The 56,152-nt window shown below is 72.5% G+C and carries 53 protein-coding genes (2 of these 53 running past the window's edge); 38 read left to right on the top strand and 15 right to left on the bottom strand.

Annotated features, from left to right (window positions below; translation table 11 throughout):
• On the top strand, positions 1-357 hold the 3' portion of the coding sequence (locus tag ACN27J_RS12575) for a DUF4956 domain-containing protein (protein WP_421366211.1). Its footprint begins 291 nt before the window's first position; 357 of the gene's 648 nt are visible here — the last part of the coding sequence; its start codon lies beyond the left edge, outside the window; its stop codon occupies positions 355-357.
• On the top strand, positions 354-1,178 hold the full coding sequence (locus tag ACN27J_RS12570) for a polyphosphate polymerase domain-containing protein (protein WP_421366209.1): 825 nt from the start codon (positions 354-356) through the stop codon (positions 1,176-1,178). Before ACN27J_RS12575 ends, ACN27J_RS12570 begins: the two co-directional genes overlap by 4 nt.
• 32 nt (positions 1,179-1,210) lie before the next feature.
• On the opposite strand, the gene ACN27J_RS12565 is transcribed toward ACN27J_RS12570, so the two are convergent.
• Genes ACN27J_RS12565 through ACN27J_RS12555 form a run of 3 tightly spaced genes read right to left on the bottom strand, consistent with a single transcriptional unit; the run spans position 1,211 to position 3,557 of the window.
• The gene (locus tag ACN27J_RS12565; RefSeq protein ID WP_421366207.1) at positions 1,211-1,729 is read right to left on the bottom strand and encodes a DinB family protein; all 519 of its coding nucleotides are present in this window, start codon (positions 1,727-1,729) and stop codon (positions 1,211-1,213) included.
• Positions 1,729-2,382, bottom strand: coding sequence for an SAM-dependent methyltransferase (locus ACN27J_RS12560; protein ID WP_421366205.1), 654 nt, complete (start codon positions 2,380-2,382; stop codon positions 1,729-1,731). The genes ACN27J_RS12565 and ACN27J_RS12560 overlap by 1 nt, the downstream gene beginning before the upstream one ends.
• A complete protein-coding gene (locus tag ACN27J_RS12555) occupies positions 2,379-3,557 on the bottom strand; it encodes an alpha/beta fold hydrolase (RefSeq protein ID WP_421366203.1) in 1,179 nt (392 codons plus the stop codon). Before ACN27J_RS12555 ends, ACN27J_RS12560 begins: the two co-directional genes overlap by 4 nt.
• Between ACN27J_RS12555 and ACN27J_RS12550 the strand changes: the two genes are divergently transcribed.
• On the top strand, positions 3,556-4,143 hold the full coding sequence (locus ACN27J_RS12550; protein WP_421366201.1) for a helix-turn-helix domain-containing protein: 588 nt from the start codon (positions 3,556-3,558) through the stop codon (positions 4,141-4,143). The two genes, ACN27J_RS12555 and ACN27J_RS12550, sit on opposite strands and share 2 nt — an antisense overlap.
• Positions 4,144-4,214: 71 nt before the next feature.
• Here the strand turns inward: ACN27J_RS12550 and ACN27J_RS12545 are convergent, their stop codons facing one another.
• From ACN27J_RS12545 to ACN27J_RS12535, 3 genes are read right to left on the bottom strand one after another with little or no spacing between them, the layout of a single operon-like run.
• Positions 4,215-4,484 carry a Txe/YoeB family addiction module toxin gene (locus ACN27J_RS12545; RefSeq protein ID WP_421366199.1) on the bottom strand — a complete coding sequence of 90 codons (270 nt, stop codon included), beginning with the start codon at positions 4,482-4,484 and terminating at the stop codon, positions 4,215-4,217.
• On the bottom strand, positions 4,481-4,750 hold the full coding sequence (locus tag ACN27J_RS12540) for a type II toxin-antitoxin system Phd/YefM family antitoxin (protein ID WP_421366198.1): 270 nt from the start codon (positions 4,748-4,750) through the stop codon (positions 4,481-4,483). Before ACN27J_RS12540 ends, ACN27J_RS12545 begins: the two co-directional genes overlap by 4 nt.
• Before the next feature lie 44 nt (positions 4,751-4,794).
• Positions 4,795-5,793: a sigma-70 family RNA polymerase sigma factor gene (locus ACN27J_RS12535; RefSeq protein ID WP_421366196.1), complete on the bottom strand. Its 999-nt coding sequence runs from the start codon at positions 5,791-5,793 to the stop codon at positions 4,795-4,797.
• 125 nt (positions 5,794-5,918) lie between these two features.
• Here ACN27J_RS12535 and ACN27J_RS12530 point away from each other — a divergent pair, with 125 nt between their 5' ends.
• Entirely contained in the window at positions 5,919-6,563 is a 645-nt protein-coding gene (locus ACN27J_RS12530) for a maleylpyruvate isomerase family mycothiol-dependent enzyme (RefSeq protein ID WP_421366194.1), read from the top strand.
• 65 nt (positions 6,564-6,628) lie between these two features.
• On the opposite strand, the gene ACN27J_RS12525 is transcribed toward ACN27J_RS12530, so the two are convergent.
• Together ACN27J_RS12525 and ACN27J_RS12520 are read right to left on the bottom strand one after the other, a co-directional pair.
• Positions 6,629-6,961, bottom strand: coding sequence for a hypothetical protein (locus tag ACN27J_RS12525; protein ID WP_421366192.1), 333 nt, complete (start codon positions 6,959-6,961; stop codon positions 6,629-6,631).
• Entirely contained in the window at positions 6,954-7,490 is a 537-nt protein-coding gene (locus tag ACN27J_RS12520) for a hypothetical protein (protein WP_421366190.1), read from the bottom strand. The genes ACN27J_RS12525 and ACN27J_RS12520 overlap by 8 nt, the downstream gene beginning before the upstream one ends.
• A gap of 191 nt (positions 7,491-7,681) precedes the next feature.
• On the opposite strand from ACN27J_RS12520, the gene ACN27J_RS12515 reads away from it, so the two are divergent.
• Entirely contained in the window at positions 7,682-8,464 is a 783-nt protein-coding gene (locus tag ACN27J_RS12515) for a helix-turn-helix domain-containing protein (RefSeq protein WP_282231915.1), read from the top strand.
• On the top strand, positions 8,452-8,640 hold the full coding sequence (locus tag ACN27J_RS12510; protein ID WP_282231914.1) for a DUF397 domain-containing protein: 189 nt from the start codon (positions 8,452-8,454) through the stop codon (positions 8,638-8,640). The genes ACN27J_RS12515 and ACN27J_RS12510 overlap by 13 nt, the downstream gene beginning before the upstream one ends.
• 255 nt (positions 8,641-8,895) lie before the next feature.
• On the opposite strand, the gene ACN27J_RS12505 is transcribed toward ACN27J_RS12510, so the two are convergent.
• On the bottom strand, positions 8,896-10,296 hold the full coding sequence (locus tag ACN27J_RS12505; RefSeq protein ID WP_421366188.1) for a PLP-dependent aminotransferase family protein: 1,401 nt from the start codon (positions 10,294-10,296) through the stop codon (positions 8,896-8,898).
• On the opposite strand from ACN27J_RS12505, the gene ACN27J_RS12500 reads away from it, so the two are divergent.
• Positions 10,295-11,212, top strand: coding sequence for a DMT family transporter (locus tag ACN27J_RS12500; protein WP_421366186.1), 918 nt, complete (start codon positions 10,295-10,297; stop codon positions 11,210-11,212). The genes ACN27J_RS12505 and ACN27J_RS12500 overlap by 2 nt on opposite strands.
• 76 nt (positions 11,213-11,288) lie before the next feature.
• On the top strand, positions 11,289-12,068 hold the full coding sequence (locus ACN27J_RS12495; RefSeq protein WP_421366184.1) for a hypothetical protein: 780 nt from the start codon (positions 11,289-11,291) through the stop codon (positions 12,066-12,068).
• A gap of 28 nt (positions 12,069-12,096) precedes the next feature.
• Here ACN27J_RS12495 and ACN27J_RS12490 read toward each other — a convergent pair whose 3' ends face one another.
• Positions 12,097-13,128 (bottom strand): medium chain dehydrogenase/reductase family protein, encoded by a 1,032-nt coding sequence (locus ACN27J_RS12490; RefSeq protein WP_421366183.1) that lies wholly within the window; start codon positions 13,126-13,128, stop codon positions 12,097-12,099.
• 175 nt (positions 13,129-13,303) lie between these two features.
• Between ACN27J_RS12490 and ACN27J_RS12485 the strand changes: the two genes are divergently transcribed.
• Positions 13,304-13,954, top strand: a complete 651-nt coding sequence (locus ACN27J_RS12485; RefSeq protein WP_421366180.1) for a TetR/AcrR family transcriptional regulator — start codon at positions 13,304-13,306, stop codon at positions 13,952-13,954.
• On the opposite strand, the gene ACN27J_RS12480 is transcribed toward ACN27J_RS12485, so the two are convergent.
• Positions 13,850-14,962 carry a LysR family transcriptional regulator gene (locus ACN27J_RS12480; protein ID WP_421366178.1) on the bottom strand — a complete coding sequence of 371 codons (1,113 nt, stop codon included), beginning with the start codon at positions 14,960-14,962 and terminating at the stop codon, positions 13,850-13,852. The genes ACN27J_RS12485 and ACN27J_RS12480 overlap by 105 nt on opposite strands.
• Positions 14,963-15,143: 181 nt before the next feature.
• Between ACN27J_RS12480 and ACN27J_RS12475 the strand changes: the two genes are divergently transcribed.
• The 5 genes from ACN27J_RS12475 to ACN27J_RS12455 all read left to right on the top strand — a co-directional run bounded on the left by ACN27J_RS12475 (position 15,144) and on the right by ACN27J_RS12455 (position 23,328).
• The gene (locus tag ACN27J_RS12475; RefSeq protein ID WP_421366176.1) at positions 15,144-16,262 is read left to right on the top strand and encodes a saccharopine dehydrogenase NADP-binding domain-containing protein; all 1,119 of its coding nucleotides are present in this window, start codon (positions 15,144-15,146) and stop codon (positions 16,260-16,262) included.
• A 111-nt stretch (positions 16,263-16,373) separates the two neighbouring features.
• On the top strand, positions 16,374-17,735 hold the full coding sequence (locus ACN27J_RS12470; RefSeq protein WP_421366174.1) for a Rieske 2Fe-2S domain-containing protein: 1,362 nt from the start codon (positions 16,374-16,376) through the stop codon (positions 17,733-17,735).
• The gene (locus ACN27J_RS12465) at positions 17,728-19,260 is read left to right on the top strand and encodes a glutamine synthetase family protein (RefSeq protein WP_421366172.1); all 1,533 of its coding nucleotides are present in this window, start codon (positions 17,728-17,730) and stop codon (positions 19,258-19,260) included. Before ACN27J_RS12470 ends, ACN27J_RS12465 begins: the two co-directional genes overlap by 8 nt.
• Positions 19,261-19,272: 12 nt before the next feature.
• Positions 19,273-20,727 (top strand): aldehyde dehydrogenase family protein, encoded by a 1,455-nt coding sequence (locus ACN27J_RS12460; protein WP_421366170.1) that lies wholly within the window; start codon positions 19,273-19,275, stop codon positions 20,725-20,727.
• A 72-nt stretch (positions 20,728-20,799) separates the two neighbouring features.
• Positions 20,800-23,328, top strand: coding sequence for an FAD-dependent oxidoreductase (locus ACN27J_RS12455; RefSeq protein ID WP_421366168.1), 2,529 nt, complete (start codon positions 20,800-20,802; stop codon positions 23,326-23,328).
• Here ACN27J_RS12455 and ACN27J_RS12450 read toward each other — a convergent pair.
• Entirely contained in the window at positions 23,264-24,019 is a 756-nt protein-coding gene (locus tag ACN27J_RS12450; protein ID WP_421366167.1) for a GntR family transcriptional regulator, read from the bottom strand. The two genes, ACN27J_RS12455 and ACN27J_RS12450, sit on opposite strands and share 65 nt — an antisense overlap.
• 308 nt (positions 24,020-24,327) lie before the next feature.
• Between ACN27J_RS12450 and ACN27J_RS12445 the strand changes: the two genes are divergently transcribed.
• The 14 genes from ACN27J_RS12445 (at position 24,328) to ACN27J_RS12380 (ending at position 40,857) form a co-directional block, all read left to right on the top strand.
• Positions 24,328-26,340 carry a primary-amine oxidase gene (locus ACN27J_RS12445; RefSeq protein ID WP_421366166.1) on the top strand — a complete coding sequence of 671 codons (2,013 nt, stop codon included), beginning with the start codon at positions 24,328-24,330 and terminating at the stop codon, positions 26,338-26,340.
• Positions 26,341-26,521: 181 nt separating this feature from the next.
• Positions 26,522-28,168: an ABC transporter substrate-binding protein gene (locus ACN27J_RS12440; RefSeq protein ID WP_421366164.1), complete on the top strand. Its 1,647-nt coding sequence runs from the start codon at positions 26,522-26,524 to the stop codon at positions 28,166-28,168.
• Between the two features lie 33 nt (positions 28,169-28,201).
• Positions 28,202-29,071 (top strand): ABC transporter permease, encoded by an 870-nt coding sequence (locus ACN27J_RS12435; RefSeq protein ID WP_421366163.1) that lies wholly within the window; start codon positions 28,202-28,204, stop codon positions 29,069-29,071.
• Complete coding sequence (locus tag ACN27J_RS12430; protein WP_421366162.1) at positions 29,068-30,120, top strand: ABC transporter permease; 1,053 nt, start codon at positions 29,068-29,070, stop codon at positions 30,118-30,120. The genes ACN27J_RS12435 and ACN27J_RS12430 overlap by 4 nt, the downstream gene beginning before the upstream one ends.
• Before the next feature lie 7 nt (positions 30,121-30,127).
• Positions 30,128-30,820, top strand: a complete 693-nt coding sequence (locus ACN27J_RS12425; RefSeq protein ID WP_421366161.1) for an alpha/beta fold hydrolase — start codon at positions 30,128-30,130, stop codon at positions 30,818-30,820.
• Entirely contained in the window at positions 30,817-31,890 is a 1,074-nt protein-coding gene (locus ACN27J_RS12420) for an ABC transporter ATP-binding protein (RefSeq protein ID WP_421366160.1), read from the top strand. Before ACN27J_RS12425 ends, ACN27J_RS12420 begins: the two co-directional genes overlap by 4 nt.
• A complete protein-coding gene (locus tag ACN27J_RS12415; RefSeq protein WP_421366158.1) occupies positions 31,887-32,894 on the top strand; it encodes an ABC transporter ATP-binding protein in 1,008 nt (335 codons plus the stop codon). Before ACN27J_RS12420 ends, ACN27J_RS12415 begins: the two co-directional genes overlap by 4 nt.
• Positions 32,891-33,655 (top strand): amidohydrolase family protein, encoded by a 765-nt coding sequence (locus ACN27J_RS12410; protein WP_421366156.1) that lies wholly within the window; start codon positions 32,891-32,893, stop codon positions 33,653-33,655. Before ACN27J_RS12415 ends, ACN27J_RS12410 begins: the two co-directional genes overlap by 4 nt.
• Complete coding sequence (locus ACN27J_RS12405; protein WP_278170837.1) at positions 33,652-34,107, top strand: hypothetical protein; 456 nt, start codon at positions 33,652-33,654, stop codon at positions 34,105-34,107. Before ACN27J_RS12410 ends, ACN27J_RS12405 begins: the two co-directional genes overlap by 4 nt.
• 62 nt (positions 34,108-34,169) lie before the next feature.
• On the top strand, positions 34,170-34,982 hold the full coding sequence (locus ACN27J_RS12400; RefSeq protein WP_421366154.1) for a creatininase family protein: 813 nt from the start codon (positions 34,170-34,172) through the stop codon (positions 34,980-34,982).
• Positions 34,983-35,029: 47 nt separating this feature from the next.
• Positions 35,030-35,662, top strand: a complete 633-nt coding sequence (locus ACN27J_RS12395; RefSeq protein WP_421366153.1) for a cyclase family protein — start codon at positions 35,030-35,032, stop codon at positions 35,660-35,662.
• Positions 35,663-35,681: 19 nt separating this feature from the next.
• The gene (locus tag ACN27J_RS12390) at positions 35,682-37,247 is read left to right on the top strand and encodes a gamma-glutamyltransferase (protein WP_421366151.1); all 1,566 of its coding nucleotides are present in this window, start codon (positions 35,682-35,684) and stop codon (positions 37,245-37,247) included.
• Complete coding sequence (locus ACN27J_RS12385) at positions 37,247-39,238, top strand: FAD-dependent oxidoreductase (protein ID WP_421366149.1); 1,992 nt, start codon at positions 37,247-37,249, stop codon at positions 39,236-39,238. Before ACN27J_RS12390 ends, ACN27J_RS12385 begins: the two co-directional genes overlap by 1 nt.
• The gene (locus ACN27J_RS12380; protein WP_421366148.1) at positions 39,235-40,857 is read left to right on the top strand and encodes an amidohydrolase; all 1,623 of its coding nucleotides are present in this window, start codon (positions 39,235-39,237) and stop codon (positions 40,855-40,857) included. Before ACN27J_RS12385 ends, ACN27J_RS12380 begins: the two co-directional genes overlap by 4 nt.
• A gap of 68 nt (positions 40,858-40,925) precedes the next feature.
• Here ACN27J_RS12380 and ACN27J_RS12375 read toward each other — a convergent pair whose 3' ends face one another.
• The gene (locus ACN27J_RS12375; protein WP_421366147.1) at positions 40,926-41,765 is read right to left on the bottom strand and encodes an SDR family NAD(P)-dependent oxidoreductase; all 840 of its coding nucleotides are present in this window, start codon (positions 41,763-41,765) and stop codon (positions 40,926-40,928) included.
• Between the two features lie 99 nt (positions 41,766-41,864).
• Between ACN27J_RS12375 and ACN27J_RS12370 the strand changes: the two genes are divergently transcribed.
• The 4 genes from ACN27J_RS12370 (at position 41,865) to ACN27J_RS12355 (ending at position 45,047) form a co-directional block, all read left to right on the top strand.
• On the top strand, positions 41,865-42,470 hold the full coding sequence (locus tag ACN27J_RS12370) for a TetR/AcrR family transcriptional regulator (protein WP_421366145.1): 606 nt from the start codon (positions 41,865-41,867) through the stop codon (positions 42,468-42,470).
• 207 nt (positions 42,471-42,677) lie between these two features.
• Positions 42,678-43,499 carry an endonuclease domain-containing protein gene (locus ACN27J_RS12365; protein WP_421366144.1) on the top strand — a complete coding sequence of 274 codons (822 nt, stop codon included), beginning with the start codon at positions 42,678-42,680 and terminating at the stop codon, positions 43,497-43,499.
• Positions 43,500-43,681: 182 nt separating this feature from the next.
• Entirely contained in the window at positions 43,682-43,807 is a 126-nt protein-coding gene (locus ACN27J_RS12360; RefSeq protein WP_255500449.1) for a hypothetical protein, read from the top strand.
• 169 nt (positions 43,808-43,976) lie between these two features.
• The gene (locus tag ACN27J_RS12355; protein ID WP_421366142.1) at positions 43,977-45,047 is read left to right on the top strand and encodes a TauD/TfdA family dioxygenase; all 1,071 of its coding nucleotides are present in this window, start codon (positions 43,977-43,979) and stop codon (positions 45,045-45,047) included.
• Positions 45,048-45,191: 144 nt separating this feature from the next.
• On the opposite strand, the gene ACN27J_RS12350 is transcribed toward ACN27J_RS12355, so the two are convergent.
• Together ACN27J_RS12350 and ACN27J_RS12345 are read right to left on the bottom strand one after the other, a co-directional pair.
• A complete protein-coding gene (locus tag ACN27J_RS12350; protein WP_421366139.1) occupies positions 45,192-47,438 on the bottom strand; it encodes a cytochrome P450 in 2,247 nt (748 codons plus the stop codon).
• A gap of 125 nt (positions 47,439-47,563) precedes the next feature.
• On the bottom strand, positions 47,564-48,646 hold the full coding sequence (locus ACN27J_RS12345) for an NAD(P)-dependent alcohol dehydrogenase (RefSeq protein WP_421366137.1): 1,083 nt from the start codon (positions 48,644-48,646) through the stop codon (positions 47,564-47,566).
• Positions 48,647-48,721: 75 nt separating this feature from the next.
• Between ACN27J_RS12345 and ACN27J_RS12340 the strand changes: the two genes are divergently transcribed.
• From ACN27J_RS12340 to ACN27J_RS12315, 6 genes are all read left to right on the top strand, one after another.
• Positions 48,722-50,191, top strand: coding sequence for an aldehyde dehydrogenase family protein (locus ACN27J_RS12340; RefSeq protein ID WP_421366135.1), 1,470 nt, complete (start codon positions 48,722-48,724; stop codon positions 50,189-50,191).
• Positions 50,188-51,369 carry a PucR family transcriptional regulator gene (locus ACN27J_RS12335; RefSeq protein ID WP_421366134.1) on the top strand — a complete coding sequence of 394 codons (1,182 nt, stop codon included), beginning with the start codon at positions 50,188-50,190 and terminating at the stop codon, positions 51,367-51,369. Before ACN27J_RS12340 ends, ACN27J_RS12335 begins: the two co-directional genes overlap by 4 nt.
• 190 nt (positions 51,370-51,559) lie before the next feature.
• Positions 51,560-52,579, top strand: coding sequence for a zinc-binding dehydrogenase (locus ACN27J_RS12330; protein ID WP_421366133.1), 1,020 nt, complete (start codon positions 51,560-51,562; stop codon positions 52,577-52,579).
• Positions 52,576-54,069, top strand: a complete 1,494-nt coding sequence (locus ACN27J_RS12325) for an amidohydrolase family protein (protein ID WP_421366130.1) — start codon at positions 52,576-52,578, stop codon at positions 54,067-54,069. The genes ACN27J_RS12330 and ACN27J_RS12325 overlap by 4 nt, the downstream gene beginning before the upstream one ends.
• Positions 54,070-54,080: 11 nt before the next feature.
• The gene (locus ACN27J_RS12320) at positions 54,081-55,160 is read left to right on the top strand and encodes a BMP family ABC transporter substrate-binding protein (RefSeq protein ID WP_421366126.1); all 1,080 of its coding nucleotides are present in this window, start codon (positions 54,081-54,083) and stop codon (positions 55,158-55,160) included.
• A gap of 49 nt (positions 55,161-55,209) precedes the next feature.
• Positions 55,210-56,152: the 5' portion of an ABC transporter ATP-binding protein gene (locus ACN27J_RS12315; protein ID WP_421366124.1), read on the top strand. Its footprint extends 701 nt past the window's final position; only the first 943 of its 1,644 coding nucleotides appear in the window; it begins with the start codon at positions 55,210-55,212; the stop codon falls past the right edge of the window.

The raw sequence follows: 56,152 nt of genomic DNA, 5'->3' as shown, positions 1-56,152 counted from the left end.
TGCGGGCTACGCCCCGGCGCATGGTGGGTCGCGCCGCTGCTGGCGACGATCCTGCTCATGGTCATGTACGTCGCCGACCATCCCCGGCTGCTGCGCCGCCACCGCCAACAGCTGATCACCCTGGACGCGGCCTACACCGACGAGGCCCAGCTGATCGCCCGCATCGAAGACCTCTTCGCCGCCAAGGTCAGTCATGTCGTGGTCACCGAGGTCAACCTGGTGCTCGACCAGACCACCGTCGACGTCCGCTTCCGGCTGGCGCGCAGGCCGCGTACCGCCGCTCCGGTCGCGGACCCCGCGCCCGGCGGTGTCGCCGCCTCGGTCCCATCCGTCGCCGCCGCCGGGCCCGCGCGATGACCCGCGCAGGTACGGCCATCGTCGGTGCCGGCCTGCGCGCCGACCGGAGCGGGCGAGACCCGCTCACGGAACTGCCGCCGATCAGCCTGGCCGACGTGCTCGCCGCCGCCGAACTGCAGACCCGGACCGACCGCAAGTATCTGCTGCGGGCCGACCAGGTGTCGCCGCTGCTCACCGCAGCCGATGGCCTGCTGGTGCTGGACATCGACGGTCGGCGCGCGTTCCGCTACGAGTCGGTCTACTTCGACACCGCCGAGCTGCTCGCCTACCAGCAGGCGGCCCGGGGCAGGCGCCGCCGGTTCAAGATCCGCACCCGCTCCTACCTGGACTCCGGACAGTGCGCGTTGGAGGTCAAGACCGTCGGCGGGCGTGACCAGACGGTGAAGGACCGCCTCGACTACCCGATCGGCGACCGGAACCGGCTGAACTCCGACGGACTCGCCTTCGTCGCCGGCCGGGTGGCGCTGCCCGACGCCGGACGCGAACTTACCCCGGCGCTGACCACCACCTACCTGCGCAGCACCCTGGTCGACCCGGCCGAAGGGGCCCGCCTCACCATCGACGCCGACCTGATCTGCGCCGACCCGACCGGCGGTCGGACCGGGCTATGCGGCCACGTCGTCGTCGAGTCGAAGTCGGCCGGCCCGCCGACCATGGTCGACCGGCTGCTCTGGCGCCAGGGGATCCGCCCGGCGCGGATCAGCAAGTACTGCGTCGGGCTCGCCGTACTCGACCCGGCACTGCCGGCGAACCGCTGGAACCGCACGCTGCGCCGCTACTTCGACTGGCGACCATCGCCCGGCGGGCGTAACCACAGCTGACATCGACGGCGGGCGAAGCCGTCGATCTGACGTCAACGGCCGGTGGAGCCGTCGATCTGCTCCCGCAGGATGTCGGCGTGACCGGCGTGCCGCGCGGTCTCCTCGATCATGTGCACCAGCACCCACCGCCGGGTCGGCGGCAGGCCGCGGCCCGGCGGCCGGGGCGCGGGACCGGCCAGGTCGATCCAGCCGTCGACGACTTCGTTCGCCCGCGCGATCGTCTCCCGGTAGTCGGCCAGCAGCCCGTCGACCGTCTCCTGCGGGTCCGGTCGGAGGGTGCGGCGCAGGTCGACGATCGGCTCACCGAGGAAGTAGAACCGTTCCACGTGCGCCAGATGCTTGATCAGCCCCAGCAGGCTGGTGCCGGACGGCACCCCGGCGGTACGGACCTGCGGCTCCGGCGTGCCCGCGACCTTGCCCGCGATCGAGTCCCGCAGGTAGTCGAGGAAGCCCACCAGGGTGGCCTGCTCGCCCGGCGCGGTCCAGGCCGGCCCGGTGTCCTTGCGCCTGCGCCGTGCCCTTGGTGACGTCGGCCGCTCCGTTGCCGGCATCAGCCGTCCCCTTCGGTGCGCCGGATGAGCAGGACGTTGTCGATCACGGTGGCGGTCTGACCGCCCGGCCCGGTGGCCCGCCGCTGCGGCATCTCGGCGCGCAGCACCGTCCACTGCTGCGGATCCAGATCGAGGCTCGCGGCGACCTCGTCGGGCGTCGGCAGGTGGGTGTCCGGGTCCTGGTTCCACGACCAGGGCGCGGTGGAGCCGTGGTCGACGACCAGCAGCCGGCCGCCGGGCCGCAGGGCCTGCGCGGCGGTACGCAGCACCGCGCTCCGGTCCAGCGCGAACGGCGTGTGGAAGTACTGCGCGTTGACCAGGTCGAACGTCCCGGCCGGAAAGCTGTGCGCCAGATCGTGCCGTTCACCGGTGACCCGGTCGCCGAGGCCGAGCTCGCCGGCTGCCGCCTCGACGCGGGCCACCGCCGTGGCGGAGATGTCCACGGCGGTGACCCGCCAACCGCGCTGGGCGAGCCAGATGGCGTCGCCGCCGGGGCCGCACCCCAGATCCAGGGCCACGCCAGGGTTCAGCGATTCGGCGATCTCGACGAGTCGCTGGTTCGGCGGCTTGGCCGAGCCGGCCAGGTTGCGGTGCAGCTCCTCCCAGAACGACTCGGGGCCGGCGTCCAACTTCGGGCCCTGCCATCCATTCATCGGTCTTCTCCTTCGGTGAAGAACGCCAGCAGTTCGGTGGTGACAAACGTCGTGTTCTCCTGCGGCAGCCAGTGGCCGGCGGCCGGCACCTCCACCGCGCGGGTGATCCGGGTCATCCGGGGCTCGACGGTCGACCGGGTGAACTCCAACAGGCCTTCGGCGGTCATCAGCATCGTCGGCATGCTGATTGGCGCCGCAGCCGTGTTGTCCCGTTCGTCCTGATCCAGGGTGCGGTACAGCTCGAATCCACCGGTCAGCACCTGCGGGCGGCGGTAGGTGCGGGCGAACTCGTCGATCTGCGCGTCGCTGTACGGCGACTCCGCGCCGGGCCCGCCGAAGCTCGTCCCGCCGTAGGCGACGTAGCCGAAGAACAGGTCGAGGTACTCGCGTACGTCGTCGGCGACGATCGTCTCCGGGAACGTGTCCTGGTCGTGGAAGGCGAGATGCCAGCTCAACGTCCGGTAGGTCGCGGCGTCGAGCGCCGGGCCGGGCAGCGGGTAGTCCAGGTGGGCGTACCTGACCACCTCGTCGGGGAACTGCGCGGCGTACTGGAAACCGACCCCGGCCCCCAGGTCGTGCCCGACCAGGTTGACCCGGCGCAGCCCCAGCTCGTCGGCGAGCAGCGTGTGGACGTACCGGGCCAGGGTGGCCTTGTCGTAGCTCGGCGGCGCGCCCTCGCTGTCGCCCAGACCCGGCAGGTCGAGCGCGTACACCGTGAACCGCTCGGCGAGCGCCGGCATGATCGGACGCCACTGGTACCAGGACTGCGGCCAGCCGTGCAGCAGGACCAGCGGCTCGCCGGTCCCGCCGGTGACGTAGTGCATCCGTACGCCGCCGACGTCGGCGCTCTCGTGCCGGAACAGCCGGTTGAACTCGGCGTCGTCGCGGGTGGCCGCGTCGACGGGACCCGCGCCGCCCGCTGCCGCCGTGCCGGTCGCCGACGAACCCGAGGCCGTGTCCGGCGCCGATCCGTCCGGCGCCGATCCGTCCGCCGTGGTGCAGCCGGCGGTCAGGACGAGCGCGGCCGCGAGCGCGGCCAGGCGGCGTGACCACCGTACGGCGGTCGTCGATGGTGCTGTCGTGGTGATCATCGTTTTCGTTACCTCCGCCGCCAGCATCCGGATCACCGCGACGAGGTTGCAAGAAAAGTTGCCGATCCGCATCATGGGTGCCATGAACGTCACCGCAGCGGACGTCCTCGCCGGGGTCGGCCCACGGCTGCGCGCCCTGCGCCGGGCACGCGGCGTCACCCTGGCCGGCCTGGCCGAAGAGACCGGCCTGACCACGAGCACGCTCTCCCGCCTGGAGAACGGCAAGCTCCGCCCGACGCTGGAGCAGCTGCTGCCGCTGGCGCGGGCACACGGCGTACCGCTCGACGACCTGGTCGCGGCTCCACCCACCGGCGACCCGCGGATCCACCTGCGGCCGATCCGACGCTCCGGCCTGACGATCGTGCCGTTGACCCGGCGGGCCGGCGGCGTTCAGGCCTACAAGGTGGTCTACCCGCCGGCCGGCCGGTCACCCACCATGAAACTGCAGACCCACGACGGGTACGAATGGTTCTACGTGCTCAACGGGCGGATCCGGTTCGTCCTCGGCGACCAGGAGTTCCAGCTCGGCCCCGGCGAGGCCGCCGAGTTCGACACCCGTACGCCGCACTGGATCGGCAGCGCCGACGCCCAACCGGCGGAGACGCTCACCCTCTTCGGCGCCCAGGGCGAACGCGCCCACCTGTCGCCGGTGCCGACACTGACCTACTGATCCATCTGCGCGATCTGTCGGGATGGTCCGGGACGGATGCCGGCCGGTATACGTCGAACCGTGAACAGTCGCTATCGATCGCTGTAGTGGTGACGGCAGGACAGGATCTTGATGTGACCGGGGCTGTCGACGATCCGGTACACCAGCCGGTGTTCTTCGTCGATCCGCCGTGAGGCCCAGCCGGACAGGTCACCCTTGAGGAGCTCGGGCTTGCCGATGCCTCCGTCACTACCGCGCTGGATGTCCTTGATGAGGGCATTGATCCGTTTAAGGATCCTACGATCGTCGGCCTGCCAGCTCACATAGTCGTCCCACGCGTCGGGGTGCCACACGAGCTTCACGCGGTGGCCTCATCGTCGGGCTCGATCAACTCGCGTGGGACGCCCGCGCCGGCTTCCATCTCCGCGATCCGTCGGCGTAGCTCGCGGCCGTTGGCGCCCCGGGACAGGTACTCCGTTTCGCGCCACGCGTCGTAGTCGCTCTTACGCATGACGACCATTGGCTCGTGTCCGCTGCGGGTGACCACGAGATCTTCGGCGTCGTTCTCGATGGCGTCAAACGCCTCGGCGAGGTTGGCGCGCAGGTCGGACGCGGTTATGACCTTCATGACCCCTCCAATGGTTGTACGTCATAGCGTACAACCTTCCGGCGTTACCGCCACCCTGGTTGCCCCTGGGGCGCGAGCGCCCACGCCGGTCGCTGCCGGAACAGCGTCAACAGTCGATCGGCTTCGAGGTACGTGGTGATACCGGCGACCTGGCCGTCCGTCACGTCGAGCAGGACCAGGGCGAACGGTACGTGCCCGGCCGGGCCAGGCCGGGTCTGCCAGAACGCCGGCGATCCGTTCGCGGCGGTTGGCAGCAGCCGCGCGCCGGCACAGCCCGACCGTGGGTCGAGCAACGCGGTCCGGATGTGCTCGCGACCCCGCAGCGACCACCGGAACGGCGGCATGGTCATCGTGGCGTCCTCGCGCAGCAGCGAGACGAGGGCCGAGACGTCATGCTGCTCGAACGCAGCGCAGTAGCGGGTGAGGAGGTCGCGTTGCCGGCTGTCGGCCGGCCGTAGCGGTTCCCCCGGGTCGGGGGCGGCGGTGCGCAGCGTGGCCCGCGCCCGTTGCAGCGCGCTGGTCACCGACGCGACGCTGCTGTCCAACAGATGCGCCACCTCGTCGGCCCGCCAGCAGAGCACGTCGCGCAGGATCAGCACCGCCCGCTGCCGGGGCGGCAGGTGCTGCAGCGCGGCGACGAACGCCAGCCGCAGCGACTCCCGCTGCAGCACCACGCTCTCCGGGGACGCGTCGACCGGCACGACCAGGTCGTCCGGGACCGGCAGCACCCAGGCGTGCTCCGGCACCGGTGGGCCGAGGCCGCCGCCGGCCTGCGCCGCCGGATCGAGATCCATGGTCAACGCCCGCCGCTGCGTGCTGCGCAGCATGTCGACGCAGACGTTGGTCGCGATCGAGTAGAGCCAGGTACGCAGCGAGGCGCGTCGCCCGTCGTACCGGTCGAACGAACGCCAGGCGCGGACCATCGTCTCCTGGACCGCGTCCTCGGCCTCGAAACCGGAGCCGAGCATGCGGTAGCAGTAGCCGGTCAGCTCGACACGGAACGGCTCCAGCTGCTCCGCGTCGCTGGTCGAGGTCGGTGCCACCCGCCCGACGATACGGGCCGCCGCTCGGCCGGGCAGATCCGGCGACGACCGATGAGTTCCGCCGGCCCACGCCGTACACCCTCCCGGAGGGCGCGATCGTCGCGTCGGTCACGGAGGGACGAATCATGGAATACACCGACGAGGTACGGGCAGCGGTCATCGCGCACCGCCGGGACCTGGTGACGCTGCTCGCCGGACTTGGCCCGGGTCAGTGGGACGGGCCGACGCTGTGCGCCGGCTGGCGGGTACGTGAGGTGGTCGCCCACATCACGATGGCCTTCCGTACCTCACCGGGCCGGATGATGCTGGACCTGGTCCGCGCCGGTGGCCGGTTCGACCGGATGGCCGACCGCAGTGCCCGACGCGCCGCCGCCGCCATGTCGCACGAGCAGTTGCTGGCCACGTTGCGGGACAACGTCACCCACCCGTGGACACCGCCCGGCGGTGGCCCGGCCGGGGCGCTCGCCCACGAGGTCATCCACGGACTGGACATCACCGTGGGACTCGGGCTCGGTCACCGGGTGCCGCTCGACCGGCTGGAACTGGTGCTGGCCGGGATGCGGCCCCGCAACCTGGCCTACTTCGGTGTCGATCTGACCGGCGTCCAGTTGCAGGCCACCGACCTCGACTGGCGGCACGGCACCGGAACGCCGATGCGCGGGGCGGCGCAGGATCTGCTGCTGGTGCTGTCCGGCCGTCGCCTCCCGCCGGGCCGACTCGTCGGCGACGCCGCCGACCGGTTCACCGACCGGTCGGCAAACCGGTGCTGACCCGGTAGGCACCGGGGCCCCGGAACGCGGACCGATCCGGGTTCAGGTCCGCGCCCCGGGGAGCTTCAGGTCCGCGTCCAGCGGTGCGGGTACTGCTCGCGGTTGCGGCGGGCCAGCTCCACCAAACCGGGGTACGGGCCCGGCGGCTGGCCTCTGGCGACGACGCCGGGGCGGCGTAGCGCCTCCTTGAACACGCGGGCGCTGACCGGCATGCCGTCCCGGTCAGGGCGGTCGCTGGCTTCGGCACCGACGATGAGGATCCAGTCGCACCAGGGCATGTCGGGGCTGACCTTGGACACGTCGATGGTGAGCGGCCGCCGTCCACCCTGGTGGTCCGTCGGTGCCAGGGTCACCCGGTCGCCGGCGCGGACCAGCGACTCCGGCTCCGGTTCAGGCACCGTCGGGCGCCTGGTCCGGTTGGGTGGAGTCGCCGCCGTAGCTGTCGCCACCGTCGTCGGCCTCGTGGTCGTCGCCGACGGGCCACAGGCCGGACAGCTGCAGTACGGCGCGGATCCGTCGGGCGCTGGACGGGTCCCAGCGGTCGAGGATGGCCATGGCCCGGAGGAACGGTCGGCAGGGTGCGACGATGCCGCCGCACCGGTGGCATTCCCCGGTAGTGCGGTTGGGGATGTGGGTGCGGGCGGTCGAGTTGGCGTCGTGGACCGCCCGGGACAGCTCCGGGGAGCGGGCTGGGCCGTCGTAGGCCGGGCCGTTGCGGGCACTGGCCGGGGCCGGGGCGGTGGCGCGGGCTCCGGCGAACTGGAAGCGCTGGTCCTGATCCGGGTCGGTCTCGCCGGGGTTCCGCTTCGGCAGCGGCGGCCGGTTCGGCGTCGGGTCGACGTCGTACCGTGCCCCGTCGCGCGGTGTGCCGATAGATGTGTACCGGGCGAGGCGAGGTGTTCCGCCGATCCCATCGTTCCTGATCACTGATCCCCCTCGAATGGAGAGTTGCCGGGGTATTCGTAGAACTCCACCCTGGACTGCCAAGCCGTGTTGGCGGAAGATGAAAAACAACCCGGGGTGACGTGGTGGTCACCGATATCTGCCCAGAGTGGGGTTGAGGAGAGAACCACACGGCGGTGTGGTGTCGCGTATTGAGATGGGGGACGTGAAAGGCTATGAGTGGAAGCGAGTATCTGGTAGAGGAACTTCGTCGATTGCGGAACATCGTCGGCCTCACGCAAGAGGCGTGGGGCGAGCGCATCCACTTCTCGGCGAGCCATGTCGGCGCCGTCGAGCGTGGTGAGCGACCAGTGCTGCCGGACTATCTGAAGGCAGTAGATCGTGTCTTCGGGACCGCCCTGGTGAAGTTCTACCGCGAGTTCGTCGTGGGCGAGCTCGCTCCTACATGGCTACGACCCTGGTTGGAGTACGAGGAGCGGGCGAGTGCGCTTCGGCTGTACCAGCCTCTGATCGTGCCAGGGCTGCTACAGACCGAGGACTATGCGCGAATGGTTCTGTCCAGCGGCGGCCTGCTCGCGAACGAGGTTGAGCGGCAGGTGCAGCTTCGGTTGGGTCGTCAACTGGCCCTCGCCAGGGAGACGCCGCCCCGGGTCGTGGCGATCTTCGACGAGTTGGCACTGCGTCGAGGCGAAGCGGAGGTGATGGCGCCGCAGCTGGAGCATCTGATCTCGCTCGCGCAGCGGCCGATGATCATCATTCGCGTGGTGCCAGCAGACGCTCCACCGCACCTCGGATGGGGTGGCCCGGTGGATATCGCTAGCTTCGACGACGCGGAGGATGTTGGATACCTTGACAACCACCTCCAAGGGCAAGTGGCCATCGGGCCGGGGCCAATGACCACGCTCCAGGCGGTCTGGGACTCTGTCAGCGCTGTAGCGCTCCCCGCTCATCAGTCCGTAGCCCTCATGAAGGAAGTGACAAAGAGATGGACATCCTGATGCCACAATGGCGCAAGAGCAGCCGGTCCACGCCCAACGGTGGGTCCTGCGTCGAGGTGGCGGACAACCTTCCTGGGCGGGTCCTGGTCCGGGACACGAAGGATCGCGACGGTGGGACGTTGACGTTCGGTTCGGCGGCCTGGTCGGCGTTCGTCGAGCTGGCGAAGGCCCGCTGACCCGACCATCACGGCGACGGCCCCGTACCGGACGCGGTGCGGGGCTCGTCGCTGAGCGACGTGCCTCGGTGCCGTGCCGGCTCCCGGGGTACATGGTGCCTTCGACGGCTTGATGCCAGAGGTGCATCTTGATGCACCTCTGGCATCAGACTCAACCGGCAGCCCTGACCCGGCAAGGTGATGCTGGGTGCGTGAAGTATTGCTCAACGTCACCGATGACTACGTGCTGGACGTCTGCGCTGGGCCGTCGGCTGATCACCTGATTGCCGTGGTGAGGCGGCGGACGGCCTCGTCCATCTGGTCGGGTGGGGCGGCGGCGTACGTCAGGCGCAGGTGCGGTGCCGGTGGTTCGGCCGCGTACCAGGGACGGCCGGGGAAGACGACCACGCCCTCCGTTGCGGCTGCGTCGGCAAGTGCGACATCGTCGGTGCCGTCGGGCAGTGTCACCCACAGGTGCAGCCCGCCACCGGGCACTGTGGTCGGAACGAGCTCGGGCAGGTGCCGGCGTAGCGCGGCCAGCAGCGCGTCCCGCCGGGCCCGTAGAGCGGTCCGCAGCGCGCGCAGGTGCCGTGGCCAGGCCGGTGCGGTCACCAGCTCCACAGTGGCCTGTTGTAGTGGGCCGGCGACGAAGAGGTCGTCGAGCAGTCGAGCGGCCCGCAGCCGGGCACCGGCTGGGCCGCGCGCGCCGAGCGCGGCTATCCGCAGGCCAGGTGCGGCGGACTTGGTCAGCGACCGCAGGTAGACCACGTGCCCGTTGACGTCGTCGGCGGCCAGCGGCGGTGGGGCTTCGCCGTCGATGGTGAGGTCGCGGGCGTAGTCGTCCTCGATCAGGAACGCTCCGGCGTCGCGTACCGCCGCCATGACCGCCGCCCGGCGGTGCGCGGCCAGGGTCGCTCCGGTCGGGTTGGCGTGCAGCGGCTGGCAGTAGAACAGCCGCGCGCCGGTGCGGGTGAACGCAGCGGCGAGCTGATCCGGGCGTACGCCATCGGGGTCGGCCGGCACCGGCACCACCCGCAGCCCGTTCGTGCGCGCGGCGGCCAACGCTCCCAGGTAGGTCGGGGATTCGACGAGCAGCGTGTCACCGGGCGCGGCGAGCGCCCGCAACGCGGTGGAGAGCGCGGCCTGCCCGCCCGAACAGATGATCATGTCGTCGGTGCGTAGCCGGCCGCCAGCCGCCCCGGCGAACCAGGCACGCAGGTCCTCCCGCCCCTCGACTGGGCCGCGTTGCCAGGCAGCGGGCTGGCGGGCGGCCCGGGCCAGTGCCGCGCCGAGCGCCGCCGCCGGCTGCAGCTCCGCGTCCAGGTAGCCGCCGGTCAGCGCGATCGCACCCGGCCTCGGCAGGGCCAGCAGCGCATGCATCTCGTCCTCACCCGGTCGGCGGGCACCGAGCGCCACCGTCTGCCAGGCCAGGTCGGGTGCCGCCTCAGGCGAGTGCCGGTGGTCGGGGCGGGCGGCGACGAAGGTGCCTCTGCCGGGGCGCGCCTCGATCAGCCCACGGGCCACCAGCCGCCGGACCGCCTCTGCGACGGTCACCGGTGAGGCTCCGTGCCGGGCGGTCAGCTCGCGTACCGAAGGCAGCCGCGTCCCAGGGGCCGCCGCGGCGACCGACCGGAGCAGATCTTGGATAACGCGTTCGGCTGCGTTACCGTCATTCATGAAAGACGAGAGTAGCGTTACTGCGGTCCGGCCGGTAACAGCGGACCGGCTCACCGGGCTCGCCCTCGGCGCGCTGGGGGTGCTCGCGTTCAGCATGTCGCTACCCGCCACCAGGGTCGCCGTGCAGCACCTCGACCCGTGGTTCGTCGCCTTCGGCCGAGCCGTCGGCGCGGCGCTGCTCGCCTGGGCGTACCTCGGATTCACCCGCGCCCCGCGACCCACCCGCAGCCAGTGGCGGCGGCTGTCGGTCGTCGCCCTCGGCGTCGTCGTCGGGTTCCCGCTGTTCACCTCGCTGGCGTTGACCACCCAGCCGTCGGCGCACGGCGCGGTCGTCATCGCCGTACTGCCGGCGGTCACCGCCGTGTTCGCGGTGCTACGGGCGGGTGAGCGTCCGCCTCCGCTGTTCTGGGCCGCCGTTGGCGGCGGGCTGGTCGCGGTGCTCGGTTTCCTCGCCGCCGGCGGCGCGGTACGCGGCGCGCTGACCGCCGCCGACCTGTTCCTGCTCGTCGCGGTCGTCCTGTGTGGTCTCGGGTACGCCGAGGGCGGCGCGCTCGCCCGTGAACTCGGTGGTGCCCGGACGATCTGTTGGGCGCTGCTGCTGTCACTGCCCGCCACGGTGGCCGTGACGCTGGCGGTCTCTGTCGTCCGGCCTCCGCGCGCCGACGCGCTCACCTGGTCAGCGTTCGGCTACCTCACCGTCGTCTCCATGTTCCTGGGCTTCTTTGCCTGGTACGCCGGGCTGGCCAGGGGCGGCGTCGCCCGGGTCGGTCAGGTTCAACTGGCCCAGCCGGTGCTCACCCTGCTCTGGTCCGCCGTGCTGCTCGGCGAGACGGTCGGCGCCGCCTCGGTCATGGCCGCGCTGGGCGTGCTGGCCTGCGTGGTACTGACCCAGTACCAGCGGGGCCGCGTCGGCTGAGGCCGGCATCCAACGCCTGCGTCTCGGCCCTCGACGAGGCCGGCGGCTGCTGGTCAGGTGTTGCGACAATGCGTCCATGAGCGACGGTTTACGCGGGCTGGCGATCGTACGTGCCGTTCCGTGGTGGACGGTGCTGCGACTGGTGATCGTCCTGCTGTGGCTGGTCGCGGCGGCGACCGCCTGGTGGACGGCACCCCGGCAGCACGACTACGACCAGGCGAAGGCGGACGTTGCGGCGGGTCGGGTGGTGGCGTACCAGTGGGGCGACAGGTGGGACCAAAGTCGACGCGGATGGTTCGACGTCGCCGAGCTGCGCTCGTCCGGTCAGCTCGGCCCGCTGTTCGGCTGGCGTACCGCCGACGGCCGGGTGCGCTGGACCAACACCGCGACCTTCGGTGAGGTGACCGCTGCCGCCGCCGACGGCGGCAGCGGCAGCTACGCAGGACCGGGCGCGGCCGCCCTGGCCCGGGACCTGCGCGCCGCCGGCCTGGAACAGCGGGCCGGCGGCGTGCAGTCCGCCGTGCGGGTCGGTACCCAATTCGGTTTCGTGCTGCTGGTGATCTTCCTGGTGGTGCTGGTCGGTGGGCCGGCTCCGGTGCTGGGTACCCGGTGGTACTGGTTCTGGCTGGTCTTCCTGGCCCCGTTCGGGCTCGGTCTGCTGTGGTGGCTGGGTCTGGAGCGTCCTTGGTCGGGCAGGGCGGCGGCGTTGTCTGGCGTGGTCGGCGTCGACCGGCGTCGGTACACCGGCGTTCTCGGCTTCGCGTTCGGGTTGCTCGCGGCCCTCGCGGTCAGCCTGTTGAGCATGGTGCTGCACGGTGTGCTCGGCGACTGGTGGGTGCCTCGGCCCGGCGGCTAGCGGCGGTACGTGCGTTCGCCGGCATCGGTCAGGGGGTCAGGACGACCTTGCCGGCGACGGTGCCGGACTCGGCCAGCCGCAGCGCCTCGGCGACGCGGGTGAGCGGCAGCTCGGCGGCGACCTGAGCGGTGACGTCACCTCGCCGCAGCGCGGCGAGGACCTGGGTCAGGTCGGCCCGCAGCCGGGTCCGGAACCGCTCCTTGGCCAGTGCCCGGCCGGCCCAGATGTTGTAGAAGTAGGCGCGGCGGCGGTTCGGCAGTGCGTTCCACAGCCACACCCGGCCGAGCAGCTTCAGCACCGGCCACTGTTTGCTGCCGGTGTCGTCGCGGGTCGACGCGCTGCCGTACGCCACGAGGGTGCCGCCGGGGGCGACCAGGCTCCACGACCCGACGATGCCCGGCCCGCCGACATGGTCGAAGACGGCGTCCACGCCGTCGGGGGCGACCTCGCGGACCCGGGCGACCAGGTCCGGGGTGCGGTAGTCGATCGGGGTGACGCCACGTTGGCGCAGGGCGTCGTGGTGGCGGGCGGACGCGGTGCCGATCACCGTCGCGCCGGCGCTGGCGGCGAGCTGCACCAGGATCGAGCCGACGCCACCGTTGGCGCCGTGCACCAGGACGGTCTGTCCGGCCCGGATCCGTGCCTTGCGGTGCAGCATCTGCCAGGCGGTGATCCCGTTGAGGACGACGGTTTCCGCTTCGGTCGCGCTGATCCCGTCGGGCACCGGCACCAGGTCGGCCCGGTCGACGACGACGTGGCTGGCCCAGCCGCCGGTCTTGACCAGCGCGGCGACCCGGGCCCCGGTCAACGACTGTTCGACGCCGGGCCCGACCGTGTGGACCGTGCCGACCAGGTCGTAGCCGGGAACGAACGGGAACGGCGGCTGGTCGAAGTACCGGCCACGGCGCATCTGCTGCTCGGCGAAGGAGACCCCGGTTGCCTCCATCTGAACGACGACCTGACTGGCGTCGGGGGTGGGGATCGCGCCCTGACGGATCTCCAGCCCGTCCGGCTCGACCGCGCCCGGCAGGACGACCTCGACGAATCCAGCAGCACCCACGACGACCTCCTGGTGTGGCGACTTGTTGCGACTTGTCGTGATTGGAAGAGTGATCGCGAGCCGTTCTCGCGTCTGTTATAAGTTCTAACAGTCGCCATCGCGTGTGTCAATCACTAGAGTTAGAGCCTGTAGCTGGGACTTGACGCCCTCGCGTCTGGCCGGGAAGGTTGCGGTGATGACCCGGACAGCTGGCCCGACGACCCCGCGCGAGCGCTACCGCGCCCAGGTGCGTACCGAAATCAAGGAGCACGCCTGGCAGCAGATCGCCACCGCCGGGGCGTCCGCGCTGTCGCTCAACGCCATCGCCAGACAGATGGGCATGAGCGGCCCGGCGCTCTACCGGTACTTCGCCAACCGGGACGACCTGATCACCGAGCTGATTCGCGACGCGTACCGCAGCTTCGCCGACACGGCCCGCGCAGCGGCCGACGCTGGCGCCGACCTGGCCGCGCTGGCGCGCACCCTGCGTGACTGGGCGCTCGCCGACCCGCACCGCTACCTGCTGATCTACGGCACCCCGGTGCCGGGGTACCACGCACCCGACGACATCACGGAGATCGCCGCCGAGATCATGGCGGTCCTGCTCGACGCCAGCGCCGCGGTCCCGTCGGACGGTACGCCGACTCCGCTGGACACCCACCTCGCCGACCATCGGCAGTGGGCCGGCGAGCATCCGGCTCCACCGGCCGCGATGCGGCGCGCGTTGGCGTTCTGGACCCGGCTACACGGGGTGCTCTCGCTGGAACTCGCCGGCCACTTCGGCGGGATGGGCATCGACCCGGCGCAACTGTTCGCCGCCGAGGTGGACGGCCTGCTCGTCGGATGACCAGGTAGGACGGGTGGCGATCAGCGCGCGGAGCATGGCGAGCATGACGGTGACGGCCGGTGGCCGCAGCGGCGGCGTGGCTACGGCGGCGTAGAGCCGCCGTGGCGGTAACGCCGGGCGGGTCGGCCGCAGCACCACCCCTGGATGGGCCGTGCCCCAGGCGAGCGCGGGCACCAGCATGATGCCGGCACCGGCCGCCACCAGAGCCTGCTTGCCGTGCCAGTCATCGCAGTGGAAGGCGATCCGGGGCGGGCCGCCGAGGGCGTCGGCCAGTGCGGTCAGCGGCCCCAGACAGTCCGGGTACGCGCCGTCGATCCACGTCTCGCCGGCCAGGTCGGGCAGTTGCACCCGGTCGACGCCGGCCAGCCGGTGCCCGGCGGGGAGGGCGACCTGCAGCTCCTCGTCCGTCAGGTCGACCAGGTCGACCCCGTCGCCGGCGGCGGGCGCGACAGCAGTGGGTGCGACACCAGCAGGCGCGACACCAGCAGGATCGGCCGAAGACGTGCGGGTGGTCGGGTGCGCGATCGTGCTGTTCGTCGGCGGGTCGGCAGGCAACTGCCATCCGGTGAGCAGCGCGAGGTCGACCAGCCCGTCGCGGACCGCTGACATCGGGGCTGCCGGGTCGACGGCGGCCAGCCGGAGCGTGACGTCCGGGTGCCGGTCGCGGAACCGGCTGATCGCCGCCGGCACCAGGGTGGTGTTGGCGCTGGCAAAGGCCGACATGCGCAGTTCGCCACCGGAGAGCCCGCCGAAGGCAGCCACCCGCGACTCGAGATCCCGCAGCTGGGCGAGCACCTCGCGGGCCTGGGTGACGGCAGCGATGCCGGCCGGGGTCGGCCGTACGCCCCGGGGCAGCCGGCGGAACAGTGGTACGCCGAGCCGGCGCTCCAGCCCGGCGATCTGCCGGGAGACCGCCGGCTGGGTCATGGTGAGCGCCTGGGCCGCCGCAGAGAAGGACTGTTGTTCGGCGACCTCGACGAGCACCCGCAGGGTCCACGTGTCAAGCATGCATCCAGCTTATGGCAGCCAGGACCAACCCGTACTTGTGGTTATGGCGCGATAGCTGAAACCTGGCAGAAGGCACAACGGGCCTGCCAGCCGGGCAGGGGAGTCCGCAGCACGCACATTCGTCGGAGAGCATCGTGACCAAGATCGTCAACATCCGTACGGGTCGCCCGGCGGTGGACCGGTGACCGCCGGCAGCGGTGCCGTCGTCGTGGTCGGCGGGTACGGGGCGGTCGGCCACGCGACCGCCGACATGCTGGCGGAGTGGTTCCCCGGCCGGGTGGTGGTGGCCGGTCGGGACCCGGCCCGGGCGGCGCGGGCAGCCGACGCCATCGGGGGCGGCACCACCTGGCGGCAGGTCGACGTGACGTCGGCGGCCGACCGCGCCCGGCTGTCAGCGGACGCGGCGCTGGTGGTGATGGCGGTGGAACGGGCGAACGTGGCGGTGGCCCAGGAGGCGGTACGCCGAGGTGTTCACTACGTCGACATCACCGCCTCGCCGCAGCTGCTGCGGCCGCTCACCGACCTCGATCAGCTCGCCGTCCGTACCGGATCGACCGTCGTGCTCAGCGTCGGCGTGGCTCCCGGCCTGACCAACCTGCTCGCCGACGAGTGCCTGCGGGAGCTGCCCGGCGCGGACACCGTGGAGCTGGCGCTGATGCTCGGCACCGGCGACCCGCACGGTCGTGACTCGGTGCGGTGGATCGTCGAGCAGGCCGCAGGCGCGTCGGCGGGCACGGTGGGTGCCGGTGCCGGTGCCGGTGCCGGTGGCGACGTCGGTGGCGGTGGCGACGTCGGCCGGCCGCGTCGGACGCGGGTCGAGTTGCCCGGGGCCGGTCGCCGTACCGTCTTCCCTTTTCCGTTCTCGGACCAGCATGTCCTGGCGGCCCGTCACGGGATCCGGGCCACCACCCGGATGTGCCTCGACTCCAGGGCTCTGACCTGGACGCTGTTCGCGGGTCGGTCGTCCGGGCTGTTCCGCCTGGCCCGCCGGCTGCGACTGGACGACGTGCTGGTGTCGGCGCTGGTCCGGGCGCGGGTCGGCGCCGACCGGTTCGTGGTGCGGGCGAGCGCCAGCAGATCGAGCGGACCGGCGGTGACGCGGGCGGTGGCCGGGCGCGGCACGAGCCAGGTCACCGGGGCGGTCGCGGCGGTGGTCGCCCGGCAGGTGCTGACCGGCGGCACCGGGGCACCGGCCGGCACCCCGGCCAGGGTGCCGGCCGGGGTGGTGCACATCGACCAGGTGACCGGCCTGGCGGAGCTGGCGGCGGAGCTGAACCGGCACGGCGTGACGCTGGAGTAACCGTCCGCGATTCCGCAGATAGCGGGATGCTGCATCTATCGCGCTGCCCACATCTATGCCAGGATTGGATCCAATGCTTGATGGATCGGATGCCTAGCTGGGAGGGGTGCCATGCTGCGGCGCGAGGAGAACGAGCGGATCACCCGCTCCGGGCCGGGCACGCCGCTCGGTCGGCTGATGCGCGCGTACTGGCAGCCGGCGGCGCTGGTGTCGGAGATGGACCCGCAGCGGCCGGTCAAGCCCGTCCGGTTGCTCGGCGAGGACCTGGTGCTGTTCAAGCAGGCCGACGGTGGCTGGGCGCTGGTCGGGCGGTTCTGTGCGCACCGGGGCGTCGACCTGGCGTACGGCCGGCACGAGGACGGCGGGCTGCGCTGCCTCTACCACGGCTGGCTGTACGGGCCGGACGGGCGCTGTCTGGAGCAGCCGGCCGAGCCGCCGCACAGCACCTTCGCCAGCAAGGTGCGCATCCCCAGCTACCCGTGCGTCGAGCGCAACGGGATCATCTTCGCCTACCTCGGCGAGGGCGACCCGCCGCCGATGCCGCACTACGACTGCTTCCAGGCCCCCGACGAGTACACCTTCGCCTTCAAAGGACTGTGGGAGTGCAACTGGCTGCAGGGCGTCGAGGGCGGTATCGACCCCAGTCACGTCTCGTTCCTGCACCGATTCATCGACGAGGATCCGCGCGACGTCTACGGCCAGCAGTTCAGCGAGGAGGTCGCCGGCACCGGGCAGAAGCTGTCCAAGCTGGTCGGCGACGCCTACCGGCCGGACATCGAGGTCGAGCAGGCCGAGCACGGCCTGCGGGTGTACGCGCTGCGCCAGCTCACCGACGAGATCCGCCACGTACGCATCACGAACCTGGTCTTCCCGAACGCGTTCGTCGTGCCGTTCGGCAACGACAAGGTCTTCTGCCAGTGGCACGTGCCGATCGACGACTACCACCACTACTGGTACATGATCTTCTACGACTTCGCCGAGCCGACCGACAAGCAGACCCTGCTCGCCCAGCGGCTCGACGAGGTCTCCCTGCCGGACTACCGGCCGCTGCGCAACCGCGCCAACAACTGGGGCTTCGACCCGGCCGAGCAGCGGGACCTGACCTACACCGGGATGGGCCTGGACATCAACGTCCACGACCAGTGGGCGGTGGAGAGCATGGGCCCGATCCAGGACCGTACCGTCGAGCGGCTCGGTGTCTCCGACCGGGCGGTGACCGCGAACCGCCGGCTGCTGCTGCGCGCCATCGACGCCTTCGAGGCCGGCAACCCGGTCCCGGCCCGCCCGGCCGACGAGGCCGCCGCCGCCGAGCTGACCGGCCCGCTCGCCGTCGACACCGTCGCCCCGACCGACGGCTGGGAACAGACCTGGCGCGAGCGCGAGGCGCAGCGGCGGGCCGGCTCACCGTGGGCCGGCGCCCCGGCGCGGTCGGCGGTCGGCGGTCCGGCACGGTCGGCGGCCAGCGATGCGTAGCCTCGACGAACGGCCCGTCGCCGACGGTGGGGACGGCCGCCGCGCCGTGCCGATGCTCGCCGCCGACCGGGGCGGCTTCATCGATCGTCACCAACTGTGGACCGACGCCCAGTACGCCGCCGCCGGCCAGCTACGCCGGGTCGTCGACGAGCTTGGCATCGAGCTGATCCGGTTCTCCTTCGCCGACCAGCACGGCGTGCTGCGCGGCAAGACGTTGACCCGCGAGGCGGCCGCCACGGCGCTGCGGTCCGGGGTGACCGCGCCGTCGTCGCTGCTGCTCAAGGACCCGTCCGGCGCGTCGGTCTTTCCGGTCTTCGCCGCCGACACCGGCGTCGGGGTGAGCGGGTTCGCCGGTGCCGGGGACATCGTGCTGGTGCCCGACCCGACCACGTTCCGGGTGCTGCCGTGGGCGCCGCGGACCGGCTGGGTGCTGTGCGACCTGCGGTTCCCGGACGGTGCCGCGGTGCCGTTCTGCACCCGTGGCCTGCTGCGCGCGCAGCTCGACCGGCTGGCCGCCGCCGGGTACGCGATGACCGTCGGTGCCGAGCTGGAGTTCCACGTCTTCGCTGCCGACGGTCCCACCGACGGCGGGCTCGACGACGACCAGGTGGGCCGGCCCGGCGCCCCTGGCCAGGCCAGCGGCACCCGGCCGCTGAGCCGGGGCGCGCAGCTGCTGCACGAGGACGGGCTGGACCGCGCCGACGAGGTCGTCCAACTGCTGCACCACGGGCTGACCCGGCTCGACCTGCCGCTGCGGTCCCTGGAGCTGGAGTTCGGGCCGAGCCAGTTCGAGATCACCATGACCGCCGGGGACGCGGCGGTCGCCGCCGACCAGGTGCTGCTGGCCCGCTCGGCGATCCGCCAGCTCTGCCGCCGGCACGGCTACCACGCCACGTTCATGTCCCGTCCGGCCGGCGCCCAGACCGCGTCCACCGGCTGGCACCTGCACCAGTCGCTGCGTGAGCTGGCCACCGGCGCGGCGGCGTTCGACCCGACCGTGCCGGGGGAGGCGCTCTCCCCGGTCGCCGGGCACTATCTCGCCGGTCTGCTGGAGCATGCCGGCGCGGCCGCCGCCTTCGCCACCCCGACCGTCAACGGCTACAAGCGCTACCTGCCGTTCTCGCTCGCCCCGGACCGGGTGGCCTGGGGGGTCGACAACAAAGGGGCCATGGTCCGCGCCGTCGGCGCCGGCTCCGACACCGGCGTACGGCTGGAGAACCGGTGCGGCGAGCCGGCCGCCAACCCGTACCTGTATATCGCGTCGCAGCTGGTCAGCGGCCTGGACGGGATCGACCGGCGGCTTGCCCCGCCACCGGCGGTGCAGGATCCGTACGCCGCCGACGCGCCCCGGCTGCCGGCCTCGCTGGCCGAGGCGCTGACCGCGCTGGAGGCCGATCCGGCGTTCACCGCCGCGCTCGGCGCCCCGGTGATCTCCTGGTACGCGACGCTCAAGCGCCGCGAGTTCGCCCGCTACCTCGCGCACGTCTCCGACTGGGAGCAGCGCGAGTACTTCGACCTGATCTGAGGGAGTCGCCCGATGACGTCGTCTGTCGCCCCACTGGCCGACCTGGAGCCGTTCCACGTCGACGGCGAGTGGATCGCCCCGGGCGGGCGCGCGCTGATCGAGGTGCGTGACCCGTCCACCGGTGCGGTGATCAGCCGGGTCGCCCAGGCCACCGCCGACGACGTGGACGCCGCGGTGGCCGCCGCCACCCGGGCGTACGCCGACCGCCGGTGGAGCGGGCTGGCCCCGCTGGAACGCACCCGGGTGCTGTACCGGCTCGCCGACCTGATCGAGGCGCACCTCGAGGAGTTGGCGGTGCTGGAGACCCGGGACAACGGCAAGCCGATCGAACGCTCCCGGGCCGACACCGGCGCGGCGGCCCGGGCGTTCCGGCACTTCGCCGGGGCGACCAGCCGGCTGACCGGCACCGTCGTGCCGATCGACGGCGGCGGCCACCACGTCTACACGGTGCTGGAGCCGGTCGGCGTGGCGGCGCTGATCCTGCCGTGGAACTTTCCGATCATGACCGGCTGCTTCAAGATCGCCCCGGCGCTGGCCGCCGGCTGCCCGGTGGTGGTCAAGCCGGCCGAGCAGACCCCACTGACCATGTTGCGGGTGGCCGCCCTGGCCGCCGAGGCCGGCGTACCGCCGGGGGTGTTCAACGTGCTGACCGGCGACGGCGAGGTCGGCGCGGCGCTGGTGGCCCACCCGGGCGTGGCGAAGGTGTCCTTCACCGGCTCCACCGAGGTGGGTCGGCTGGTGATGGCCGGCGCGGCGCCGACGATGAAGCGGCTAACCCTGGAGTTGGGCGGCAAGAGCCCGAACATCGTCTTCGCCGACGCCGACCTGGACGCCGCGGTGCTGACCGCGATGCGCGCGTCGTTCGGCCACTCCGGGCAGATGTGTACCGCCGGCAGCCGGCTGCTGGTGCAGCGGTCGATCCTGGACGAGATGACCGAGCGGCTGGCGGCGGCGACCCGGCGGGTGCCGGTCGGCAACGGCCTGGACGGCGGGGTGACGGTCGGTCCGCTGGTCTCCGAGGAGCAGCGCCAGCAGGTGCTGTCGTACATCGAGACCGGCATCCGGGAGGGGGCCACGGTCGCGGTCGGCGGCGGGGTGCCGGACCGGCCGGGCTACTTCGTCGAGCCGACCCTGTTCACCGGGGTACGTAACGACATGGTGATCGCCCGGGAGGAGATCTTCGGGCCGGTGACCGGGGTGATCGCCTTCGACGACGAGGACGAGGCGGTCGCGATCGGCAACGACACGTCGTACGGGCTGGCCGCCGGGGTGTGGACCCGGGACCTGTCCCGGGCCCACCGGATGGCGGCCGCGCTGCGGGTCGGCACGGTCTGGGTGAACACGTACAACATCTTCGACCCGGCGCTGTCCTTCGGCGGGGTCGGGGACTCCGGTCTGGGCCGGGACCTGGGCGACGACGCCCTGCATTCGTACTGCGAGCGCAAGGGCGTCGTCGTCGCGCTTTGACCGGCGGTGCCCGGTCCGGTCGGTGGCACCTCGCCAGACCGGGTACCGCCCCGATCACCGATGGGATCCATCTTGAAAGACACTGCATCCCAGACCGGACCGGCGGGCGCGGGCGCGGAGCCCGCCGACCCGTCGCCTGAGCCGCTGGACCCGGCGGCGCTGCGGGCCGCCACTCCCGGCGCGACCCTGGCCCACCACCTCAACGCCGCCGGCGCCGCACTGCCCAGCCTCGCCGTCCTCGACACGGTCATCGACCACCTGCGGCTCGAATCGCGGCTCGGCGGCTACGAGGCGGCCGAGGCCGCCGCCGAGCGGACCGCCGACGTCTACCGCCTGGCCGGCCGGCTGCTCGGCGCGACCGGGGAGGACGTCGCCCTGGTGGAGAGCGCCACCGTCGCGTGGCACCGGGCGATCGACGCGCTGCGTCTCGGCCCCGGCGATCGGATCCTCGCCTCCGCGTCCAGTTACGTCAGCTCGGCACTGCACCTGCTCGAGCTGCGCCGCACCCGGGGCATCAGCGTCGAGGTGCTGCCCACCGACGGCTCGGGCGGCGTCGACCTGGACCAGTTGGAGCAGGCGTTGCGGCAGCCGGCCGCGCTGGTCACCGTCGCCCACGTACCGACCTCGTCGGCACTCATCGAGCCGGTCGCGCAGATCGGCGCCCGGGTCGCCGCGGTCGGCGTTCCGCTGCTGGTCGACGCCACCCAGTCGGTCGGCCAACTGCCCGTCGACGTCGGCGCGATGCGCGCCGACATCCTGGTCGCCACCGGCCGCAAGTTCCTGCGTGGACCGCGCGGCACCGGGCTGCTCTACCTCGACCCGGCGCTGCGCGAGCGCGCCCGGCCGTTGACCCCGGACGTGCGTGGTGCCCGGTGGACCGGCGACGAGGAGTACGACCTGCTGCCCGGCGCCCGGCGGTACGAGACCTGGGAGGCGTCGCACGCGCTGCGGCTCGGCCTGGGCGCCGCGCTGACCGAGACGCTCGTCCTCGGCATCGACGCTATCTCGGCGTACGTCAGCGGGCTGGCCGCCCGGTTGCGGGCCGGGCTGGCCGAGCTGCCCGGAGTGACCGTGGTCGACCCGCCGGCGGCCGGCGGCGGCATCGTCACCTTCGTTCGCGACGGCGAGGAACCGACCACCACGGTACGCACGTTGCGCGCCGCCGGCCTGCACCTGGTCGCTGTGCCGGCCAGCCACGGCCAGTGGGACCTGGGCCGACGCGGCCTGCCGGCGGTGGTCCGTGCCTCCGTACACGTCTACAACGACGACACCGAGGTGAACGCGCTGCTCGCCCGACTGGCCCGCCCGGCGGCCACCGGCGTGCCGACCCCACCACCCGTACCGACCCCACCACCCGGGCCGACTGCCGCGCCGGCTCCGGCTCCCGCGCTGCTGACCGGTGCCGACCGCCGGGCCGACGTGGTCGTCGTCGGCGCCGGCGTCCACGGTCGCAGCGCGGCCTGGGCGCTCGCCGCGCGCGGCGTCCGGGTGATCCAGCTCGACCGGCTGCCGGCCGGGCACACCGAAGGATCGTCACACGGACGGACCCGGATGATCCGCCGCGCCTACCCGTCGCCGGTCTGGGACGACCTGGTGGACCGCGCGTACACCGGTTGGCGCGAGCTGGAGCAGGCCGCTGGTCGCCGATTGGTCAGCACCGTCGGGGGCCTCTACGCGCGACCGGCCCGGACCAGCAGCACCCTGCGCGGGCCGGACTGTGTCCTGGTCGACGCCAACCAGGCCGCCGGCATCGCGCCGGGGCTGGTGCTCGGCGCCGACATGGTGGCCGTACATGATCCGGCGGCCGGCGTGATCGACGCCGCCGCCGCGATGGACGCGCTGGCCGGGCTCGGCCGGGCCGCCGGGGTGCACCGCCGCGACGGCTGCCGGGTGACCGGTTGGCATCCGGACGGTGCCGGGGTCCGGGTGCACACCGACTCCGGTGACGTTCTCGCCGACCGGCTGGTCATCTGCGCCGGACCGTGGACCGCCGACCTGGTGCCGGAGTTCGCCGGCCGGCTGACCACCGTACGGATCGTCAACATCCATATCGGCTCGTCGACCCCGGCGTTGCTGGCCCCACCGGCGCTCGGCCCGTTCTCCGTGGAGGTCCCCGGCGTCGGTCTGCTCTACGGCATCCCGGCGTACGGTCCGGACGCCGTCAAGGTGGGGTTCGACCACGGGCCGGTCGACGACCTGAGCCGGGCACCCGGGCCGGTGACCGCCGCCGAGCGGGCCGAGCTGCTCTCCGTCGCCCGTCGGTTCCTGCCGGCCGCCGACGGCCCGGTCACCGCCGAGCTGGCCTGCCGTTACACCATGGCACCGGGCAACCGGTTCGCGGTCGGTGCGCTGCCGGCGCATCCGCAGGCGTTGATCGCGGCGGCCTGTTCCGGGCACGGGTTCAAGTTCGGGCCGGCGATCGGCGCCGCGCTGGCCGACCTGGCGACCGGGGTGCCCCGGCCGGATCTGGAGTTTCTCGCTCCGGCGGCGATGGGGATCGACGGGGTGCCACCCGGGGACTGGGCCGCCGACCGGGTCAACCCCGGAACACCGTCGCCGATCGCCGCTCGTACCAGCGAGCCAACTGCTCACCGGCGCTGATCACATGGGCCTGCATCTCGCGCCGAGCGCGTTCGCCGTCCTCTTCGGTGAGCGCGGCGATGATCCGTTCGTGCTCGTGGAAGTTGTCGTCGCGGTGCCGCGGATTGTCCTGCAGCACCAGTGCCGAGACGTTGCGCGGGAACGCCTCGTTGATCTCCTTGATCACCCTGGCCAGCCAGTCGTTGCCGGCCACCTGGTGGATGAGGGTGTGGAACCGGTCGTTGGCGGCGTTGGTGGAGCCGGCCAGGGCCACCCGGGCGCGGGCGACCCCCGGGTCGTCGTCGACCCGTCGCTGCGGGATGCTGCCCCGGGCGGCCTGCTCGGTACGTCGCAGCAGCGAGTTGGCCTCCCGCAACTCGTGCAGGACGTCGTCGGTGATCCGGCTGACCGCCCGTTCGCAGGCCAGCGCCTCCAGCTCCGCACGGACCTCGTAGGCTTCCCGGACCTCCCACGGCGCCGGCACCCGGACCACCGCCCCACGGTGCGGCACCACCTCGATCAGCCCGCCGGTCTGCAGTTGCCGCAGCGCCTCCCGGACCGGGGTGCGGCTGACACCGAGCAGCTTGGCCAGCTCGGCCTGGCGCAGTTGGGCGCCGATCGGGATCTCACCGGACATGATCTTGGCGCGGATCTTGGCCGCGGTGGCGTCGACGAGGGCACTGCTGGTGGTTTCCGTCGAGCTGACTGGCATGCCCGGTGCCCCTGTCTGATCGGTGTGCGGCCCAGCCGGCCGGGTTCCGGCCCGGCTGCCATCGTCTCCACAGTGGTGCGATGTGGGTGTCACGATAGCAAGCCGGCCGGCGACCCTGCGGGTCCCGTACATTTCGCTTTGGATCCCGGTTTTGGATCCAAAGATCCTGCGGTAGTATCCGAGACTACCTTGGCCAGGGAGTTCTTAGGAAGCACCGGCCCGCCGCAGCCACCACGACGCGACGCAGACCGACCCCAGACGAGCCGGACCGCATCGGAACGACTCCCGCGACGGCGACAGGAGCAATCGTGAGCGCGTGCCACCCCAGCCCGGACGGGCGCAACCACCGCAACCATCCGCTCGACCCACCCAGCCCGGCGGAGATCGCCCGGGCCGTCGCCGTCGCCCGCGCCGACGGTCGGCTCGGCGAGCGGACCCGGTTCTGGGGAGCCACCCTGGACGAGGCGCACGCCCGGGCCGTCCTGGCCGGCGCGGCCACGGCCGGGGAGGTCCGACTCGGACTGGTGGCCATGGACCACGCCGCCGGCACCGCCTGGGAGATCGACGTCGCGCTGGGCGCCGGGAGCCGCAGTGACGGTGCGGGGTCGGAGCACGCCGAAGGCGACGGTGCCGCCGACCGCTGCCTGGACTGGCGTCCGCTCGACCCGCGTCGGCCCGGCATCACCTCCGAGGAGGCCCGCGCGGCCGCCCAGGCCTGCCGGCAGAGCCCGGTGTTCCGCGAGGTGCTCGCCAAGCGGGGCATCCACGACGTCTCCCTGGTGATGGTCGACGCCGAGTCGATGGGCGGCTTCGAGCCGAAGCGGTACGCCGACCGGCGGCTCACCTGGGGCACCGTCTGGCACCGCGTCGACGAGGGCGACAACGGTTACGTGCGCCCGGTGCAGGGCGTGGTGCCGATCATCGACATGGCGACCATGGAGGTCCTTGAGGTCGAGGACCACGGCGTGGTGCCGATCTCCGACGAGGCCGGCCCGCTGGAGGCCGAGGCCTGGCCGACCCGGCCCGGGCTACGGCCGTTGGACGTCGTGCAGCCCGACGGTCCGAGTTTCGACGTCGACGGCTGGCAGGTCAGCTGGCAGGGCTGGCAGTTGCGGGTCGGCTTCACCCACCGCGAGGGCCTGGTCCTGTACGACCTGGAGTTCCAGGGCCGGCCGGTGGTCAAGCGGGCCGCCTGCAACGAGATGTACGTGCCGTACCTCGACCCCAACTCCACCCAGTACCGCAAGAACTTCTTCGACTGGGGCGAGTACGGGGCCGGGCCGTTGACCAACTCGCTTGCCCTCGGCTGCGACTGCCTCGGCGTCATCTACTACTTCGACACCGCCTACCTCGGCGGCGACGGCGATCCGGTGACCATCCCGAACGCGATCTGCATGCACGAGGAGGACCACAGCATCCTCTGGAAGCACAACGACCTGCGGCGCGGGGTCAGCCAGGTGCGCCGCTCGCGTCGGTTGGTCATCTCCAACTTCCAGACCGTGGCCAACTACGACTACGGCTTCTACTGGTCGCTCTACCAGGACGGCCGGATCGAGCTGGAGGTCAAGTTGACCGGGATGCTCTCCGCCTCCGGTATCGCCGACGGCGACGAGGTGCGCTACGGCCGGGTCGTCGCGCCGAACGTGCAGACCCCGACCCACCAGCACTACTTCGGGCTACGCCTGGACATGGCGGTGGACGGACCGCGCAACCGGCTGGTCGAGGAGCACGCCGAGGGCGAGACCGACGCGGCGCTCGACCCGTACGGCAACGCGGTACGCAACGTGCGTACCCCGCTGCTGCGTGAGTCGCAGGCGGCGCGCCGCACCGATCCGTCGTCGGCCCGCCGCTGGCGGGTGGAGAGCACCACCCGGACCAACCGGTACGGTGAACCGACCGCCTACCGGCTGCTGCTGCCGAACACCACCCGGTCGTTCGCCCGGCCGGACTCGGTGATGGCCCGCCGCGCACCGTTCATCCACCAGCACCTGTGGGCCACCCCGTACGACCCGCAGGAGCAGTTCCTCGGTGGCCGCTATCCCAACCACGCCGAGCCGGGCGACGACGGTGTGCAGGTCTGGCAGCGCCAGGACCGGTCGATCGACGGTGCGGAGCTGGTGCTGTGGCCGGTGCTCGGCACCCACCATTTCCCGCGTCCCGAGCAGTGGCCGGTGATGCCGGTGGACGCGATCCACATGATCCTTGAACCGGACGGCTTCTTCGACCGCAATCCGGCGATGGACGTTCCGGATCCGGCCACTGCCCGCGGCGCGGGCAGTGCCTGCTGCTCCACCGGAACAGACGTGGTGCCGGCCGACTGACCCGGCCGGTACGTCGGCCAGCGCGCCGGCCATGGGGGACCCTGTCCATTCTCGACATCCCGACACCAGACGTTCACAATCGCGATACGGACCCGAATTGGGTACCGCAGATGATGGTTTTGGATCCAATCCAAATGAAATTTCATCCATCTTCGTCCCATACCCTGCCGAGGAGCGCACTATGTCGGACGATCCCCGCAACCTCCCGCAGAACCTGATAACCCGCCGCGCGATGCTGCGTGGCACCGGACTGCTCGGCCTCGGCTTCGGCGCCAGCAGCCTGCTCGCCGCCTGCGGCGTAGCCTCCGACGGCAGCGAAGACGGCGACGACGGCACCAGCAGCGGCGGCACCCTCACGCTCGGCATCGACGCCACCAGCGCCGTCCACGACCCGGCCTTCTACACCTCACTGGGCGACTGGATGGCGGTCGACTGCATCTGCCGTGGGCTGACCTTCATCTCCTTCGAGACCAACGAGCCGCAGGCCGACCTCGCCGAGAGCTGGGAAATCTCCGACGACGGGCTGACCTACACCTTTACCCTGCGCCAGGGTGTCACCTTCCACGACGGCACCACCTTCACCTCGGCGGACGTGCTGGCCAGCCTCGGTCGGCAGTTCAACGAGGACGACCCGACCCTGCCCGAGGGGTCGTCCCGGCCGCTGCGCAGCCTCGGTGCCAACGTCGCCTCGCTGGACGCCCCCGACGAGTACACCGTGGTGATGGTGCTCAACAGCCCCGACGCCACCGTGCTCAACCGGCTCTCCGACATCGGCGGTCGGATCATCTCCTCCGCCGCACTTGCCGAGTACGGCGCCGACATCGGCAAGAACCTGGTCGGCACCGGCCCGTTCCAGTTCTCCTCGGCCACTGCCGGGCAGCAGGTGGTGCTGACCGCGTTCGAGGACTACCGCACCGGCCGGCCCAAGGTCGACCGGCTGGTGATGCAACAGGTCCAGGACCCGTCGACCATCGTCAGCTCGCTGCTCAGTGGCGACCTGTCCGCCACCCAGTTCGCCCCGTACTCGGCGATCGAGCAGCTCAAGGCCGACGACGCGGTGACCTTCCACGAGACGCCGTACAGCTTCGATGCGATGATGATGATCGATGCCAGGCGGATCCCGGAGCTGGAGGTGCGCCAGGCGATCAACCTGGCGATCGACCGCGAGGCGATCATCGCCCAGGCGTTCTTCGGAATCGGCGCGCCACCCGACGGCTACACGATCCCGCCGTCGCAGGACGGCTACGACCCGAGCCTGGCCGACCTGAGCCGGTTCGATCCGGACGAGGCCCGGCGGCTGATCGAGTCGGCCGGCGCCACCGGCCGGCAGGTGGCGTTGATGGCGGCCAGCGACTCCTGGCACCCGCGAGCGGCGCAGATCGTCGCGCAGAACCTCACCGACATCGGGCTGACCGTCGTGAGCGACTCGGTCGACCCGGCGACCTACTTCAGCCGGCTGCTCGACCCGGACGACGAGTTCCACGAGCTGATGATCTGGGAGCGCAACTCCTACATCCCGGACCCGGACAACATGATCGGGGCGATGGGCCTGCCATCCGGGGTGTACGGCGACTTCACCTCCGGATTCAACACGTTGCCCGGCTCAGAGGCGTTCGCTGACGACCTGGCCGCCGCGAAGAACCTGCCCAACGGTGACGAGCGCACCGCCGCGTACACCGACATCCAGCGCCGGTTCGCCGAGCAGTACATGGTGCTGTCGATGCTCTGCTACTCGGCGAACCCGGTGGTGACCGGGGCGAACGTCGAAGGCGCCAACGTCGCCGCGCTCGGCAACCACCGCTGCTTCATGGAGAACGCCAGTGTCTGATCCGACCCCCACGTCGGCCCGTCCGGGGGACCGGTGACGGTCGCCGGGGCGCGGCCGGTCGGGCGATGGAGAGCCGCCTACGCGCGGCGCTCCATCGCCCGGTCCTGGCTGGCCACCGTCTCCTGGCTGGTGGTCGTCGGTTTCGTGCTGATGGCGACCGTCGGGCCGCTGATGATCGGCGCCGACCCGGAGCGGCAGTCCAACGTCACCCTCGCCGGGTTCGGCACCGCCGGGCACCCGCTCGGCACCGACGATCTCGGCCGCGACTTCCTGGCCCGGCTCGTGTACGGCGCCCGACCGCTGCTGCTGGTCGCGTTCCTCGCCACCGCCGTCGCCGCGGCCATCGGCACCACCGTCGGCATGCTCGCCGGGTACCTCGGCGGCTGGGGCGAGCAGATCCTGATGCGGGTCACCGACGTCGGGCTGGCCTTCCCATCGATGCTTTTGATCATCCTGGTGGTGGCGGCCAGCGGACCCGGCGTACGCAGTCTGGTGGTCGGGGTCGGTGTCGCGCTGTCACCCGGTCTGGCCCGGCTGGCCCGGGCCTTGACCGCCCGGGAGGCCGCCCGCGACTACGTGCTCGCCGCCCGGCTCGGCGGCACCCGGTCGCCCCGGATCATGGTCCAGGAGATCCTGCCGAACATCGCCGGCCCGCTGCTCGCCCAGGTCGTGATGACCCTGTCGGTGGCCGCCGGATTCGCCGCCGGCCTGTCCTACCTGGGCCTAGGCATCCAGCCGCCGACCCCGGACTGGGGCTACATGGTGCAGGCCGGGCAGGAGTTCATCTACTCGGCACCCCGGATGGCGGTGCTGCCCGCCGCGTTGACGCTGATCTTCGTGGTCGCCAGCAACTTCGTCGGCGACGACCTGCGCGACGCGCTGGACCCGAGGAGCCGTCGATGATCCGGCTGCTGCGCGGCAGGTCGCTGCCGATGCTCACGGTGCGCCGGCTGGCCAGCGTGCCGGTGGTGCTGTTCGTCCTGGCCTCCCTGGTGTTCCTGGCCATCCGTCGCCTGCCCGGCTCGCCGTCGTCGACCCTCGCGGCCAGCGGCACCCAGGGCCTCAGCGCCGAGCAGATCTCGGCCAACGAAGCGCGGATCAACGAGGCCCTCGGCCTGGACAAGCCGATCTGGGAGCAGTACCTGCGCTACCTCGGCGACCTGCTCGGCCTCGATCTCGGGCGCTCCTTCTACGGCGGCAACAGCGTGCTGGACCTGCTCGGCGGGGCACTGCCGGCGACGATCGAGCTGACCGTCGCGGCGATGCTGATCGCCATCCTCATCGGGGTCGTCACCGGGGTGATCGCCGCGCTGCGCAAGGACACCTGGGTGGACACCACCACCCGGTCCATCGCCACGGTCAGTTTCTCGCTGCCCTGGTTCGCCCTCGGCGTACTGAGCATCGTGATCTTCGGTGTGTGGCTGCGCTGGATGCCGGTGATCGGTCGGCTGCCCAGCCAGCTCGACTACCAGCCCACCACCAACTTCGTGCTGCTCGACGCGATCCTGCAGGACCGGCCCGAACTGGTCGGGCCGTGGCTGCAGTACCTGATCCTGCCGGCCACCACCCTCGCGTTGGCGATGGCCGGCTTCATCACCCGGATCGTGCGGGCCTCGGTGCTGGAGGTGCTCAGCGACGACTTCGTGCGGACCGCCCGGATGAAAGGGCTGCGGGAGCGGACCATCCTGCGCCGGCACGTGCTGCGCAACGCCGGCCTGCCCATCGTGACCGTGCTCGGTCTGCAGTTCGGTTCGCTGCTCGGCGGCTCGGTGATCACCGAGACCGTCTTCTCGTACCCGGGCGTCGGCAACCTGCTGGTCAGCTCGGTGCTGCAACGCGACTACCCGGTGGTGCAGGGCGCCGCGCTGGCGATCGCGCTGCTCTTCGTGCTGGTCAACGCCGCAGTCGATCTGTTCTACCTGGTCCTGGACCCGCGCCTACGGAGAGGATGAGCCCATCATGGATATCGTGCTGGTGCACGGTGCCGGCGGTACCCCGAGCACCTGGGCCCACGTGGCACCGTTGCTGCGCGCCACCGGACACCGGGTACACCTGGTCACCAATCCGATGAACTCGCTCGTCGAGGACGTCGCCAACACCACCGCCGTGCTCGCCGAGTGCACCGCGCCGGTGCTGCTGGTCGGTCACTCCTACGGCGGCGCGGTGATCACCAACGTCGGCCGGGACGAGCGGGTCGCCGGGCTCGTCTACGTCTGCGCGTTCGCCCCCGACGAAGGCGAGTCGATCCAGGACATCATCGGCCGCTACCCGCCCGCCGAGGTCAGCCGGCACATGCGACGCGGTCCGAACGGCGAATGGGCCTCGGAGCACAGCCCCGAGTACTGGGCGGAGATCGGCTGGGACGTGCCGGAAGCCGAACGGGACAACTTCGACGCCGACTCGCGCCCCAGCGCCGACGCCATCTTCGCGCAGCCCACCGGGGTGCCCGCCTGGCGCGACAAGCCGTCCTGGTACCTGGTCGCCAGCGAGGACCGGACACTGCGACCGGACACCCAACGGGACATGGCGGCCCGCGCCGGCGCTGCCGTCTCCGAGGTCGGCGGCAGCCACTTCACTCCCCGCGTGCGGCCCCGCGCCGTCGCCGACCTGGTCGAGCAGGCCGTCGCCAGCATCACCGGAGCGCCCCGGTGACCTCCACCCCGACCGGCCCGGCCTCGGCGAACCCGGCCCCGGCCGACCCGCCGGCACCGGTACTGTCCGTGCGCGGGCTGCGGGTCGAGTTCGACGTACCGGCCGGCCGGTTGCCGGCCGTCGCCGGCGTCGACCTCGACCTGCACGCCGGGGAGATCCTCGCCCTGGTCGGCGAGTCCGGCTCCGGCAAGTCCGCCCTGGCGATGAGCCTGGTCGGGCTCAACCGGGCGCCCGGCACGCACATCACCGGCCGGGTGGAGTTCGCCGGGCGGGACCTGACCACCGCCAGCGAGGCCGACCTGCGCCGGGTCCGGGGCCGGGACATCTCGGTGGTGTTCCAGGACGCCCTCGCCGCGCTCAACCCGTTGCAGCGGGCCGGGGCCCAGGTCGCCGAGATGATCCGTACCCATCAACGGATCAGCCGGGCGCGGGCCTGGCAGCGGGCCGAGGAGCTGCTCGCCGACGTCGGCATCGCCAACCCGGCCCGCAACGCGCGCGCCTACCCGCACCAGCTCTCCGGCGGCATGCGGCAACGCGTCATGATCGCGATCGGGCTGGCGAACGACCCGACCGTGCTGATCGCCGACGAGCCGACCACCGCGCTGGACGTCACCATCCAGGCCCAGGTGCTGGCCACCCTCAAACGGCTGCAGGCCGAGCACGGCACCTCGATCGTCCTGATCACCCACGACCTCGGAGTGGTCGCCGAGGTCGCCGACCGGGTCGCCGTCATGTACGGCGGCCGCATCGTCGAGCAGGGCACCCGCGACCAGGTGCTGTACTCACCGCAGCACCCGTACACGATGGGGTTGCTCGACTCGGTGCCCCGGGTCGACGGGCCGGTCGCCGAGCGGCTGCCGGCCATCCCCGGCAGCCCGCTCACCGGCGTCGACCGACCACCCGGCTGCGGCTTCGCCCCACGCTGCGCCTTCGCCCACGCCGACTGCGACACGTCGCCGCCTGAGCTTGTCAACCGGTACGGCGAACCGGGCCACATCGACGCGTGCCTGCTCGACGCGTCGGCCCGGCACACCGCCCGCACCCCGGCAGCGGTCGGAGGTCGACCGTGACCAGCGTGCCACTGATCCAGCTGACCGACCTGCGGGTGGAGTACCCGGGGCGCGGCGGTGATCCGGTCCGCGCCGTGCGCGACGTCGACCTGGAGATCCGCGAGGGCGAGACCCTCGGCCTGGTCGGTGAGTCCGGTTGCGGCAAGTCCACCCTCGGCCGGGCCATCCTGCGGATCACCGAACCCACCGCCGGCAGCATCCGACTACTCGGCCGGGAGATCACCGGCCTGCGCGGGACTGTGTTCCGGCAGATCCGCGCCGACCTGCAGATGGTCTTCCAGGACCCGTTCAGCTCGCTCAACCCGCGGCGGCGGATCGCCGACAGCGTCGCCGAGCCGCTGCTGCGCGGCCGGGGGGCCAGCCGGGCCGACGCCAGCCGGGCCGTCGACGAACTGCTCGACCTCGTCGGGCTCGGCCGCGACGCTGGCCGACGCCGGCCGCACGAGTTCTCCGGCGGCCAGCGGCAGCGCATCGGCATCGCCCGGGCGCTCGCCCCGTCACCCCGGTTCATCGTCGCCGACGAGCCGGTCTCCGCGCTCGACGTCTCCATCCAGGCCCAGGTGGTGAACCTGCTCGCCGACCTGACCCGGGAGCGCGGGCTGACCATGCTGTTCATCTCGCACGACCTGGGCGTGGTGCGGCACATCGCCGACCGGATCGCCGTCATGTACCTCGGCCAGATCATCGAGGTCGCCGACCGGGACACCTTCTTCGGCGGGCCGGCACACCCGTACAGCGAGGCACTGCTCTCCGCCGTGCCCACCCTGGACCAGGAGTCCGACCGGGAACGGATCGTGCTCGCCGGCGAACTGCCCGACCCCGCCCACCCACCGGCCGGATGTCTGTTCCATACCCGCTGCCGGTACGCCGTCGATCGTTGCCGCGCCGAAGCGCCGGCGCTGCGACCGATCCAACCGGGCCGCACGGTCCGTTGCCATCTGCCCCTGGTGCCGGCTGACATCCCGGCACCGTCGACCGTCACCACCGGAGGCACAACACAGTGATCATCGACGCGTACAACACCACCCAGGACGTGCGGGGCCGGTCCGACTACCTCACCGGCGCCCGGCCGGGGCAGGCACCGCCGCCGTACACGCCGTTCGACCCGCGGCGGATCCTGGACCGGATGGACGCCGCCGGGGTCGACATGGCGATGGTCTGCTCCCTGGCCCAGCGGATCGAGAACGACTTCATCATCGGCCTGGCCAAGGCCCACCCGGACCGGCTGTTCGGCTTCGGGCAGGTCCGGCCGGCCGACGACGACGCGCTCGACGAGATCGCCCGGATCGCCGACGCCGGCCTCAAAGGGCTCAAACTGCACCCCAGCCTGCACGGCTACCACGTCGCCGACCACGGACTGCTCGACCCGGTCTTCGCCGCCTGCGCCGAACACGGCCTGATGGTGCTGATCAACGCCCTCGACGACGCGTTCTGCGCGCCGCTGGCGATCGAGGAGATCGCCAAAGGCCACCCACAGGTACCGACGATCATCGCCCACATGGGAGCGGTCTGGAACGTTCCCGAGGCGATCATCGTCGCCGAACGGAACCCGCACATCTACCTGGAGACCTCAGCCACCCTGATCAGCGACGTCAAGCGGGCGTACGCCCGGCTCGGCCCGGAGCAGATCCTGCTGGGCAGCGAGTGGCCCGGCTCCGACTTCGACCTGGAACGGATGAAGATCGCCAAGGCGATCCCGGACGCCGCGGACCGGGCACTCGTCGAGGGCGGCAACATGGCGAAGCTGCTCGGGATCACCGCATGATCACCGAGGACGTCGCGCCCGTACCGGCGCCGGCCGGGATGACCCCGGGCGAGGTCGAGCTGCTCGACGTCGCCCAGCGGCTGCTGTCGAAGGTCTGGGTCGCCGGCCGGCACGAGGTCGCCACCGCGCTGCGCACCCCGGACGGAGCCGTCCACACCGGCGTGCACCTGGAAGGGTCCTGCCGGCGCAGCTCGATCTGTGCCGAAGGTGTCGCCCTCGGCGCGGCCCGCGCCGCGTTGCCCGCCGGTACGCCGCTCACCGTCGACAGCGTTGTCTCAGTGCAGATCAAGCCGGCCGGTCGGTTCCGGGTCATCGCCCCGTGCGGGGTGTGCCGCGAGCTGATCAGCGACTACAGCCCGCAGGCCCGGGTCTGGATCACCACCGTCGACGGCGCCGTCACCGCGATGGAGGCCATCGACCTGCTGCCGGAGAAGACCCGCCGGGCCTGGTGACCCGGCCCCGTCCACGTACCGCGCCGCGCCCGACTCCGTCCATGTACCGAGAGAGGAACACCGTGTCTGAACCGTCCCGCACCGACCTTGACCGGGCGGCACTCGCCGCCGAGCTCGACGGCCCCGGCACGCCGGTCGCCTGGGCCGACCTGACCTGGCCGGAGGCCGGCGAGACGGCGACCGCCGTCGACTCGGTGATCATCCCGGTCGGCGCCACCGAACAGCACGGCCCGCACCTGCCGCTCGCCGTCGACACGCTGATCTGCGACGCGGTCGCCCGCGACGTCTCCGCGCTCACCGGCGTGCCGGTGGTGCCGCCGATCGGGTACGGCGTCTCCGCCTCGCACGGCGACTTCGCCGGCACCATCGCGCTGCGCCCGGAGACCCTGATCGCCGTCGTCGAGGACGTCATCGACTCACTGCACGCCAGCGGCGTACGGCAGTTCATCCTCCTCAATGGGCATATCTGGAACAACGGCTCGCTCGACGTGTCCGCCGAGAAGCTGCGGGTACGCCACCGCGACTCGCGGGTACGGGCGTTGGCCTACGTGACCATGTACCCCGGGCCGGAGGTCGACGGGCACGTCTACCACGGGCGCGGGCTGATGCACGCCAACTACTTCGAAACCTCGGTGATGCTGCACCTGTATCCGGACCTGGTCCGGATGGACAAGGCCACCTCGCACCGCGACGTCGACTCGTTCTGGGACTACCGGATGGACCAGGTCAGCGACACCGGCGTGTGGGGCCGCGACGTCGCCGACGCCACCGGCGAGCACGGTCGGGCCGAGTTCGACCGCTGCGTGGCCACCACCGCGCGGGCTGTCGCCGCCGCCGTGCGTGAACCCTGGCCCGACCCCACCCACCGGCCCTGACCGTCCCGCCCACCGGCCCCGACCGGCGCCGCGAAGGAGCACTCCGCGTGAAGATCTACGACATCACCCTGCCGATCCACCCGAAGATGCTGCACTGGGGCCGCAAACCCGAGGTGGAGATCGTCGAGTCGCTGGCCAACGGCGACGCCTCCAACGTCACCCGGTGGCGGCTCGGCGCGCACACCGGCACCCACGTCGACGCACCGGCGCACTTCGTCGACGGTGCCACCCCGATCGACGAGGTCGCCCTGGAGACCCTGGTCGGACCAGCCGTGGTCGCCGACCTGACCGCCGTCGACGGGGACGTGACCGTCGCCGACCTGGTCGCCGCCGGAGTCGCCGGTGCCACCCGGGTCCTGCTCAAGACCAGCAACTCGGCCGGCCCGTTGCGCGAGACCGAACGCGCCGAATCCTGGGTCGGGCTCTCCCCGGAGGCCGCCCGCTGGCTGATCGACCAGCGGGTCGCGCTGATCGGCATCGACTACCTGACCATCGAGAGCCACCGGCGCACCGACACCTGGGACGCCCACCACGCGCTGCTCGGCTCCGGCGTGATCATCCTGGAGAACGCCGACCTGGACGCGGTGCCACCGGGGGAGTACGAACTGGTCTGCCTGCCGACCAAGCTGGTCGGCGCTGACGGGGCGTTCGCCCGTACCATCCTGATCCAGCGCGACTGACCCGGCGAGACTGACCTACATGTCGATCGAGATCGCGCTCGCCGCACCACATCCGTCCGCGTTGGACGCCGCCGCCGACGTGGTGGCGGCCGGCGGCGGTGTCGTCGACGCCGCCCTCGCCGCCGCCGCCGCGCTCACCGTCGCCTACCCGCACCAGTGCTCGGCCGGCGGTGACCTGATCGCCCTGGTCCGCACCGCCGACGACCAGGTACGCGCGGTGCTGTCGGTCGGCGCGGCCGCCGTCGGCGTCGACGTCGCGGCGCTGCGCGCAGCCGGGGACCGGATGCCACCCGGCGGGGCGTTGACCGTCACCGTGCCCGGTGTCGTCGCCGGCTGGGCCGCGCTCGCCGATCTCGGCGGCCGGCTGCCGCTGGCCCGGGTGCTGGCACCCGCCGTCGAGTTGGCCGCTGGCGGTGTCCCGGTTAGCCCCGGCCTGGCTGCGGCGATCCTGCGCAGGCTCGACGTGGTCCGCGCCGATCCCGGTCTGGCCGCGCTGCTGCTCGACGGCGACGGTACGCCGCTGCCGGCCGGAGCGGTGCTGCGCCAGCCGGCGCTGGCCCGCACCCTCGGCACCATCGGCGCCGACTGGCGCGACTACTACCAGGGCGAACTCGCCGAGGCGCTGGCCGCCGGGCTGGCCGCACTCGGCAGCCCGCTGACCACCGCCGACCTGGCCGGGCACGCGGCCGAGCTCACCGATCCACTGCGGTACGCCGCCGCCGGCTCCGAGGTGACCTGGTCAGTCGCGCCGCCGCCCAGCCAGGGCGCCACCCTGCTGGCCATGCTCGCCGCCGCCGGCCGCACCGCCGACGGCAACCCGGCGGCCGGTGCCACCAGCGCCCGGCCCGCTGACGCGGCCGCCGCGCTGGTCACCGCCCGGGCCGCCGAGCAGCGCCGTGACACCCTGCTCGGCGATCCCCGGACCGGTCCGATCGACCTCGACGGGCTGCTGCTACGCACCGACCCGCCGGCCGGGCCGGTGCCACCGCCCGGCCCGAAACCGGCCGGCGACACCGTCGCGGTCACCGCCGTCGGCAGCGACGGCACCGCCGTCACCCTGATCCAGAGCGTCTTCCAGACGTTCGGCGCCGGCATCTGCGAACCCGGCACCGGCCTGGTGCTGCACAACCGGGGGTCGGTGTTCAGCCTCGACCCGACCCACCCCGGCCGGCTGCGCCCCGGTGCCCGCCCACCGCACACCCTCTGCCCGGCGATCGCCACCGGCCCGGACCGGGTCGTCGCGCTCGGCTGCCAGGGCGGCCGGGCCCAGCCGTGGATCCTGGCCCAGGTCGCCGCCGACGCGCTGACCACCGCCGACCCGGCCGGCCTGCTGGCCCGCCCCCGCTGGGTGATCGGCGCCCGCGACGTCGGCCAGGACCGGCCCAGCCTGCTGCTCGAACCCGACACCCCGGCCACCGACGCGCTGCGGGCCGCCGCCACCGACCTCGGCCTGCGGGTGGTGCAGCTGCCGCGGCGTCACGACGACGCCGGGCACGTCCAACTGTCCCGGCTCACCCCGGCCGGCCTCGACGCGGCCAGCGACCCCCGCGCCGACGGTGCGGCCACCGTCCTGCGGGGCCGCTGATGGACGCAGCCGAAGCGGCCACGCTGCTCGCTGACCCGTACCGGGTCGGGCCGGTCACGCTGCGGTCCCGGATCGTCAAGGGACCCACCTCGACCGGCGCGGCCGACGCGGGCGGGTACGCCCGGCCGTGGCACCGGGACCACTATGCGCGGGTCGGCCGGGGAAGCGCGTTGACCATCGTCGAGTTCACCGCGATCGACGACGGCGCCGCCCTCGGCTTCCCCGGCCATCTCAGCATCGCCAGCGACGACCACGCCGTCGCGTTGGCCCCGGTCGCGGAGCGGATCCGGGCCGACGGTCGCGTCGCCGGGCTGCAGATCGCCCACGCCGGACGGCAGCGCACCCTGCCGGGGGAGGCACTCGCTGCGTCGGCGGTGCCCTGGCCCGCCATCGAACGCCGACTCGGGCTGCGGCCCCGCGCGATCACCGTCGACGAGATCGCCGGGGTCGTCGCCGGGTTCGGCTGGGCCGCAGCCCGCGCCGCCCAGGCAGGCTTCCAGGTAGTGGAGATCCAGGCGGCCAACGGCTACCTGCTCGCCGGGTTCCTCTCCCCGCACACCAACCGGCGCGACGACGACTACGGCGGCGATCCGGCCCGGCGACGTCGCGTCCTGCTGGAGGTCGTCGCCCGCTGCCGTGCGACGCTGCCGGCCGACGTGGCGCTCACCGTACGGCTGTCCGACCGCGACCACGAACCCGGTGGGCAGGAGCTGGCCGAGACCACCGAGCTGGTCGCGGCCCTGGCCGCCACCGGCCAGGTCGACGCGGTACACGTGTCGTCCGGCGACCACGCCACGCGGATACGCCAGGTGCCGCCGGCCGCCGTGCCACCGGGCGCCGCCTGGCGCTCGGCCCGGACCCTGCGGACCGCAGGTCTGCCCACCATCGCCTGCGGCGGGATCACCGAACCGGCGCAGGCCGCCGGGCTGCTCCGCGACGGCACCGCCGACCTGGTCGCGCTCGGCCGGGCCTTCCTCGCCGACCCCGACTGGGCGGACAAGGCCCTGTCCGGTGCCGCCGGGCGGATCCGACCCTGCGTACGCGGCAACGACGGCTGCCACGCCCGCGCCGCCCTGGTCGGCCGGCCGGTCGCCTGCACCGTCAACCCGTCGCTGAGCCTGCCGCCCGCCACCGTGTCGTCCGCCTCAGAGTCGTCCGGCCCGGTTCCGCCCGCCTCAGGGTCGTCCGGCCCGGGGCGACCGGATGCGCCGGTGCTCGTCGCCGGTGCCGGTCCGGCCGGCCTGGAAGCCGCGCACCGGCTCACCGAACACGGCCACCGGGTCCGGCTGTACACCGGCGGCCGGCCCGGCGGTGCCCTGCGCGACGCGGTGGACAGCGGGGTGCATGACAGCTTCACCCCGTACCTGCGCTGGTTGACCGACCGGCTCGCGGCCAGCGCCGTCGAGGTGGTTGACGCGCCGCTGCACCCGGCGGACCTCGGCGGAGAGTGGGCCGGGCTGCTGGTCGCCACCGGTGGCGTGGCGCGGTCGCTGCCCGGCGCGGTGCCCGCGCTCGACGTGCTGCGAGGCCTGATGCCGCTGCCCGCCGACGGTCCGGTGCTGGTGATCGGCGCCGGCCGGACCGGCACCAGCACGGCCGCCGCGCTGGCCCGGCGCGGTGCCGACGTCACACTGCTCGGCGACACCCCCCAGGTGCTCGACGACGAACCCCCCGACGACCCACCGACCTGGACCGACCTGCTCACCTCGGTCGGGGTGCGGACCGTGCTCGGCCACCGGGCCAGGGTCACCGACGACCAGGAGGTACAGGTGGCAGGAACGGTACTGCGGGCCGGGCTGATCGTCGCGGCGGTCGGTCGCGAACCCCACCACGACCTGTACGAGGCTGCCGTCGAGGTGGCCACCGGCCGGCCGGTGCTGCGCTGCGGCGACGCGCTGCGCCCGGGGCGGCTGCACGACGCGGTGCACGCCGGGGCGCAGGCCGCCCGGACCCTGCACGAGGCCCTCGCCTTCCGGCAGGTGACCCGGTGACCGGCGGTGACCTGCTCGTCGTCGGCGACGTGCGGACGATGGACCCGGCCGGCCTACGGGCCGAGTCGGTGGCCATACGGGGCGGTCGGATCGTCGCCGTCGGTGACCTGCGCGCCGCCCGCGCCGCCGTCCCCACCGGTACGCCGGAGCTCGCCCCGGCCGGCGCGGTGGTGCTGCCCGGCTTCGTCGACAGCCACGTCCATCTGATCTGGGCCGGCCGGGCCGCCGCCCGGGTCGGGTTGGACGACGCGGTCAGCGTCCGCGACATCTGCGACCGGATCAGCGGGTACGCCCGCCGGCATCCGACCCGCCGGTGGATCGAGGCCGATGCCGGCTTCGACCCCGGTGACCTGGCCGAACGCCGGCTACCCAGCGCCGCCGAGTTGGAGGCTGCCGCTCCTGGCCGGCCGGTGCTGCTGGACCGCAAGGGCCATGACGGCATCGCCAACCTGACCGCGCTGCGGCTGGCCGGCGTCACCGCCGACACCCCGGACCCGCCCGGCGGGCGGATCGACCGGTACGCCGACGGCACCCCGACCGGGCTGCTCGTCGAACATCCGGCGGTGGCCCTGGTCCGTGCGGTGGTCCCGGAGCCGGACCAGCAGACGAGGATCGACTGGATCACCGCCGGGCAGGCGGCGCTGCTCGCCCATGGCATCACCACCGCCGTCGACCCGGCGGTGCCGGCCGCCGAACTGGCCGCGTACGCGGCGGCGGGCCGGGCCGGTGCGCTGCGGCTGCGTACCGTCGCGATGCCGTTGGGTGGCGACGACGTCGACGACGCGCAGCTGCGTCGTACCCTCGATGGTTGTGATTTTGACCGGGCCGCGCCCGGTCTGCTGCGCGCCGGGCCGACGAAGCTGTTCCTCGACGGCGGTGGCTCGCTCGGCACCGCGCTGCTGTCGTCACCCTGGCCGGGCACCGACGGCTACCACGGCAACCAGAGTCTGCGTACCGAGACGGTGCGGGCGCACTGCGCGTCGGCGGCGGCGCACGGGCGGGGCGTCGGTGTGCACGCCGTCGGCGACGCCGCGATCGACCTCACCCTGTCGGTCTTCGCCGAGGTCGCGGCCGGTACGCCGATCGCCGGACTGGGCTTTCACCTGATCCACGCCTACCTCGGCCCTGGGCCGCAGGCGATGGCCACCGCCCGGCGGCTCGGTGTGCCGGTGTCGGCGCATCCGGCGCTGCAGTGGGCGTTCGGGCTCAACCTGATCGACCGGCTCGGCGAGCCGGTCGCGGCCGCCGCGAACCCGTTGCGGTCCTGGTTGGACGCGGGGGTGACGGTCGGTGGCGGCTCGGACGGGCCGGGGCCGCCGATGTCGGTGCTGCACGGCATCTGGCAGGCCCGGACCCGTCGAATACGGGGCCGCGACGAGCCGCTCGGGCCGGACCAGGCGGTCACCGCCGCCGAGGCCCTGGCACTGTTCACCACCGGCGCGGCGCAGGTGGCCGGCAGTCAGCCGGCCGGCTGGGGTAACGGAGTGCTCCGGGTCGGCGAGCCGGCGGACCTGGCCGTGCTCGACGTCGACCCGCTCACCCCGGACGCCGATGCGCTGCTCGCCGGCACCGTACTGGCCACTGTGGTGGCCGGCGAGGTCCGGTACGCCGCCGGCTGACCGCGGCGCCGCTCTCGACCGCCGCTGATCGCGGTGCGGCGGCCGTTGATCACGTCCCCGGCCGTCACTCACGCCGCCGTGCTGCTGGCGCTGGGGCCGGCCGTGGCGGCGTCCATACGTGCGTTGACCCGACCCATCGCCTGTACGGCCTGCCGGCGGCTGAACAGCCGGGCGCTGTTGGCGGCCAGCCAGTTCAGCCGGCCCGAGACCACGCTCGGCGGGGAGGTACGCCGGTCGAGGGCGCGCAGCGCCGCCGTGACCACGTCGGCGGCCGACTGCCGGGGGAACGGGCCGCTGACTTCGTCGGTGCCGAGCACGTCGAAGAACTCCGTCCGGGTGACGCCGGGGGACAGCGCCAGCACCCGTAGGCCGGTGCCCAGGCTCTCGTGCCAGAGGGCTTCGGTGAAGTGCAGCACGAACGCCTTCGTCGCCGAGTACACCGCCAGGTTCGGCCCGGGCTGGTAGGCGGCGAGGCTGGCGACGTTGACCAGCACGCCGGTGCCTGCGGCGCGTAGTTGATCGATGAAGGCCCGGCTGATGTCGACCACGGCCGTGACGTCGACCGCGATCTCGTCCCGCAGCCGGTCCGGGCCCTGCTGATGGAACGGGCCGGCGGTGCCGAAGGCGGCGTTGTTGACCACGCTGGTCACCGCGATTGCCCGACGGTTCGTCTGCTCCGCGAGGTGCTCGCCGGCGCGGGGCAGGCTCAGATCGGCCGGGATCACCTCGACCCGGACCCGGTGCGCGGCGGTCAGTTCGGTCGCCAGCCGGCGTAGGCGCTCCTCGCGGCGGGCGACGAGTACCAGGTCGGAGCCGCGGGCGGCGAACTGGCGGGCGAACTCGGCACCGATGCCGGAGCTTGCGCCAGTGATCAGGGTGGTCTGGGCACGGTAGTTGACGGGTGGCATGGGCGTCTCCTCGAAGTCTCGCGGCTGCCTTGCACTCTATCCACGCCTTGCACTCGGTGCAACACATGTTTCGAGTGCAGAGAAGGTACGCTGTGTCACATGGTTGACGAGCCGGCTCATCGGGAAGGGCTGCGGGACCGTACCCGTCGAGCGGTCCGCGCCGACATCGCTGCTGCGGCGATGCGGCTGTTCCTGGAGCAGGGGTTCGAAGCCACCACGATGGACCAGATCGCCCGGCAGGTCGGCATCTCGCGGCGCTCGCTGTTCCACTACTTCGGCACCAAGGAGGACATCGTCCTCGGTGACCACGCCGAGCAGGGCGAAACCGTCCGAGCCGCGCTGGCGGCCCGACCTGCCGACGAGGACCCGTGGACGGCGATCCGGGCGGCGCTGAAGACGCTCCTCGACACCATGCCGTACTCGCTGCCGGAGTTCCTGCGGATCAACCGCATGCTCAAGCAGTCCCCGGCCCTGCGCGCCCGGCACGTCGAGAAGCAGCAGCAGTGGATCGACGTGCTGACGCCCGGCGTCGTGGCCCGGACCGCGACCACCGCGCCGGAGCCGATCAGCCAACTGCGGGCCGGCGCGGTGGTCGCCGCCGCGATCTCCTGCCTGGAGGTGGCGACCGCGGCATGGGTACGCAGCGACGGTCGACTCGACCTCGAAGCCCTCTACGACGAGGCGGTGGCTGCCGTCCGCCACTGACCGCTGTCCAGCGGCCTGCTGGCTGCCGGGTTCGAGCGTCGCGACTCGGCCAACTGGCGTAGGCGGTTGTCGTGAGCAGGACAGCGGCTCGTGGCGTCGGGCGGCAACATCGACCGGATGCCGGGCTCCGCTCACGTTCCGCCGCAGTTGCGATTCAGGCCCTTCCGGGGCAGCCGGGCGGTCGCTGCCGGTCTGTTGACTAAGCGGATGCTGCACGGATCGGCATGGCGACGTCTGCTACCCGACGTCTACCTGCATGCCGCCGCCGCGGACCAGGCGGACCACGGTACCTGGTGCGAGGCTGCTGCCTTGCTGCTGCCGCCGGGGGCGGCGATCGGCGGGTTGAGCGCGGCGTACCTGTGGGGGGTGAACCTGCTGCCCGGCACGGCGGTCCCGGTGACGCTGGTGGTGCCGCCGCCGTTGCGGCTGCGTGAGCACGCCGGCCTGGCCGTGTGGCGGTCGCCTCTACGGCCGAGGGAGGTGACTCGGTTCGCCGGACTGCCGGTCACCACGGGTCTGCGTACCGCCTTCGACCTGGGGCGGCGGCCGCCACGGCTGGATGCGGTGGTCGCCGTCGACGCGTTGGCGCACCGGCGGGTGGTCAGGCTGCCGCTGCTGACCCGGTTGTGCGCCGACCGGGCCGGCTGGCCTGGTGTGCCGTTGCTGCGGGAGGTGGCGTCGCTGGCCGAGCCGCTCACCGAATCGCCCATGGAAACCCGGCTGCGTTTGCTGCTTTGCGACGCCGGGCTGCCCCGCCCGGTAGCCCAGCACGAGGTGTCCGATCGGCTGGGCCGGTTCGTCGCCCGTATCGACCTGGCGTACCGGCAGTGGCGGATCGGCATCGAGTACGAGGGTGACCACCATCGGGAGCGGGCGCACTATCAGCAGGACGTGGCCCGGTTCAACGCCCTGCGTGATCTCGGCTGGCTGGTCCTGCGCTTCACTGCTGACGATGTGCTCCGGCAACCGGCTCGGACCATCGGCCACGTCGCAGCCGCTATCCGCGACCGCCGGAGCCTTGCTCGGTGACACGTCAGATACCTCACGCGGACCCGTTGAGGTATCTGGTGTGTCACCGAGCAGTAGGCCGCCGTCGCGCTTCGACGGAGCTGCGTAGAGTTTGATCGTATTGCGAGATGGCGTCTCTGTTGACGGTCGACTTGTGCTGGCCTAGGCTGGCGGACACGACCACCCAGCCGCAGGAGAACGCCATGATCCGAGTTCCGCAAGGTGCTGGATTGCTGGTGCGCGGTTACGAGGAGCCGCTGCGGGTCCACCCGCCGCGCGAGGGCATGCGCCCCGGGACCGCTGCCGGGGACCCGCAGACCCCGTTCTGATTTTCGAGTACGCCCGTCTGTCGCACCCAGGCACCTGACACGCCGGGGCGACACGGCGGGCACGCCAGCCCTGTCCTGACCGAACCGGTCCGCGCACGCCACCGCGCGGCGCACCCGGGACACCGGCCGACTCTTCCATCAGAACCGACGACCCTCGGAGCGCATCATCATGACGACCGCAATCGACCTGGCCCCGATCTCCGGCCCGTCCGCCTGGCGCGGCGACGAGCTGAGCAAGTCCACCGAATGGATCTACCACCTCAGTGACGCCGAGCGGACCGAGCTGGAGACCGTCGGGCGTAAGTTCGTCGCCGACAACCCCGACCTGCGTACGGTCACCGCCGCCGACTACCCGCTGCCGGTCTGCGCCGGCCTCAACGCCGAGTGTGCCCAGCAGATGGACTCCGGCCGCGGCTTCATCCTGGTGCGCGGGCTGCGCACCGAGGAGTACGGCGACACCCTCGCCGGTGCGATCTTCTTCCTGATGGGGCTGCACCTCGGCGTACCGATGGGGCAGAACCAGATGGGTGACGTGCTCGACCACGTCATCGCCACCTCCAACAAGACCCTCGACGACCCGTCGGCGCTGCCGTCGCGGGTGCGTGACCGGCTGCCGTTCCACTCCGACAGCTCCGACGTCGTCGCGCTGATGTGCCTGCGCGCGGCGAAGGAGGGCGGGGCGAGCAGCCTGGTCAGCGGTACCACCATCTACAACGAGATCCTGCGCCGCCGGCCGGACCTGGCGCCGCTGCTGTTCGAGCCGTGGCACTGGGACTGGTACAAGCAGGACCACGACGCCCCGGCGAAGACCTACCTGTCGCCGATCTGCAGCTACGTCGACGGCATCTTCAGCACCTACGCCGGCAGCTCGATGATCTTCTCGGCGCAGGACTACCCCGAGGTGCCCCGACTCACCGAGGCGCAGATCGAGCTGCTGCACCTCTACGACGAGATCTCCCAGGAGCCGGGCCTGGCGCTGGACATGAACTTCCAGCCCGGCGACGTGCAGTGGCTGCTGAACTACGCCGCCCTGCACTCGCGGACCGGCTACGTCGACTACCCCGAGCCGGAGCGTCGCCGTCACCTGCTGCGGCTGTGGCTCAAGCGCGACGTCGGCCGACCGCTGGTCGAGGGCTTCGGCAAGAACGTGGTCACCGACCGCAGCGCGGTGGCCGTGGTGCCAGGTGGCCGGTTCAAGATTGCCGAGGCGGCCGAGGTGAACATCGAGTGGGGTAACTGACCTCACCCGCCGGTACGTGGACGGCCCGTCACGCTTCAATGTCGCAGCGTGGCGGGCCGTCCGCATTCAGCTGACCGGCGCCGGTGACATGGCAGAAAGGGCGGGACCGGTCGACCGGTCCCGCCCTTCGTCGTACCACTGCGGTCAGAGGTCGAGCACCAGGCGGTCGGAGCTGCACCGGCCGACGCAGATCATCATGCTGCGGCCGGCGGCCCGTTCGTCCTCGGTGAGCAGCGAGTCGCGGTGCTCCGGCGTACCGGCCAGCACCCGGGTCTCGCAGGCCCCGCAGTAGCCCTTCTCGCAGTCGTAGGTCAGGCCGGGCACGGCCTCGCGCAGCACCTCGATCATCCGCTTGTCCTTCGGCACCCGCAGGGTCACCCCGGTGCGGGCCAGCTGGACGTCGAACTCGGTGTTGGCCGCCGGGTCGAACGCCACCTCCAGGTCGTCGCCGGCGGCGAAGCGTTCCACGTGCAGCTGCCCGGTGCGGCCGGCGTCGGCGCACACCTGCTCCACCGCGTTGATCATCGCGCCGGGTCCGCAGCAGTACACGGCGGTGCCGTCGCCGACGCCACCGATCAGCCCGGCCAGGTCGGGCAGCCCGGCCTCGTCCTGCGGCAGCAGCACGGCCCGGTCGCCGGCGAGGGTGGCCAACTCGTCGGCGAAGGCCATCGAGGCGCGGCTGCGGCCGCCGTAGACGACCTGGTACGGCGTACCGCGCCGCACGGCTTCGCGGACCATGGCCAGGATCGGGGTGATCCCGATCCCGCCGGCCAGGAAGAGGTACTCGTCGGCGTCGACCAGCGGGAAGTGGTTGCGGGGGCCGCGTACGGTCAGCGTCGCGCCGGCGGCGGCGACGGCATGCAGCTCGACGGAGCCGCCGCGCCCGGCGGCTTCGCGCAGCACGCCGATCCGGTAGCCGCCGGTGTCGGCCGGGTCGCCGCAGAGCGAGTACTGCCGGACCCGGCCGGACGGCAGCCGCACCTCCAGATGGGCGCCGGGCGCCCAGGTCGGCAGCGGTGCGCCGTCGGCGGCGGTCAGCCGTACCTCCAGAACTTCGTCGGCGGCCCGGGCGACCGCCTCGACGACAAGTTCCCGGTCGCCGCCGGGGCGGGTGGCCACCGGGGTGCCCCCGGCCGCCGCGTCGGCGGCCCGGCGGCCGGGGGTGAACACGGCCGGGATGGCGTCCCAGCCGGTCTGGTTCCCCTTGGTGGGGTAGCCGACGAGACCGTCTTCGACGACCCGGTAGTCCGGCAGCCGGGTCAGCACCTGGGTGATCATCTCGCGGAACATCAGCCGGGCCAGGTGCGCCCCGGCGCACCGGTGGCTGCCGATGCCGAAGCTGAGGTGCCGGGTGGCGTCGCGGTCCAGCCGGACCTGCTCCGGCTCCGGGAAGACCGCCGGGTCGTGGTTGGCGGCGACCCAGGGGATCAGGATCCGTTCGCCGGCGCTGACCGGGCAGCCGCCGACCTCGGCGTCGGCGCGGACGGTACGGGCCATCGACTGGGACGGCGCGAAGACCCGCAGGAACTCCTCGGTGGCGCCGTCGAGCAGGTCGGGTGAGTCGATCAGCCGTTGCCGCTGCTCCGGGTTGCGGCTCAGGTGCACCAGGGTGGAGCCGGTCAGTGAAGTGGTGGTGTCCACCCCGCCGGCGACCAGCAGGCCGATGACGGAGACCAGTTCGTCGACGCCGAACAGTTCGCCGTCGGGCCGGCGCTGGGCGACCAGGTAGCTGACCGCGTCGTCGGCCGGCTCGGCGCGTCGGGCGTGGATCAGCTCCCGGATCCGTTCGTCCATGTACGCCAGGCCCTGGCCGCCCCGGATGGCGCGTTCGCTGCCGGGCAGGGCGGCGAAGATGTCGTGGATCGGCTTGGCCAGCTTGGGCCATTCCGCTTCGGGGAAGCCGAGCCAGTCCAGGGTGACGGCGGCCGGCAGCGGGTTGGTCAGGTCGCGGACGAAGTCGACCGAGCCTTCGGTGACGAAGTCGTCGATGATCCGGGTGGTGTGCCGGGCGATCATCGGGGCGAGTTTCGCGACCGCGTCCTGGGTGAGCAGCGGGTTGATCAGGTCGCGGTAGTCGCCGGCGGCCGGCGGGTCCAGCTCGATCGGGTACTGCTCCAGGCCGGGCCCGCGGGGGATGACGATGGCGGTGCCGTCGCCGCCGGCGGTGGCGCGGGCCGAGGAGAAGGTGTCGTCGTCGCGGGCGACGCGGACCACGTCGGCGTACCGGGTGGTGTAGACGAAGCCGCCGTGCGCGTCGGTCCGGCCGACCGGGCATCTGTCGCGGTACGCCCGGTAGTAGCCGACCGGGTCGGCGTTGCACTCGGCGGAGTGGTGGTCGAACGGTGCCGCGGACTGCGGGTCGGACGGACCCGCGATACGAGATTCAGTCATGGCGGGCGAGCTCCACATGTGCTGACTGCCGCGCGGTGTTTCCCAGCCGCGCCACTGGGTGTCTGGAGCCGAGGGTAATCCCACTCACATGGCGAGACAACGTTTCGCAGTGGGACACGGTCGGGTCAGAGCGTCAGGACGGCCTTGCCGACGGTGCCGGAGCGTACCGCCGCCACCGCCTCGTTGATCTGCTCGAACGGGTAGTAGCTGAGCAGTCGGTCCACCGGGAACCGGCCGGCGGTGTGCAGGTCCAGCAGCCTCGGCAGGAACACCTGGGGCAGGCTGTCGCCGCCGATGATCCCGGTGACGCTGCGCCCGTTGAGGATGCTGCGCCAGTCGAAGCTCATCTGTTCGCTGGGGCCGACCCCGACGACGCCGCACCGACCCAGCGGGCCGAGTGACTCGACCGCGGTCCGCAGCACCTCCTCGCGTCCGGTGGCGTCGATCGCGAAGTCGAAGCCGTACGGGGCGATCGCGGCGAGCAGTTCCTTCGCGTCCCCGGTGCGCGAGTCGACGCCGTGGGTGGCGCCGAGCAGCCGGGCGGTGTCCAGCTTGTCGGCGTTGACGTCGACCGCGGCGATCGTGGTGCAGCCGGCGATCCGGGCGGCGAGGATCGCCGCCACACCGACCGAGCCGGCACCGAAGACGACGATCGACGACCCGACCGGCGGGCGGAGCACGTTGAGCACCGCGCCGGCCCCGGTGCCGAAGCCGCAGCCGAACGGGCCGACCAGCCGCAGATCGATCTCCTTGCTGATCGGCACCACGGCGCGGGCCGGGGCGACCACGTGGCTGGCGAAGGACGACTGGCCGAGAAAGTGCCCGTTGACCGGTTCGCCGTCGCGGGACAGTGCGCTGCTGCCGTCTGGGCGGCGGCCGGCGAAGTTGACCGCGTCGAAGCTGCGGCAGTACGCCGGGCTGCCGGTCAGACACAGCGGGCAGTTGCCGCACGAGGTGAAGCTCATCGCCACGTGATCGCCGGCCGAGACCCCGGTGACCCGCTCGCCGACCTGCTCGACGACGCCGGCGCCCTCGTGGCCGAGCACCGCCGGGGTGGGGAAGAAGTTGGCGAACTCCAGGTCGGTGCCGCAGATACCGACGCTGTGTACGCGTACCAGCACCTCGTCCGGGCCGGGTCCGGCCAGGTCGAGCTCCTGCAGGGTGAACGGTGCACCCGCGCTGTCCAGTACCGCCGCCGTGACCCGCACGCAAATCCTCCCGGTGTACTCACAAAGCGAGACTGCATCTTGACATGCGGAACATGGAGGGTCAAGGATTCCACCATGGCTGACCTGGACATCCCCGCTGCCCGCCAGCTGATCGACGGTGCCTGGGAGGCGGCCGCCGACGGTGGTGAACTTCCGGTGCTCGACCCGGCGACCCGGCGGAGCATCCAGCCGGTCGCCCGGGCCCGCGCCGTCGACGTGGACCGCGCGGTCGCCGCCGCCCGTCGGGCCGCCCCCGGCTGGGCCGCGACCTCGCCGAGCGAACGCGGCGCCGCGCTGCGCCGGTGGGCCGACCTGATCGCCGCCCACGTCGAGGAGCTCGCCGCCCATGAGGCCCGTGACGTGGGCAAACCCCGTTCCGGCGGCCGGCTCAACATCTACATCGCGCAGGGCATCGTCGACTACTTCGCTGGCGCGGCCGACAAGCTGACCGGGGTCACCCTGCCCACCCGTACCCCTGACTACTTCGGTTACACCCGCCCGGAGCCGTACGGCGTCTGCGCGGTGGTGATCCCGTGGAACGTGCCGGCCGTGCTCACCGCCGCGAACGTCGCCCCGGCGCTGGCCGCCGGCAACACCGTGGTGCTCAAGCCGTCTGAGATCGCCCCGCTCGCCCCGTTCGCCCTGGCCGAGCTGGCCCGGCGGGCCGGCCTGCCGCCCGGGGTGCTCAACGTGGTGACCGGGCTCGGCCCGGAGGCCGGCGTGGCGCTCACCGGCCATCCGGACGTCGACCACATCAGCTTCGTCGGCTCGACCGTCACCGGCCGGGCGGTGATGCGGGCCGCCGCCGAGCACCTGGTCCCGGTGAAGCTCGAACTCGGCGGCAAATCGCCGAACGTGGTCTTCGCCGATGCGGACCTGGACACCGCGGTCCCGGCGATCGTCACCTCGATCACCGAGAACGCCGGCCAGAACTGCTACGCCGGCTCCCGGTTGGTGGTCGAGGAGTCGATCCGGGCGGAGGTGGTCGAGCGGGTGGCCGCCGCGATGGCCGAGGTCCGGGTCGGGTCGTGGGAGCAGGACCTGGACATGGGTCCGCTGGTCAGCCAGGCCCAGTATGAGCGGGTCCGGGGGTTCCTGGCCGAGGCGCCGGGCGCCGGGGCGCGGCTGGTCACCGGCGGGGAGTCGGCCACGGCCGCGTTCGGCGACGGCTGGTACGTGGCTCCGACCGTGTTCGACGGGGTCGACGAGACGATGCGGCTGGCCCGCGAGGAGATCTTCGGCCCGGTCCTGGCCGTGCAGGGGTTCCGGACCACCGAGGAAGCGGTGTCGATCATGAACGGCACCGACTTCGGCCTGCTCACCTGCGTCTGGACCTCCGACGTGTCCCGGGCGTTGCGGGTGGCCGGCCAGGCCCGCAGCGGCCAGGTGGCGGTCAACCAGTTCCACGACGCCGGGGTGATCGGGTTCCCGTTCAACATGCAGAAGGAGAGCGGGTTCAGCCGGGGCGGCGGGTATGCGGCGCTGCGCGAATACACCCAGGAGAAGGCCGTCGCGGTCCGGCTGCTCGATCGATCGCCGACGTGACCGGGGCGGCCGACCTTCCGGTGCCGGTCCGGCCCCGGCTGGCTGTGGCCGCCGAACCGACGCCGGCCCAGTTCGCCCAGTGGCTGACCGACCTCGCGTTCGGCGGTGCCGGCTGGCCGGTGCTGCTGGCCCGGCTGGCCGAGGCTACCGGCCGTGGTTGCCGGCTGGTCGCCGAGACCGGGGAGCTGCTGGCGACCAGCGACAGCACCAGCGGCAGCGCCGTCGCCGACCCGGTCGAGCTGCGCGGCGACCGGGTGCGGTGCGTCGACGGCTGGCTCGGCCGGTCGGTGCCGGTGGGCTCCGGCAGCCGTCGGCTCGGGGTCCTGCTGCTGGCCGAGCCGGTCGGGACCGGCCAGCTCGACTACGCCCGGGCCGCGGTCACCGCGTTGCTCATCGAGGCGGTACGCCGGGAGCCGCCGCAGCCGCCGGCGCCGGTGGGCGCCGACGGGCTGCTACTGGCCCTGCGGGACGGCACCGGTGACCGGTCCCCGGCCGGTCAGGCCGACCTGGTGCGCGCCGCGGCGGCGTACCGGTGGCGGCTGGACCAGCCGCATGCGGCGGTGGCACTCGGCTACACCGGCACCCAGCGCCGCCGGTGGGCATCCGCGTTGACCTGGCTGGACCGGCCGGTGCTGGCCGATGGCCGGCTGGGCTGGACCCTGCTGCAGGGTGACGCCGAGCGGGAGGTGGCCCGGCTGCGCGGCCGGTTGGAGCAGATTGTCGGTGCCGGCCAGGTCCGGGTGGCCGGCGGCCGGTCGGTGACCGGCCCGGCCGCGACCCCGGACTCGTTCCGGGACGCCCGGCTGCTGCTGCGGCTGCTGCTGCGCCGCAGCCCGGCGGCGGCGGAGTCGGCCGAGTTGCCGTTCGAGCGGGCGGGTCTGGCGCAACTGCTCCTGGCCGTGCCGCAGGAGCGGCTGCGCTGGTACGTGGACCGGCACCTGGGGCCGATCGCGCAGCGTGACGACCTGCTCCGCACCCTGGACCACTGGTTGGCGACCGGGGGGAGCAGGCAAGCTGTGAGTGAACAACTGCATCTGCACCGTAACTCCGTCGGCTACCGGGTGGGTCTGATCAAGCGGCTGCTGGGGGTGGATCCGTTGCATCCGTCGACTGCTGCGGTGCTGCGTACCGCGCTGGTCGCGCGGGAGCTGCTGATCGTCGCCGTCGACGGCGGATAACCGCAGGTCGATGGCGACTTCCGCCCGGTTGCGCCGGCCCGGATCACGGGCACGTTACGTAGCTGAGCCAGTTTCGGTCGAGGCGTTGACAGGCCGCCGGAGCGCAGGCAAAGTACGTCGCTAAGCAGCACGAATCACAATGCAAGACGGCATATTGTTTGGTAGACCGGTGGAGGCAAGGGTGCGAGCGATGGTTCAGACCGACTTCGGTGGCCCCGAAGTCGTACGGCCGCGCGCCCTGCCGGACCCCGAGCCTGGCCCGGCCGACGTCGTCGTCGCCGTCACCGCCGCCGCGCTGAACCGGCTCGACCTGCTCCAGCTGCGCGGGCCCGGCCTGCTCCCCGGCTTCACGCTGCCGCACGTCGCCGGCATGGACGTCGCCGGGCAGGTGGTCGCCACCGGCGCCGAGGTCGGCACGCTGCGTACCGGCGACCGGGTCGTGCTCGACCCCACCATCGGCTGCGGGCACTGCGCCGCCTGCGTCGGCGGCAACCCCGGCTACTGCGCCACGCTGCGCGTCGTCGGCGGCAACCGACCCGGCGGCTTCGCCGAATACGTCGCCGTACCGGCCGCCGTCGCCCACCGGGTCCCCGACCACGTCGACCTCGCCGACGCGGCCGCACTGCCCACCGCCTGGAGCGTCGCCTGGCACGCCCTGCACCGGGTCGGCACCCTGCGCTCCGGCGAATCCGTGGTTATCCAGGCCGCCACCAGCGCGGTCAGCATCGCCGCCATCCAGCTCGCCCGCGCCAGCGGCGCCTGGGTGATCGCGGTGGCCCGCAGCGCGGCCAAACGGGCCGCCGCCATCGAACTCGGCGCCGACGTGGCGCTCGACCTGGACGACCGGACCGCCGCCGAGGTCCGGGAGCACACCGGCGGGCACGGCGCCGACCTGGTCCTGGACCACGTCGGTGCGGCCACCTGGGACAGCTCCCTGGCCAGCCTGCGCACCGGCGGCCGGCTGGTGCTGCTCGGCAACACCAGCGGCGACCAGGTCAGTCTGTCGCTGGCCCAGGTCTACCACCAGGGTCTGCGCCTGCTCGGCGCCGGCGCGTACGCCCCGGCCGACTTCGCCGCCATGCTCGACGCCTACTTCGCGGGCGGGCTGCGGGTGGTCCGGGGAGCCGAATATCCGCTCGCCGACCTGCCCGCGGCGTACGCCCGGCTGGAGTCCGGTGACCTCGTCGGCAAGATCCTGATCCGGCCATGACCACGCTCGCGGCCCCGACCGCCGCCGCCACGCCTGCGGCCCCGACCGCCGCCGGACCCGGCACCGCCCGCGCCGACCTGCTGGTCGTCGACGCCGACATCGTCACCATGGCCCCCGGCCGGGAGGTGGTCACCGGCGGTGCGATCGCGGTGGTCGACGGCCGGATCGCCGACATCGGCCCGACCGGTGCGCTGCGGGTCGCGTACCCGCACACCCCGGAGCTCGACGCGGCCGGCTGCCTGGTCGTCCCCGGCCTGGTCAACGCCCACCAGCACACCACCGCCGACCCGCTGATCCGCAGCGGTATTCCCGACGATGTCCCCGCCCGGCAGGCGATCTTCGACTGGATCGTGCCGCTGCACGCCGCCGTCACCGGCGACGACGACGAACTCTCGGCCACCCTCACCGCCGTCGAGGCGCTCAGCTACGGCGTGACCACCCTGCTCGAACCGGGCACCGTGGCGCATCCGCTGCGGGTCGCCGCCGGGCTGCGCGCCGCCGGCATCCGGGGCCGGGTCGGCCGCTGGGGCTGGGACACCGCCGACGCCCCGTACGCGATGCCGGCCGCCGACACCCTCGCCGCGCAGGCCGAGACGGTCACCGCGCTGGCCGGTGACCGGCTGGTGACCGGCTGGGTCACCCTGGTCGGCCACGACCTGGTCAGCGACGAACTGTTCACCGGTGCCGCCGAGCTGGCCGAGCGGCTCGACGTGCCGATGACCTGGCACCTGTCGCCGAGCGCCGAGGACCCGGCCGGGTACGCCGTCGCCGGCCGTCCCCGTCCGGTGCTGCACCTGCGTGACCTCGGCGTGCTCGGCCCCCGCCTGCTGCTCGGCCACGCGGTCTGGCTCGACGACGACGAACTCGACGTACTCGCCGGCAGCGGTACCGCCGTCGCCTCCTGCCCCGGTGCCTACCTGCGGCTCGGCCAGGGCTTCACCCGGGCGGGCCGGCACACCGAGCTGCGGCGGGCCGGCGGCCGGCTGGCGTTGGGCTGCGACTCGCACAACGCCGGCGACACCCCGGACGTGTGGCGGGCGGCCCGGCTCTTCGCCGGGCTGGACCGCGACCGCGGCGCGGCCGAGCCGCTGCCCGCCGACGAGATCTTCGCCCTGGCCACCGTCGACGGCGCCGACGCCGTCGGGCTGGGGCGGTTGACCGGTTCGATCGAGGTCGGCAAAGCCGCCGACCTGGTCGTACTGGACACCCGCACCATCGCGTGGACCCCACGCGGGGACCTGGCCACCCAGCTCGTCTGGGGCGCGGCCAGCCACACCGTGCGGGACGTACTGGTCGACGGCCGGCCGGTGGTCCGGGACCGACGGATCACCACCGTCGACGTCGACGCCCTGCGGGCCGAGGTCGCGTCGCGCGGCGCGGACCTGCTCTGCCGGGCCGGCATCGACATCCCCCATCGCTGGCCTGCCGTGCCGGCGACCGAGTACCGCGCGCACCGGACCGGACCGGCCGGCGCGACGCCCCCAAGGTGAAAGGAACAGCTGTGACAATAAGGATCGGAAAGGGTGCGGCGGCGCTGCTCGCCGGCGCCGTCAGCCTCGCCCTGGTCGGCTGCGCCGACAACGACGCCACCGCGCCGGACCCGGCCGGCTCCGAGGGCGGCGGCACCGTCATCGCCGGCCAGCCGGACGTCAACGGCGACGGCAAGGTGCTGATCGGGGTGCTCAGCCCCGGTGACATCAATGACAACGGCTACTACGAGAGCTTTGTCGCCGAAGCCGAGCGGTTCGCCAACGAGCAGGGCTGGGAGGTCATCAAGCGGGGCTCGGTGCCGCCGACCGAGGCGCTCAGCTCGGCCCGGGCGCTGTGCCAGCAGGGCGTCGACATGGTGGCGCTGGGCGCCTCCGAGCTCAAGGACGCCATCCCCGCCTCCGAGGAGCCGGCCTGCGAGAACGTCGCCTGGTACGTGCCGTCGTCGGAGAACATCCCGCAGACCCCGGAGATCGTCATCTCCAGCGACGACCCGAACCAGAGCATGCTCGCCGCCGGGTACGCCACCGGTCTGCTGATGGAGGAGAACGGCGACACCAAGGCCGGCTTCGTCACCGGCATGGAGGTCGACTTCGCGATCAACGCCGCCCGGGCCTTCAAGGCCGGGATCCGGATGGTGGTCCCCGAGGCCGAGCTGGTGATCACCTACACCGGTGACTTCAACGACTCCGCAAAGGCCCGGGAGGCCGTGCAGGCGCAGATCGACCAGGGCGTCAGCGTGGTCTACCCGTACCTCGGTGGGGCCACCGACGCCGCAGCCGAACTTGCCAACGAGGGCGGCGCGATCACCCTGACCCCGGGCACCGACCGGTGTGACTCGACCGAGCCGGAGTTCGACATCTCGGTCATCTTCGACCCGGGTGCCTACTTCGCCGCCGCGCTGACCCTGTTCGCCGAGGGCGAGCTGGAAATGGGCACCACCAAGGTGTGGCAGATCGGCATCGACCCGTACCCGGCGATCAAGATCTGCGACCCGACGGCGGAGCAGACCGAGCGGATGGAGGCCTTCGTCACCGACGTGGCCGAGGGCAACATCGACACCGCCGCCGAGGTGGAGCGGCTCGGCGGCTGACCCGCCACCGACCGCACATCGGAAACCACTTGCTGACCCGACTATCGAGGTGGAACGGACTGTGCACACCGACGACCACACGGCGCCGGCGCTCACCCTGCGCGGAGTGAGCAAGCGCTACGGTCCGGTCGTCGCCTGCGACGCCGTGGATCTCGCCGTACGACCCGGCGAGATCCACGGCCTCCTCGGCGAGAACGGGGCCGGCAAGTCGACCCTGATGAAGATCCTGCTCGGGCTGGTGCACCGGGACGCCGGCAGCATCCTGCGCGACGGCGAGCCGGCGGAGATCGACACCCCGCAGCGGGCGGCCGATCTGGGGCTGGGCATGGTGCACCAGCACTTCAGCCTGATCGACCCGCTCACCGTCTGGGAGAACGTGATCATGGGCGACAGTGGCCGGGTCGACAAGGGCGCGGCCTGCGCCCAGGTCGAGCAGGTCGCCCAGCGGTACGGCCTGCCGATCGACCCGATGGCCCGGGTGGACCGGCTCTCCGCCGGGGAACGGCAGCGGGTCGAGCTGATCAAGTGTCTGCGCCGCGACCCGTCGGTGCTGATCCTGGACGAACCGACATCGGTGCTCACCCAGGCCGAGTCGGCCGAACTGTTCACCGTGCTGCGCCGGGTGGTGCAGGCGGAGAACCGGGCGGTCATCCTGATCAGCCACAAGCTGGCCGAGATCATCGCGGCCACCGACCAGGTCACCGTGCTGCGCCGAGGGGCGGTCGTCTTCCACGGGCCGACCGCGCAGACCACCCCGCAGCTGCTGGCCCGGCAGATGGTCGGCCGGGAGGTGTCGCTGCGCGCGGAGAGCGCCGCGCTGGGCATGCTGCCGGTCGAACGTTCCGGCGACCGGCCGGCAGGGGACCAGCCAGTAGATGACCGGCCGGCCGGTGACCAGGAGGCGGGGCAACCCGCCGACGGACCGGCCGAGCCGGCGACGGCCGGTTCCCCGCCGGTGCTGCGACTGCGCGACGTCACCGTGCTCCTCGGCG

The organism is Solwaraspora sp. WMMB762, assembly GCF_049179115.1.
Classification (GTDB): Bacteria; Actinomycetota; Actinomycetes; order Mycobacteriales; family Micromonosporaceae; genus Micromonospora_E.
The sequence above is the reverse complement of the archived record's forward strand: the minus strand, read 5'-3'. Positions and strand labels throughout refer to the sequence as shown.

What these genes read in the sequence shown, in the direction of transcription:
- ACN27J_RS12570 (WP_421366209.1), top strand. Translation starts at nt 354, where the DNA reads ATGACCCGCGCAGGTACGGCCATCGTCGGTGCCGGCCTGCGCGCCGAC.
- ACN27J_RS12565 (WP_421366207.1), bottom strand. Translation starts at nt 1,729, where the DNA reads ATGCCGGCAACGGAGCGGCCGACGTCACCAAGGGCACGGCGCAGGCGC.
- ACN27J_RS12560 (WP_421366205.1), bottom strand. Translation starts at nt 2,382, where the DNA reads ATGAATGGATGGCAGGGCCCGAAGTTGGACGCCGGCCCCGAGTCGTTC.
- ACN27J_RS12550 (WP_421366201.1), top strand. Translation starts at nt 3,556, where the DNA reads ATGAACGTCACCGCAGCGGACGTCCTCGCCGGGGTCGGCCCACGGCTG.
- ACN27J_RS12555 (WP_421366203.1), bottom strand. Translation starts at nt 3,557, where the DNA reads ATGGCACCCATGATGCGGATCGGCAACTTTTCTTGCAACCTCGTCGCG.
- ACN27J_RS12540 (WP_421366198.1), bottom strand. Translation starts at nt 4,750, where the DNA reads ATGAAGGTCATAACCGCGTCCGACCTGCGCGCCAACCTCGCCGAGGCG.
- ACN27J_RS12530 (WP_421366194.1), top strand. Translation starts at nt 5,919, where the DNA reads ATGGAATACACCGACGAGGTACGGGCAGCGGTCATCGCGCACCGCCGG.
- ACN27J_RS12515 (WP_282231915.1), top strand. Translation starts at nt 7,682, where the DNA reads ATGAGTGGAAGCGAGTATCTGGTAGAGGAACTTCGTCGATTGCGGAAC.
- ACN27J_RS12510 (WP_282231914.1), top strand. Translation starts at nt 8,452, where the DNA reads ATGGACATCCTGATGCCACAATGGCGCAAGAGCAGCCGGTCCACGCCC.
- ACN27J_RS12500 (WP_421366186.1), top strand. Translation starts at nt 10,295, where the DNA reads ATGAAAGACGAGAGTAGCGTTACTGCGGTCCGGCCGGTAACAGCGGAC.
- ACN27J_RS12505 (WP_421366188.1), bottom strand. Translation starts at nt 10,296, where the DNA reads ATGAATGACGGTAACGCAGCCGAACGCGTTATCCAAGATCTGCTCCGG.
- ACN27J_RS12495 (WP_421366184.1), top strand. Translation starts at nt 11,289, where the DNA reads ATGAGCGACGGTTTACGCGGGCTGGCGATCGTACGTGCCGTTCCGTGG.
- ACN27J_RS12485 (WP_421366180.1), top strand. Translation starts at nt 13,304, where the DNA reads ATGACCCGGACAGCTGGCCCGACGACCCCGCGCGAGCGCTACCGCGCC.
- ACN27J_RS12480 (WP_421366178.1), bottom strand. Translation starts at nt 14,962, where the DNA reads ATGCTTGACACGTGGACCCTGCGGGTGCTCGTCGAGGTCGCCGAACAA.
- ACN27J_RS12470 (WP_421366174.1), top strand. Translation starts at nt 16,374, where the DNA reads ATGCTGCGGCGCGAGGAGAACGAGCGGATCACCCGCTCCGGGCCGGGC.
- ACN27J_RS12465 (WP_421366172.1), top strand. Translation starts at nt 17,728, where the DNA reads ATGCGTAGCCTCGACGAACGGCCCGTCGCCGACGGTGGGGACGGCCGC.
- ACN27J_RS12460 (WP_421366170.1), top strand. Translation starts at nt 19,273, where the DNA reads ATGACGTCGTCTGTCGCCCCACTGGCCGACCTGGAGCCGTTCCACGTC.
- ACN27J_RS12450 (WP_421366167.1), bottom strand. Translation starts at nt 24,019, where the DNA reads ATGCCAGTCAGCTCGACGGAAACCACCAGCAGTGCCCTCGTCGACGCC.
- ACN27J_RS12440 (WP_421366164.1), top strand. Translation starts at nt 26,522, where the DNA reads ATGTCGGACGATCCCCGCAACCTCCCGCAGAACCTGATAACCCGCCGC.
- ACN27J_RS12430 (WP_421366162.1), top strand. Translation starts at nt 29,068, where the DNA reads ATGATCCGGCTGCTGCGCGGCAGGTCGCTGCCGATGCTCACGGTGCGC.
- ACN27J_RS12425 (WP_421366161.1), top strand. Translation starts at nt 30,128, where the DNA reads ATGGATATCGTGCTGGTGCACGGTGCCGGCGGTACCCCGAGCACCTGG.
- ACN27J_RS12405 (WP_278170837.1), top strand. Translation starts at nt 33,652, where the DNA reads ATGATCACCGAGGACGTCGCGCCCGTACCGGCGCCGGCCGGGATGACC.
- ACN27J_RS12390 (WP_421366151.1), top strand. Translation starts at nt 35,682, where the DNA reads ATGTCGATCGAGATCGCGCTCGCCGCACCACATCCGTCCGCGTTGGAC.
- ACN27J_RS12385 (WP_421366149.1), top strand. Translation starts at nt 37,247, where the DNA reads ATGGACGCAGCCGAAGCGGCCACGCTGCTCGCTGACCCGTACCGGGTC.
- ACN27J_RS12375 (WP_421366147.1), bottom strand. Translation starts at nt 41,765, where the DNA reads ATGCCACCCGTCAACTACCGTGCCCAGACCACCCTGATCACTGGCGCA.
- ACN27J_RS12370 (WP_421366145.1), top strand. Translation starts at nt 41,865, where the DNA reads ATGGTTGACGAGCCGGCTCATCGGGAAGGGCTGCGGGACCGTACCCGT.
- ACN27J_RS12365 (WP_421366144.1), top strand. Translation starts at nt 42,678, where the DNA reads ATGCTGCACGGATCGGCATGGCGACGTCTGCTACCCGACGTCTACCTG.
- ACN27J_RS12360 (WP_255500449.1), top strand. Translation starts at nt 43,682, where the DNA reads ATGATCCGAGTTCCGCAAGGTGCTGGATTGCTGGTGCGCGGTTACGAG.
- ACN27J_RS12355 (WP_421366142.1), top strand. Translation starts at nt 43,977, where the DNA reads ATGACGACCGCAATCGACCTGGCCCCGATCTCCGGCCCGTCCGCCTGG.
- ACN27J_RS12350 (WP_421366139.1), bottom strand. Translation starts at nt 47,438, where the DNA reads ATGACTGAATCTCGTATCGCGGGTCCGTCCGACCCGCAGTCCGCGGCA.
- ACN27J_RS12340 (WP_421366135.1), top strand. Translation starts at nt 48,722, where the DNA reads ATGGCTGACCTGGACATCCCCGCTGCCCGCCAGCTGATCGACGGTGCC.
- ACN27J_RS12330 (WP_421366133.1), top strand. Translation starts at nt 51,560, where the DNA reads ATGGTTCAGACCGACTTCGGTGGCCCCGAAGTCGTACGGCCGCGCGCC.
- ACN27J_RS12325 (WP_421366130.1), top strand. Translation starts at nt 52,576, where the DNA reads ATGACCACGCTCGCGGCCCCGACCGCCGCCGCCACGCCTGCGGCCCCG.